A 55,512-nucleotide genomic window follows, 5' to 3' on the forward strand; every position below is an offset into this window, starting at 1 on the left:
GGCAATGTCAAAGGTGCCCACGCCTCAGCTGTCATCTATTCCCTCATTGAGACCTGCAAAGCCAATGGCGTCAATGCTTTTGACTATTTCCGCTACGTCCTCGCCAACATCAATTCCACACCTGAAAATAATTATTCCCACCTCCTCCCCTGGAATCTTAAGTATTCCCTTTCTAATTTACACCAATAAGACGCTTACGTTATTTTCCTGTGAGCTTTTACCGTGCTTGGCATATCCAAGATGGTGTCCAAGCTCGCCTTCGAGCGCCTTTTCGATGAGGGCTTTTTTGATGAGGGCTTTTTTGATGAGGGCTTTTTTGAGGTCGAGGAAAACATTTTTCTCATTGAGGATATCGGCAGGATCGCCAATTAATTCGAGAAGTTCGTCAAGAGTTTCAGGTCTGATTTTGTGTGTTTTTGACATGTGTGTTGTCCTTGTGTGTTAGGGTTGTGGGGCATGGATATGATGCATAACTCTTACGAGTTCTGCACATACCCACACCCCCTTCATCAACTCCCATTTACACAAACTTTCTGACAGAACCTGATGCGATTAATTAAATTTTATTATGTAGATCAAGGCTTATTCTAATTGATTCCTCTATAAACTCACTCATGCTTTTTTTGTTTTTAATGCAAAAAATTTGCAAATCCAATTTTAGTGAGGAGTCTATGTTGAGGGAAATTCTCTCCTTCTTAATTTCAATTGTCTTACCTTTAATTTTCTTAGTGTCTTCATCGCAAACTATACTATGTGTTTGCGACTCTGGCTCAACCTTCACAAGATCCTCGGTTAACATAAATTTTGACTTTGCCATTTTTTTCCTAAGCCACAAATTTTGATTTTTTATTTTGTTTAGATTCAAAAAGTCTATCTTTTATGAATTTCCAAACTTGCCTGCTTTCTTCTTCTGCTGCTTTATCTATTTCACAAGCTGAGTTTCCCATTCCCATTGCTGATGCATATGATGTTCTATTTGAAATTACAGCGGGTGCTACGGGACCAAAACTAGATAATACAGATGATGCCTGAAATGTCGCTTTTGACCTAACAATGCCTTGAGTAAGAACAAAAACGTATTTTTTATCTTGCTCTTCAACCATACTAATTGTTCTACCTATGGCACTTAAATCAGGTGCGGTTGGTTTGGAAGGAATTAATACTAAATCAGCTAGACTAATGCCTAGCCTTGAGTTTTGACTGGCATCTCCAGGTGTATCCACTATACAAAGCTCAAAACCTTTGCTGGAAATGTTTTTTAGAACCTCCTCTGTTTTTTTCTCTGGAAGGTCTATTAGAGGCAAATCATCTGAGTCTCTTCTATTCCACCATCCTTCAAGTGTCTTCTGGGGATCGAGATCGACAATTATAGTTTTAATCCCATCCCTAATTGATTCTAAAGCTAAATGGGCCGCACAAGTAGACTTACCTGCTCCGCCCTTTCTATTAGCAACTGTCAGTACCTTCATAGCTCCTAATCCATATTCAGTTTCATTGTGATACATTACTACATCCAATCAGAATGCACAATGTGTGTATTTTTTTTGAACGATCTGAAACGTTATAGATTAAGCAAGTCGTAAAAGAACTATGGCTCTTTAGATCCTGTCGTCATGAGAGTTGAGGCCAAAGGACAAGGCAGAGAATTTGAGCAGTAGCCAAGAAGGAAGCGGTGTTTTTCGCATATCGCGTGGCAATGCCTCTCCATCTCTTCAGATGCAAGAAAGCATTTTCAACCAAGCGCCTGATTTTATACAAATCTTTGTCGTAATCCCGCTGGATTTTTCTATTCTTTCTGGTCGGAATGTTTGTCCGAATGCAGATAGAAGTGAGACAAAATTGGGAGGGATGGAGATGAGCTGAGCGCGCCCCCAAATTGCGCTGTAGCGAGGCTCATCTCCATTGCCACACCCAACCAGGCCTCAAGAATAGGAAATCTAAAAAACCTATTGATGGAGGCCTGGATGAGGATCCACGGATTACATAAAAATAAGCATAGGCTTTATGCATATGCGCGTACACAAGACTGTTTGGACGTCTATCGCAAACGGTATGAAGACGGCGTGAGGCGTTGGAAAAAACTCAAATTTGAAAACGTTTGTGATTCCAGGTGCCAAGACATTTGCGGGATGTCCCGCGCAACTTATTATCGCCACAAGAAGATCCTGAAGGACCTTAACAAAGGGAGTGTTCCCCCTTCAAAAAAGCCACGAAATCTCAACAAACCGCACTGGGGAGAGGCAGAACTTCAGCTTGTGAAAGTGCGCCGCGAAAATCCCACCTATGGCAAAGAGAAAATCGCCATCATTCTCAAGCGAGACCATGGGCAAATCCTGAGCGAAAGCACCGTCGGCCGTATCCTGACCTCCCTCAAAAACAAGGGGCTTGTGCAAAAATCACCCTCCGCCCTGAGAACAAAAAGAAAAAGACAATTTAAAAGCCATGCAAAACCTTGGACTTTCAAGGATTATAAAACGATGACGCTTGGTGAGCGGGTTCAGATTGACCATATGACAGTCACCAAAAATGGTATCTGTTTCAAGCACTTCCAGGCTTGGGAAAGAGGCTCGAAATTTATCTATGCGAGTGTGTATGCCCATGCCAAGAGCTCAAGCGCCAAACGCTTCTTGCTTAAGTTTGTAAAGCAGGCCCCCTTTAAAATTCAATCCATTCAAGTTGAGGGAAGATCTGAATTTATGGCGGAATTTGAGGAAGCCTGTGAAGATCTGGGCATTCCCTTAATTGTTTTGCCCCCCAAAAAGCCCACTTACAACGGCGGCGTTGAGCGGGGAAATCGAATATTCCGGGAGGAATTTTACAACCAAAACAAAGTCCTGGCTGATTCCATAGCTTCTATGCGCTTTGAGCTCTCTCAAGCTGTCTCAAAGTATAATTCTTATCGGCCTCATCGCGCCTTGAAAGGCCTCACTCCTTTGCACTATATTCACTCTCATATTCTCGAGGCCTCTTGTGTCTCATTCTATATGAACTCGTACAATAAAAAAACTTTCATTGACATTTCAAAAAAAAAATTATATTCATTTTTGTTTTTATTATCTTTTTTGTTTTTAATTAAGGCTTAATAAATGAAAAATTTTTTTTATCTAATTTCAAGCGTTTCTTTGTTTCCATTTTATTTTTCTCCTATTTTGGCAGGAAAGGGGGGAAAGGAGGAAGAGCCTCTAAACAACCCGCCTGCATTGTTGGGGAAACGTTCTCATGAGGCAGACAATAGAGAAGCTCCTGCAAAAAGACCTGCACGCGATCCACAACAACCCCTTCAAGCGCCGTTCCTAGAAAGAAATGCCCCGCCTCCCCTCGCCTTGCGACAAAACAACAACGATCAAGAATTGGCGTTTGAGGCTTCAAAAATTTTGAGTGATAATTCCTACGAACTTTTTTTCCTATCAACAATTCAATCTGTTATTCAAAAAATCAATGTTAATGGTGAGATAAAATCAATAAAATACATTAATGAAATTGATGAAATTGGAATAAACCAAGAAAAATTTGAAGAAATTATTCGAAAAATATCCCTTAATGAAAAAATGGGAAAAAATCTTCAAGATCTCCTGAAGAAACACGCCCCTCAGCTAACTCCATTATTTAGTAATTTTTATGATATTTGGATTACACATATCGATATAAAGTGTTACCCGGGCAACTGGTTTAAAAGTCTCTTATGGAGCAAAGGCTCTGATTTTCGTAATACGCTTTTGTATTTATTAATCTTTAAAAAATATAGAGATGAAGATATTCCTACTATTAATCAAGCTTTTGAAGAAGCTTTTAAATATTGAGACACTTAACTAAAGATAGATAACGTGATAAGATGGCTTATTTAAAGGGGGATAGGCCATGGAATGCAAGAAATGTAATTCAGTTCAGTATGTTAAGAATGGAATGGTCAGAGGGATCCAACGCTACCGCTGTAAAAGCTGCGGCTGCAACTTCACAAATACACCTAAGCGCGGAAAGCCAGAGGCCATGAAAGCCTTGGCAATCCTTTTATATACATTGGGAAATGCAAGCTTTGGAATGATCGGAAAGGTTCTTAAAGTCAGTAATGTCGCTGTTTTGAAGTGGATTCGAAAAGAGGCAAAATCATTGGAAAGGCCTGCCGTTCCATCTGACCTTAAGCTCGTTCAAATCGACGAGATGTGGCATTACGTGAATGGAAAAAAAACAAAATTTGGATCTGGAAAGCCTTTGACCCTGTGTCAGGGCGAGTTATCTCCTGGACTTTGGGTCGCCGTGATGATCGAACAGCCAAAAGCTTAATCGACGAAATCGGCACGAGGGATCTCACTTTCATCACGGACGATTGGGAGGGATTTCATCGTCTAATTCCTGAACATCAACTTTTTACTGGCAAGGATTTAACCTACCCAATCGAGCAGGATAACAGCAACACACGTCATTATCTCGCGCGCTTTCGAAGGCGCTCCAAGGTCACGTCTCGAAGCCATGAAATGGTAGATCTTTCCTTACTTCTTCTTTACCATCTCTCCAATCCTGAAGTCTTCAAAAAATATCTGGACTCTTTCTTATCTATCTTTAGTTAAGAGTCTCTAAATATTTAAAGCAAAACGGTCCCCTGAAAGAAAAAAAAAGCAACGCAAAAGCTAGAACAATTTCAAAAATGTCAACGTATGTAAATAAAATCATCGTAGAATCTTTTAAAAATTGTGGTATTTTTCAACCCTATATTTTAAATGAAATGAAATGGGACCTTAAAATTCCTCAAGAAATAGCAGAGCGTTTAAAAATAAATAACACAAATAAAAAATATAAACTTAATCCTCAAGATCAGAATGTGGGAGTGTACCTTCTGCCTCAGCCTCATCTACCCATAAATCAAGAGGAAGAAAAAGAGGATTTTGACTATGGTGAAGATTTAGATCTAAAGAATTTAGATCATTTTGAGAAAAATTTTGAGAAAAATTTAAATGTCTATAATCCATTAATTATCCAGCAAAAGTTCCTATTCCAACAGCATCATCAAGGCGCTTTTCCTCCTCCTCAGCAGTACCAACAGCCGCAGTACCAACAACCGCAGTATCAACCACAGCCGCAGTACCAACCACAGCCGCAGCAACCGCATGATGTAAAAAATCAAGATGACCCCAATCCAACATGGTTGTATGACGCTCAGGCGTGCAAAAATGCAACGGACGATGAGAAAAAAGTTTATGATGAAATTCTAGGCAAGCTAAATGAGCAAAACCTCTTACCTGAAGAAAATAAACGTGCAAAAAATACAATTCTTCGATTTAAAATTCTCCATGAGAACAATAAATCCATTTGTGAAGAAATAAAATATTCTATAGATAAAAAAAACTACTCAGAAAAATTTAGGGTTGATCCAAGAAAATACGACATCGTCCTTCATCCAGAGACGTACGAATCCTCTTTAGAACAACGTGCTCGGAACTTTTTCGCTACACTGTCAACGACATATGAAAAAGTGAAAGATAATCCAGAGGCATTAACATCCTTTTTTAAAGATGCTTTTTCAGACACACAAGTATGTCTTGAGGCTCAATCAAGAGCTATATGGGATTGGTCCGAAAAATTCTTCAAAAATAATGAAACCCTCACAGTTAATGAGCGTATTATCCTCAAGTCTCAAAGCCTTTTAGAGGAAGCAAAGAAAAATACAAAGCCTGGCAAGGAATTAGAAAGAGCTCTTAACGCATTGAAACCTTTAGAAGCGTTAATCAAAGACTCTCTAGATCGTCTTGAAAAAGACAAATCATATATTCAACGGGTTTTAATCCATTTGAATGCAAACAAGAATACAATTTTATCTCATATTGATAAAAACAAAAAAGAGATTGAACATTTATTAAATTCCGACAATAGCAATAGTATTTATTCAGAGATTTACAGGAAAATAAAGGAGGATCTTTTAGGCAAAAAGGCCTCTAATGGAGATATTACAGAAGATGCAATTCAGGACGTCTGGAAAGATCAATTATGCTGGCCTTTGAGTGAGGACAAACAAGATAAAATCTAATCTTCTGACTTTTTTTTACAGGGGATGATTTTCTTGGGAAAAAAACAATTTATCATTTTCATGAGGGGGGGGCGCCTGTCGCCCCCGACTATGAAATTAGCCTCTCCTCATACATTAAATCGGAAATGGAAGACGTCACCGTCTTTGGTAGTATAGTTCTTCCCCTCTTGACGGAGTTTCCCTTGAGCACGGGCACCGGCCTCGCCTTGGCAAGCGGCATAATCTTCAAAGGCAATGGTTTCCGCACAAATAAAGCCCCGCTCAAAATCGGAGTGTATGACGCCTGCCGCCTCAGGCGCTCTAGCGCCTTGGTGGACGGTCCAGGCTCGCGCCTCTTTGGGACCTACGGTAAAAAATGTAATGAGATGCAGAAGATTGTGGCCTGAACGAATCACGCGGTTGAGCCCCGTTTCCTCAAGCCCTAAGCTTTTGAGAAAATCAATCTTGTCCTCCTCGGATTCAAGGGTTGAGACTTCGGCCTCAATGGCTGCTGAAATAATCACCGTATGGGCCCCTTCGGTTTCGGCATAGGCCTCGACTTTTTTGGTAAAATCATTGCCGGAGACAGCTTCGCCTTCGCTCACATTACAGACATAAAGAACGGGTTTGGAAGTGAGGAGTTGAAGGCGCTTAAAGGCCTCTTTTTCATCTTCCTTCACCTCAAGAAGACGCGCCGGTTTTCCCGCATTCAAAAGGTCCAGTGCCCCCTTCATGAGCGAAAGCTCAAGGGTTGCCTCTTCATCCTTGCCGCGGACTTTTTTCTCAAGGGCGGGAATGCGTTTTTCAAGGCTCTCAAGGTCTGAGAGCATCAGTTCGGTTTCAATAATCGCAATATCACGCAAAGGATCAATGGTACCTTCCACATGGGTGATGTCAGAATCTTGAAAACACCGCACCACATGGATAATTGCGTCCACTTCGCGGATATGCCCCAAAAATTGATTTCCCAAACCTTCGCCTTGACTGGCGCCTTTGACAAGCCCTGCAATATCCACAAAGGCCATTTGAGTGGGGATAATTTTCTCGGACTTTGCAATTTTGGCAAGGGTCTCAAGACGTGGATCAGGCACGGCCACACGCCCCACATTGGGCTCAATGGTGCAGAAAGGATAGTTTGCCGCCTCTGCAGATTGCGTCGCCGTAAGCGCATTAAAAAGCGTTGATTTTCCCACGTTGGGAAGGCCTACGATGCCGCATTGAAAACCCATTTTATTCTCCTTGACCTAACGTGTGATAAACCCGTGATATAAACTGTTCTGGATGTGTATAAAGAAGATGTGCCTCATCCGCAATGGTAGAGAGAAGTGGTCCCAAATCCATCATTTCTTTTTTAGAAAAGGGATGAAGAACGTAATCGCTCACCATATCCTTATGCCCTGGATGGCCAATCCCTAAACGAATACGCCAATAGTTTTTGCCAATATGACTGTCCAAACTCTTGAGCCCATTGTGACCACCATGCCCACCACCTTGCTTCATTTTAATTTTTCCAGGTGCCAAATCGAGATCATCATGAAAGACAAAAATTTTCTCGGTTGGAATTTTATAAAATTGAGAAATCCGGCCAACAGGGCTACCAGAAAGATTCATATAGCTGAGGGGCTTAAAAATAAGAACTTTTTGCCCATCAATGAACCCTTCGGAAAGAAGCCCCCCCTCTTTAGACTTAGGGGCAGAAAATCCATAACTGGACATCATTTCGTCAACACACAAAAACCCGACATTGTGCCGGGTTTTCGCATATTGAGAACCGGGATTGCCAAGGCCAACGAAAAGAGGTGTGGACATGGGATCCCAGCTTTCAGTTTAGGCTTCGGCTGATCCTTCAGCCGCAGTCTCGTCATCTTGTTTCATAATGGTTGGCGCCACGATGTTGGCCAACGTATCATCACGATCAGGGTGAGCTGCAACAGCGCCTGCGGGAAGTTTGATATCTTTTAATTGAATGGATCCATGAATCTCAAGGCCTGCAAGATCAATGTCGATGTGATCTGGAATGTGATCCATATCGCAAAGCACTTCGAGATTATGAATGACGATGTTCAAAACACCCCCGCGCTTGATTCCAGGAGATTTGTCATCATTAATGAAGTGGAGTGGAACCGCAACTGTGAGTTTGGAGTCTTTTGAAACGCGCAAGAAATCAACGTGCAAAGGACGGTCTGAAACCGGATGGAATTGAACGGCACGCGCAAGAGCCCGTTCTTTCTTCTTGCCAGCGTTGATTTCGAAAATAGTTGTGTAGAATGAAGCTTGATGAAGCTCTTTGTTGAATTGGATTTCATCAATCACAAAGTGCATTGGCTTTTCTTCACCACCGTAAAGAACAGCTGGGATCTGGCCTGCATTGCGAGCAGCCCGGGACGCCCCTTTACCAATATTTTCGCGGACATCCGCCTTTAAAGCAATATGACTTGACATTTTCGTCTCCTATTAAATGGTTTCCGCACTTCTATACACTAGTCAAACAAAAAAGACACGGATTTTTCGCAGTGAATACGATTTATGGCCTCACCTAAGAAGGAGGCCAAAGGGATTTCCCTGATTTTAGAGCAGTTTTTTACAGTTTCTGTGGCCAAAATACTATCGGTGATAATGATCTCTTTGATGGATCCGCATTGGATTCGATCCACCGCTTCCCCTGAAAAAACGCCATGGGTCACATAAGCACTCACAGAGTGAGCTCCCTCCTCAATCAAGGCTTCCGCTGCATTGCAAAGTGTTCCTGCAGAATCTGCGATGTCATCGATTAAAATGCAATTGCGACCTTTGACTTCACCAATAATATTCATGACTTCGGAAATGCCGGGTTTTTCGCGGCGTTTGTCCACAATCGCAAGACCACATTCCAGACGCTTGGCCAAGGCGCGGGCACGCACAACACCACCTACGTCTGGGGAGACAATGAGGGGATCTTCAATGGTGTGATGATCTTTGATGTCTTTTGCAAAAAGAGGAATTGAGAAAAGATTATCCACCGGGATATTAAAAAATCCTTGGATTTGGCCTGCATGAAGATCAAGCGTCAAAACACGATTGGCCCCGGCAACAGTAATCAGATCAGCCACAAGTTTGGCCGAAATGGGTGTGCGGGGACCGGATTTTCGATCCTGGCGGGCATATCCAAAATAAGGAAGGCATGCGGTAATGCGCCGTGCAGATCCTCGCTTTAAGGCATCGATTGTGACCAAAAGCTCCATCAAATTGTCATTGGCGGGCTTGGAGGTGGATTGGATAATAAAAACATCCTCACCGCGAACATTTTCTAAAATTTCGACAAAGACCTCATTGTCGGAAAATTTGCGAATGGTCGCCTCTGCCAGCGGCACCTTTAAAAACTGAGAGATGCCTTGCGCGAGAGGAAGATTGCTATTGCCGGCGATGAGTTTCATGGAGCTGACTTCTTAATCCTAATATGGCCGCACGATAACAAAGGGAGGCGTAAGTTGTAAATGAAAAATAACGACTCATTTTTATGGTGACTTTTTCTTGACGTCACATCCACTTTGGATTAGACAGAGGACATTGTGGCGGATGTAGCTCAGTTGGTTAGAGCGCCAGTTTGTGGTACTGGATGTCGTGGGTTCGATTCCCATCATTCGCCCCATTTTTTCTTAAAATACTTCACCATGATGTCTTCTCTTTTGGGTTTCAAGATTTTTTGTTAAACTGCCCTTTAGGAAGGACACAGCTCATGAGTTATGACTATAATAATATTTTTGCGCGCATTTTAAGGCACGAGGTTCCAGCAAAAATCATCTATGAAGATGATTATGCGTTGGCATTTCACGATATCAATCCCCAAGCCCCTCTCCATGTTTTGGTTATTCCCAAAGGAAATTATATTTCATTTTATGACTTTTCACAGAATGCCTCCTTTGAGGAAACGAAGGGCTTTTATGGGGCCGTTAAAAACGTCATAGATCAGCTGGAAATTCATGATGATGGATTCCGCGTCCTGACAAATAACGGTGTCAACGGGGGACAAGAAGTGCCTCACTTTCATCTGCATATTTTTGCGGGGAGACCTTTGGGAAGGATGATCCAATCTCCATGACGCAAAACTTAAAAACAGCAGGATGGCGCGAATGGGCGAGTTTGCCAGATTTGGGAGTAGGACGCATTAAAGCCAAGCTTGATACAGGTGCACGCACCTCAGCCCTTCATGTTTTTAACACGGAAGTTTATGAAAAAAACAATCGGGAATGGGTGAGGTTTGAAATTCATCCCATCCAAGAAAATGATGCTTTGATTTGCGAGAGCTGCTCTGTACCCATCCTTGATAAACGCACGGTCACAAGCTCTACGGGTCATAGTGAGCATCGCATTATTATCGAAACCACCATTCAAATGGGGAAAGATCTTTGGCCCATTGAAGTCAGTTTGGCCAATCGCGATCAAATGGGCTTTCGATTTTTAATTGGAAGAACGGCCCTTGCCAATCGCATCCTTGTGGATCCCTCAAATTCTTATCTGATTAGCGATACGCGCCGCCATCGCCGTAAGAACCGCAAGAAGGATGAACCCTTGGAGCTTTCTAGTCAGATGTAAATGCAGAATCTTACTTTTTATTTTTTGTGATCCCTATGCTTTTTCTCACTCGTACAGGGAGATTGATGACCACAAGTACATGTTAAAATAGCATTCGCTTTAATATTTTGATACGTACCACTACAAACAGTTTGCCCATTTGTATAGCCATACGGATAACCAGTACTCTGATTAAAAGACTCATCAAGGCTTACACTTAACTGAGCACCATCAAATGACGTATCGTAAAACGTGACCCCCTCCCCTATAACAATACCTAATTTGCAATCCGTTGTAGTTCCGCATGTTACAGGATCCAGATAGACATTAAAATTCTCAGCATAGACATGAGGAGCTGCCAATACACTCAGAAAAAATGATATCACTTGAGCAAGTTTCATAAGCCAAACCTTTTTTGTAAAATTTTATTACTTGACAAAATAGTACGCTGAAAATGTGATATTATCAAATTGAAAAAAGCAATGCGCTTGGTCTTCAAGAATCGATTGCATTTGAAGGGTGGGGTCAGTATGATCGAACTCATGAAAATAAAAGAACTTTCAATTTTGATTATGCCTTTGGCACTAACAGGATGTATTGCAGGAACCGTTATTTCAGGCGAACATAGGCTTTTGCGCGAGGATTTTCCAGATGTACGCACTGTTCCCACACGTGCTGAAGCCACCAAAGCCCGCTCTTATCATGGTTCGGATGAAAAAGGAGAGCGCACAGCTGATTTTAAAGAGCTCGAGCAAGAACGCACTAAGCAACAGGCGCGAGATCAAGAACTCAGATCCCTTGAAGTTGAACTTCCTCCCATCCCCGAAATCCCACCTCTCGATCTTGAGGAGCTGGATGAGACGCTGCCATGACGCTCCCCATTGAAGAGCGGAATTTGGCCTTAGAAGCAGTGCGTGTCACTGAGGCTGCTGCTATGGCCGCGTCTAAACTCATGGGACGCGGAGACGAAAAAGAAGCCGATCAAGTCGCTGTGGATGCCATGCGAAAGGCACTCAATGCCCTTTATATCAAGGGAACTGTTGTGATCGGTGAGGGAGAGCGTGATGAAGCCCCCATGCTTTACATTGGGGAAAAAGTTGGACGTGGAGAAGGTCCAGAGGTCGATATTGCTCTCGATCCCCTCGAAGGCACAACCATTACAGCCAACGGCGGCCCCAATGCGTTGAGCGTGATTGCTTTTGCGGGGCGAGGTGGTTTCTTGCATGCACCGGATGTTTATATGAACAAGATCGCAGTGGGTCCTGATCTTCCTTTAGACGTTGTTCATATTGATGCCACAATTGAGGAAAATCTCCAAAATTTAGGCAAAGCGAAATCCAAAAGTATTACAGATCTTGTCGTCTGTATTCTCGATCGTCCGCGTCATGCCGAATTAATTGCCCGTGTCCGTGCGATGGGCGCCCGTATTCTTCTTATTCCCGATGGGGATGTTTCCGGCGTAATTGCAACAGCACTCCCTGATTCGGGCGTTGATATTTATGTAGGAAGTGGCGGCGCACCGGAAGGTGTTTTGGCCGCAGCGGCACTGAGATCTACCGGGGGGTTTATGCAAGGTCGCCTCGTTTTCCGAAATGATGACGAAATTTCCCGTGCGCGTAAAATTGGAATTCAGGATTTAAATCGGGTTTATGGACTTCTCGATCTTGCCTCAGGAGACGTGATGTTTGCCGCCACGGGCGTAACCGATGGCGCCTTTTTAAAAGGTGTCAAAAATTACGCGAATGGTCATCTTACAACACAATCGATTGTTATGCGGTCAAAAACGGGAACCATCCGCACCATACACGCTCAGCATAATTTGAATGTAAAAGCCTCTCGCTGAAAAAAAACTAAAATTAACACTTTTAACATCTTCTCTTAACGGGACCTTTAACAATTTTTGGTAGGCTAAAATTAAGGCGAGTAAAACCCTTGGAGGCCCCGATGAAAAATCCCAAAAAGCGCATTAAAGTTGCCCCCATTGAAACGAGTCTTTTATATCTCGTCATGGTCCTTTTGCCCCTTATTCTTTTGGTGATTGCTATGCTCAGCTCTTCCTTAAGAGCTGAGTGGAATCTGAGAGAAAATTTCAACCGACATCAAATCCCTTCTCATCAAGGCTGGAAAGAACTCACGTCAGACAAACAGTAAAGGCACCAGAACAAAATTTATACAAAAAATTCCTTGCAATCCCAATTGAATAGCCCATAATTTTTTTTATTAATTGAGTATGGGTTTTTGAGTTATGTCAGCAGGTTTTGATCTGAGGTATTTATTAACGGTCCCTGCCGCCATTGTTGGCGTGAGTTCGGGGGGAAATTATTACTCAGAAAAAAATCAATTTCCAAGCCCACCCACAAACATTGAGCATGACAGCACGCTCTTGTTTAGAATAAAAACTATCCCTACAAAAACAGAAGAAAACCCTCTAGTTCGACTTCAAAAACAAGCCGAGTCTCACTCTAGTTTGACCTCACTTGAGGTTCTATTGTATCAAGTCCCTTTAGGCCCCGACACAAAATATGTGTCCAATTTAAAGGGCGGTTTTAATAATGGCTTTGGAGACGTCCATCCTCTAAAAAATGTTTCTGAGAAGAAGAAAAGAGAGACCGAAAGAAACATTCATTCATTGAATTTAAACAGGGATGAACGCCTTGATGAGAAACGAGAGCCCTCTCAAACAGAAGGTGCAGGTAAACCCGAAGAAGAAATGCATTCTGAAGCAAGTACAGAGCGGGATGCAAAAAAAGACCGATCTGATGAACATTCAGCTGGACTCGGAACTTATCCAAAAATCATAAAAACTCTTCCTGAAATTCATTTTTTGGACACCTTTTCTCCCGTATTGAGTTCTTCTTCAGATGCTCCGATAGCAAACCATCGTGAAGTGCGAATTGAACCACCAATTGAACTACCGCCTCCCCCTTCTTTATCTGGAAACAAACAGAAAAATATACATGGACCTTTTGCCAGAAAACGAAGCCTAACTTCTCCTCCTAAGTTCATTTCAGGGGAACACACTTTTACCGAGACCTTTTCAGCGGAACTAACCCCAACTCAGGGTATTAAAAACTATGCACACACAACAAGGGCGCGAAGTGAAAGTGTTCCCAACCTTTATAAGAACTTTTTAGAAAAAGAAAGTTTTGTAAAATTTATCTCTCTCCAACTCCCAGAAGAGGTCTCCTTGCAAACTTCTTTTGCGGAAGAAAATCCTTTCGAAAATTTAGATACGAGTCTTTTTGAAGGAGCAGTTTCGGGAACAAATGGTCCTAATAATGCTACAGTGACAACATCCTCTAACATGGTTACGCCCCATGCAGCCTTGCCTTCTGCTGGCCTAATAACAATTTCTAATACTGGCGTTACACCAAATGCTCTTAACAGTAGTACAACGACTTTGGTATCGAATTCTGGAAATGCAACTACGTTACCGTCTTCTAACGCGCCTTCGAACGGAACTACTTCTCTAACACTCCAAGATGACAATCCTTTGGAAGCCTTCGACGATAACTTATTTGCCGCACCAAAACCTCCACGTAATTTGAGGCCAAGACCAGTTCCTCTCAATGTAACCTCTTCTAATTCTAATACTGTTACCACAATAACTACTCTTAACGGTGCGACAACGACTTTGGTATCAAACCACAGCAATGCAACTACGTTACCATCTTCTAACCCACCTTCGAACGTGGTTTCCGCACAAGAAGAAAATCCTTTCGAAAATTTAGATACGAGTCTTTTTGATGAAATAGACGCATTTACGCCAACCCTAATTTCAGCTCCTGTGATCACCACCCCATTTTCTACGCCACCCCTTCTTACAAAAAAGAATTCTTTTAAAATTAAAAAAAGAGTAAACGTTACATTTCTCAAGAACCCTAAAAAACAAATAGCCCCCTTTAAATTTAAAAAAACTACCTTCACCTACTCTCTGGAGCATAGCAACGGCTTCAGATGTACCACAGGCTCTCAGCACGTCCTATTTTATATCTTCACCGCTCATCCATTCAAATCAAATTTCACTGGACACTCTCAATCTGCCACCCTTGCAACTATCTGATCTTATTAGCTTTCAAGAGGGCGAAGAGCCTTCCTCCCCTCTTCTAAAAACAGATACTTTTCCTTCTTTTGAAGAGAAGGAGGCTGAAAAAAGACCAAAAACACCCCAAATAGAATCGTTTGATTTTAGTAGCCTTGAAAAAATAAAAGATGTGCTTGAGCAAACTTTAAAAAATGGACGTTTACGTCTTAAAACATATGCAAATGATGTGCTCTTAAAAGAGTTAAAAGATCATGTAACTCGGCACCAAAACGATATAATTCAGACCATTGAAAAAACGAAGAAAATTGCCGAAAATAAATTAAAGACTTTAAAATCAAAAAAATTAGATGAGATTTTACAAGGAATTGAAAACCAAATCGAAAACACAAAAAATGGAATTATTTTTTGTCTAAACTCACTTGCAACAACCATTCGAAAGGAAATTGATAATTATCCTGAAGCTATTAAGAGCTTAATGAGTACATATGAACTTTTTAAACCTGAATTCACTTCTGAGACAAAATTTCTATCTGAAAAACGTGAATTGAATAAGCAAATTAATCTAATAAAATTAGATATTGAAAATTTGTCGTTGAAATATGAACACGCAAAATGTTTATTCATTGAAAAAAAAGAGGAAATAACGACAAATATTACCTATAAAATCAGGGAAATTTCAGAAAAAATACACTCGTTATTGACCCCGTTCATTGCTTCAAAAGATGAGATTTCTGATTTTATCGGATTGAGCCTTAAAGAAAAAAAAGAACACTGGGCCGAGATAACGCCATCTATTTTTAAGAATCTTTCTCAATACTCAGGATTAAAACCTGAGGAAATTGAAATTCGCTTTAAACCGATTAGCGACCTAGTATTTTCTTTAAGTAAGGAACGATCAGATTTGCTTACGGAAGAGAATTCTGCTTTTATAGAACTCGAAAACAATGAGGAAACATTTTTCAATTTAATTGACAATCAAATTGAAACAAAAGCAGCGGAAGGAAAAAACCTTTTAAACCAGCTTACTTGTCTCGAAGAAAAAATAAAACGCAACCAAGAAAATATAATAGAAGCAGATCGTCTTGATGAAGAAATGAATCATAAATTGAATGACTTAGAAAAACTTAACAATAAGAGAATAGCGAATTTAAAGCGCATTAAGTCTCTTTTTAATGCTCATGAATTGCTTCCTTCATTTTTTCAAAATGATCAATTCATTCTTTCTCTTCTTTCTGGTTCGGATCACGAAAGATTCAAAACTGATATAAAAACACTCTTTGAAAAATCTAGGGAATGGGAACTTAAATCTGAGGAGTGTAAAGAATGGAGAAAATCAATTGAATCAGTAAATGAAAGAATACTGACAGTCGATATTGAGCTTGCCGATGCACAAAATAAACTCTCACTTTCAAATGAACATTATCAAAAAATAAAAAACAATCTCAAAACGAAAAAAGAAAATGAAAGAGGATTCATCAAAAAACTAGAAACTATATTAAGCAATATATCAGATACCGTTTCCTTAAAGCATGATGAAAATTTCACCCTTGCCATCAATGAAGCTGTCCAGTCTCTTGAAGATGTGCTCCCATCTCTTAAAGCAGATTTAGTGACCCTTGAAAATGTGTATAACCAAGACCGTGAAGATAACAAAAAGTTACAACAGAAACTGCCTTTATCTTCCCAACGACGCGTCGATCCAATTGAAATCCTCTCTTATTAATGTCAAAAAAAAAGGCCCCTCAAAAGGAGCCTTTTTAATGCGATGATCAAAGAATCTTATACAGATCCTTCACGTTCAGCACGTTTACGTGCGAGCTTACGTGTTCTACGGACGGCTTCAGCCGCTTGACGTGCACGTTTGACCGAAGGCTTCTCGTAATGGCGGCGAAGCTTCATCTCGCGGAAAACACCCTCACGTTGAAGTTTCTTCTTGAGAACGCGCAACGCTTGATCGACGTTATTATCACGAACGACAACTTGCATATCTTTACACCTCCTTCCCACATGGCTAGAATTAAGATTAGGAGCGCACTATACGTGCCCTTTCTTCAAAAGGAAAGAAAAAATCATGGGTGACACACCTTTTTACGATCGCAACGTTCTTAAAGTCGAAATTTTAGAAAAAGCCTTGTCTCACGTATCTTTTTTAGGATGGAAAGATCCTCTTATTCTTGAGTCACTTCAAGATATGAACCAAGATCCGTCCTGGAGCTGGCGCCTTTTCCCTGAAGGCGTCCGCGATCTTCTTGAATTTTGGAGCAACTCCCTTGATCAAGAGATGCTGAAAATTTTAAATAAGGAAGGCACATCGCACCTTAAAATTCGTGAGAAAATTACATTGGCTGTGAAAACGCGCCTGATACTTTTGGAGTCTCACAAGGATGCAGCGCGCCAGGCCTTTTATTATTTTTCCAAGCCGCAACAAATCCCCTTGGCGTTGCGACTTTCTGCCAAGACCGTAGATGAAATTTGGTATTGGGCCGGGGACAAATCAACAGATTATAATTATTACACCAAGCGCCTGCTTCTAGGGGGCGTTTATTCCTCAACTCTCTTCTATTGGTTGAAAGACGAAAGTCCTGATCATCAAAAGACGTGGGACTTTCTTGAAAGGCGTATTAACACTGTGCTTGAATTACCCAAGCTTCCTCAAAAAGCTCAGGCATGCACAAAAGACCTTGCACATCGGCTGAGGGAAGTGGTTGGAGCCTTACGGCCGTGATTACTTTTTTAAGTACACACTGCCGAAAAAAGTCTACATTGATTTTTGGTAAAAATGAGAGTATGAAGGAGATTGTCTTTCAAATCATAGTGTTGGTTCATAAATGACTCAAATGAAAAATTATATTCCTGCAGCTTTGGCCATTTTAGGAATTTCTCTTTCTCCTATTTTTGTCAAATTGAGCGAAGTAGGTGTGATATCAACAGGATTCTTCAGATTTTTCCTGGCGCTCCCTTTTTTGTGGGGATGGATGATTCATGAGCAATCCGGCGCCAAAGTTGAACATCTGCCAAGAAGCATTAAAGATTACATCTCTCTTTTCTTGTCGGGCACGTTTTTGGGACTTGATATTATTTTTTGGCATTGGTCCTTGAACAATACGCATATTGCCAATTCCATGCTTTTGAACAATCTCACAGCCATTTTGGTGGCACTCTATGCGTGGCTTATTTGGAAGGAAAAAATCACAGCTTTTACTGTTTTGGGAATATTCGTGGCAAGCCTTGGCGCCATCATTTTGGTAACCGATGGAGGGTTAATAACTGCTCTTTAAAACCTATCTAAACTTGTATATAGTTATCCAATTATGGATAAGTTATTGAGTATCAGAGAAGCCAGTCGTATTCTTGGAGTGTCAAATGGCACATTAAGGCGATGGGAAAAAGAGAGTCGCCTTGTTCCCGAAAGAACAGCGGGAGGACAAAGACGTTATCCTTTATCTGCCTTGCGCCCTCATCTTGTTCGCACTGAAAAGATAGATAGAAAAACGCTTTGCTATGCTCGTGTTTCCAGTCACGATCAACGGCAGGATTTGGAAAGACAAAAACAAGTCCTTGAGATGTATTGTGCAGCTCAAGGTTGGAAGTTTGAGACCATTGCGGATCTTGGCAGTGGTATGAATTACAACAAAAAGGGTCTGAAGATCCTGATTAGTGCCATTTTAGACAGAGAAGCAGGTCGATTGGTTTTAACCCATAAAGACAGGCTGTTAAGATTTGGAGCAGAATTAATCTTTTCCATTTGTGAGATGAATCAGGTAGAAGTTGTGATTATCAATCAAGGGAAAGAACCCTCTTTTGAAGAGGAACTCGCCAAAGATGTGTTGGAAATTATCACTGTTTTTTCGGCCAGATTGTATGGTGCGAGAAGTAAAAAGAACAAGAAATTATTGGAAGGTCTGAAAGAAGCCTACGATGCTGTTAGTTCATAAAGTAGAATTGAAGCCAAATAATAAGCAGGCGACTTATTTTAGAAAAGCCTGCGGTGTTGCACGCTTTGCTTATAATTGGGCTTTAGATCAATGGAAGAAACAATACCAGAATGGTGAGAAGCCTACAGAAATAAGCCTGCGTAAACTTCTCAATGCTTGTAAGGCGGAAGAATATCCTTGGATGCAAGAGGTCACTAAAAATGCCCCTCAACAAGCCATCAAAAATTTAGGATCAGCTTTTAACCGCTTTTTCCGCAAACAGGGAGGATATCCCAAGTTTAAAAAGAAAGGAATCAGGGATAGCTTTAGAGCGGACAATGGTCCGCCCCAAAAAGGAGAGTCTGCCATTCGTGTGACAGGTAAAAAGATTCAAATTCCTTGTTTGGGATGGGTCAAAATAACAGAGAATTTGAGATTTCAAGGACAAATAAAATCCTTGACGATCTCAAGAGTTGCAGACCGATGGTTTGCATCCATCAGTGTTGAAATAGACAAACTGCCTCATGTACGCAAGAACCAAGGTATTGTGGGTGTGGATTTGGGTATTACAAAACTGGCAACTTTATCCAATGGCATGGTTGTTGAGGGAGCAAAGGCACATACCGCTTTGCTGAAGAAGTTAAAACGATCTTCTCGACAGCTATCTCGTAAAGATAAAAAGAGTATGAATTTTAAAAAGCATACTCAAAAACTGGCACGTCTTCACGCCCGAATCGCTAATATCAGACGTGATTATCTCCATAAGGCAACAACCGATATTGTCCTGAATCATCATGAAATTGGCATTGAAAACCTAAATGTCAAAGGTATGTCAGCGAACAGAAAATTAGCTCGACATATTTTAGATCAGTCTTTTTATGAATTCAGGCGTCAATTGGAATATAAGGCAGGTCTCTATAATGCTCAAATTTTTGTTGCTGATCGGTTCTTTCCGTCAAGCAAGCTCTGCCATAGCTGCGGATGTGTTTATGCGGATTTAAAGTTGTCGGAGAGACATTGGACGTGTCCACATTGCAACCAATCTCATGACAGAGATGTGAATGCAGCCCTTAATTTACAACGTTTATGTACGGGCAGCTCGCCCGAAACTTATGCCTGTGGAGTGGGAAGCTCTGGCTCATTTGCTCGTCAAATAAGTGAAACTACCTGCGTTGAATCAGGAATACAACACCATGCGTAACTTTAGTAAAATATGGTTAGGTTTGGATAAGTTTGTAAGAGCGGCATATCAATTTTGAAAATACAAAAGGAGACCTTCAGGCACTTATGTCTGCGGTGTTTTATTCTGCTTATTTATTGAGCGTGAAAAAGCTGCGCGATCGTTTTTCCGCCGTCACCATTTTGGCTTGGGGCGGAATGGCCAGCGTTTATGTCTTGGCGATTTTTGCCTTCACAACGGAAACACAAATTGTACCGCAGAGTTTTTACGGCTGGGCCATTTTAATCTCTCTCGCTTTGGTCGGTCAAATTTTGGGCCAGGGAATGCTGAGCTATGCCATGCGTTATTTTTCCGCTCCCTTTTCTGCAATCATGATCACATTTGTGCCCGTAATTTCGACATTGCTCGCCTGGGCCATTTTTGGGGAAAGTCTCACATTCTGGAAAATGCTCGGTGGCATCGTGATTCTTTCAGGAATTATCATCACAAAACTAAGTGAAATTAAAACCAACACCAAGCTGGAAGACACGATCGAGAACTAAGAGAGTGAGACCGTTGGAAAAGGTATTAAAAAGTTAAATAATTAGCGTGTGCTCCAAAAGCGCCTCTCTCACGAGGGGAATGGTAATGCCACGTTTTTTCCGAAGGGCTTCAGCATTGATATATTCAAGACTTGCCCAAAGCCCCTGATAACTACGGGGAAGATGATGAAAAAGATAATTCAAAACATCTACAGACAAGGGGATTTGTTGGTCTAAGGCGTACTTTTTAATCAACCCACGCATCAAATGATCATCGGGTTCTTGAATGCCCACAGCTATGAGTGCGTTCAATCGAGATTGTAAATCCGGCAATGTGAGTCCCCACTCCCTCGGCGGAGTTTGACTCAATAATAATAAGGACCCATCACCCTGGCGTGTCGCATTTAAAAAATGAAAAAGGGCTTCTTCATCTTTAACGTATTCTGCATTATCAAGGATGAAGTGGTTTTGTGATTTTGTCAGAATCACCTCAAGAGTCTCAACCGTAATTTCCTCAGGCCTCAAAAGACGGGCATTGGATTTCCAAATGGAGGCCAGATGTGATTTCCCAGAACCTTGACTGCCATAAATCAAGAGTGTACGGGAGGGCCATTCAGGCCATTTCCCAAGCCAAGAGAGGGCTTCTTCATTGGATGATGACACAATGAAATCCCCCATTTCAAAAGAGGGATGAAGAGTGAGGGGAAGGAGAAATTGGTGAGGATTCATAAGGTTTTTTCTGATGCCTTCTTCGACTTTACGGTCGTAAGTCCCTTATAAAGGAGGCTGGTTTTGTATTCTTGAATAGAAAAACGCACAACAACCCCTAAGGCTGCAGCCATGGGCAGGGCAATCAAAACACCGATGAATCCATAAAGAACGCCGCCTGCCAAAATGGCAAAAATAACCCAAACAGGATGAAGGCCGACCCGATCACCCACGAAGCGTGGAATAAGAAGATATCCTTCCAAAATTTGACCCACTAAAAAGATTCCAGCAACCAGCCCAATGGAGGACCAATCGTTGAACTGAGAAAAGGCAATCCCCAAACTCAAAACAAAACCGATGAAGGCTCCGACATAAGGAATAAAGGCCACACAACCAATGATGGTTCCCACCATGACACTGAAATCCAGCCCTGCAATGGAGAGCATCGTTGCGTAATAAACACCGAGCGTGAGGCAAACAAGGCCTTGTCCACGGGCATATCCCCCGATAGTTTCATCGATCTCATTCAAGAGATTTCGAATCTTGGGGGCATTTTGAAGTGGCAAAAGAGAATCAATTGCTCCCGACATTTTGTTCCAATCCCGCAAAAAATAAAACGAAACGATGGGTGTGATTACGATCAAAGAAATGAGATTGGCAAGGGCTAAACCACTGGTGAGTACGCTTACAATGGCGCGAAGCAACCATCTGACGATATCCATTAAATACTCACTGGCAGTTGATTGGAGTCGTTCAAGATCTGTGGGCTTAATGTAAATGGCCAGATCATCAATAATGGGCTTAAGGAATGTCATCAAACGGTTTCCATATGTGGGTAATTTTGAAACCAAGAAAGTGAGTTCTGTCTGCAAAAACGGAATTGCCATAAAAAGAAGAGTCGCCAGAAAGACAAAAAAGGCCCCCACCAAAAGAAGAGCCCCCAAACCACGGTTGATTTTATAGAATTCTAATTTTGAAATGAGAGGACTTAAGGCATAGGCCACGATAAAACTTGTGATAAATGGCAGAAGAATTGGACGAATCTCATAAATAAATAGAGAAAATGCACCTATAATCCCGATCCAAAGCCATTTATTCCGAGCACGATCTGAAAGCATCATTTAGACATCCTCACGGGTTAAAATCTCAAGTCCCACTTTAACGTAACTGGCACCAGAAATCAGCGTCGTAATTCCAACCGTCCACGCGATCATTTCCCCCAGAATTGGTATACCGATTATAGCAGGAAGTGGAGAAAGAACATAAACAATATAAAGAAGCTGGATCGTCGTATTGATTTTTGAGATTAAAAAAGGCTCCATTTTAAAAGTCTTTGAAAGCAGCCCCAGCAAAATTATACCCCCAATAATAATGGTGTCTCTGAAAATTACTAAAATCACAACCCAAAGAGGAATAAGGTGTTCATTCCCCAATGCCGCATAAACGCCTACGAGTAAGGCTTTGTCAGCAATAGGATCAAGATAAGCCCCAAGGGTTGTTCGTTCCTTTAAAATACGCGCCAAAAACCCATCCAAGGCATCCGAAATGCTGGCGATGAGGAAAATGATAAACGCTAAAGATTGCTCATGAAGTAAAATAAGCCAGACAATAACGGGAACGGATAACAGTCGGGCCAAGGTGATGAAATTGGGCAGGTTCACGAAATATCCTTAAATTTACTGAAACACAATCGGAAGATTATGATCTTGGGCCCCGGCCTGAATTTTCTCAAGAGGGAGCGTTGTATAAATTGTCAAAAGTGCCCCTTGATGGGTCATTTGCTGGAGGGTAATATTTCGAGTATGACAAATTTTTTGAAGTAATCCTGTTTTATTCTTTAAATCCTGAAGTCCAGTAATGGGTATAAAAACAGTAACTTTTCCCTCTGTTGCCCCCAAAGGATCAAGAGTTTGAGACAATAGATTTGCAGGCGCCGAAGTTGCTGAGATCCAAGCATTTGTAGGCGCGGGGTCAAATTGAAAACTTAAAGAGGCCGTATAACTAACAGACGTATTTTTTTCCTGATCAATAGAAAAATCAGCCACCATACTCATGAGCGACTCAAGAGGAGGAACATCTGCACGGGTAGCCTGGCCAAGATCACCCATATTACTGATGAGTTTTTGATATGCCAAAGCATACCCCTGATTAATGGCATCTTCCCGGGCTTTGGCAGCCGAATCCGCCGTAGCTGAGACTTTAATGCCCGTCACAAAATATGAATCCCCTTGTGCGCTCAAATCATACGCAATGAAGAGGGCCAAAACTATCAATAACAACACTTTTTTCATGGATGATCCTCAGAATTTTCTACTTTATAAGATTTACTCTATCCTGGCTTTTAAAAAATTTCCAGAGAATCCCAAAATTTGTCCCCACTTCTGTAACTCTATTCTCCAATCAACGCCGGATTGACTTTTGAACGGCGGTATCAATACACTCCAAATCTAAAATGGGATTTCCATCTTTATCTTTAGGGCCTGGATCCCTAATAGTGACCTGAGCCTTTACACAATTTTTACCTAAATTCACTTCTTTATTCTGTTGCGCATCGTTATAGTCATCAACATATAAAACCCATTTAGACGGCCTTAAAAATTCCGCAGAACACATTCCAAAACTCGTTTTATAAAAAGGAGAAGTTAACTTTGTTTGAGGTTTAAAATCCATCCAGCCTGAGCTCAATGGGCACGATCCAATCAAAGTTTGCACGCTTATATTTATTGTCTTTTTTGTCTGATTATCAGCATAAAATGCTAAATCAGCACACGCTGAAAACGACGAAAACGTTATGGCTAAAAATAAAAAATGCTTCAACATGCTGGATCTCCCTAAATTATAGGCATACACTTTTTATACCACGCTTCTGGTTAACAATTTATAAAGACTGCCACACATTTCATCGCCACCATTCGGGGTGGTTTGCGGCGTTCCCCAACATTAATTCCGTCATAGCCCAAACAAGGGCATCCATGCGATCGGGGGATTTTTTTGTTGATTGAGGGAGATATCCTATCAGCTGTGCCTCAAGGGTCGGAAATACTTTGGCGTGAAGGATTTTACCTCGCTCGTAAAGGGCTGCTATGGGTTCAGCCCGGATGGCTTTTCCGCGGGTTGCCCTTACCGCTTTAAAGCTCACCCGGGAGTCTTGGGCGCGAAGCATATCTTCAACCATATCACCTCCTTGATTGACTTCTGCCACAATGCGGTCGGCTTGAAAGCGATCATAGGCAGCAATGGCCACTTGAATCCATTGGCTGGGACTTCCCTTCATTGAAAGATCTTCCAAAACCACCCCCCTGCCCTCTTGATCGAGTCCTGCCACAATGATTCCCGTCTCATCACTTCTCGACTTTGAGGTCACGGCCGGATCCAGAGCGACCACAATACGGGTAAAAGGCAGACTTGGGGATGCGTCATGCGCACCTTGAATCATCTCTTGTCGCCACAAGGCACCCCGTTCATTTTCCAAAAGCTCCGCATAAAGCTCTTGAAGACCCAGACGCGTCTCCGAGTAACACGCCTGCATTTCCTCAAGAAACCCTGTCGCTAAATGGGCTTCATTCTCAAACGTAGATCCGCGTGTCACATGCACCGCGGGGCTTGCTATAAGTGTTTTTAAAAGTTTTAAAGGCCTTGGTGTTGTTGTGATAATGGCACGAGGGTTGTCGCCCAAGCGGAGCCCCATCATGAGCTGATTCCAAGTTTTTTCTGGATTTTTAAACTTTGCCAATTCATCGACCCACGCAGCATCAAACTGAGGTCCCCGTAGTTGACAAGGAGTGTCCCCACTAAAGGTTTGGGCAACGCTCCCATTGGGCCACGTCAAAAGGCGCTTTGACGATTCATAATGAGGCCTTTCCCAACTGGGATAAACGGAAAAAAGTCCTGAGGATCCTTCGATCATGACATGTCTCACGTCATGAGCGGTTTCACCCACCAGCGCAATGCGCTTGGCTTTCCCCTCTTGAACCCAGCGCTTTAAAGTCTCCGCCCCCGTTCTGGTTTTTCCAAATCCACGACCAGCTAAAATCAACCACGTTCGCCAAAGACCTTTGGGAATACGCTGCGAGGGTCGCGCATGCCGTACCCAGTTAAATTTTTCTTGTACATTTTTCTTGAGAGTATGGTATTTGATAAACAAGTTTAGCAAAGACGATAATAGCGCAGTTTTTCTTAGGGTCATGTTCCACCTTCCTAAGACGCGCTGAGAGGATGAGCATCTCATAAAAATGATCAAAATGCAAGGAAAGAGCCTCAAATGGGCAATTAAGACTTGACGAAATCCAATAAAAACAGCATCTGAAAGGTAATTTTTTCTTAAAGGAGTTTTTTTAATGACACAATCTCATTCACAATCTCATTCTTTAATGGCGGGTAAACGCGGTTTAATTATGGGGGTCGCCAACGACCACTCTTTGGCCTGGGCCATCGCCAGGTACGCAGCCGCTCACGGTGCAGATTTGGCTTTTACCTATCAAGGCGATGTCTTGAAAAAGCGCGTCGCCCCTTTGGCGGAATCTGTGGGTTCTTCAATTCTTATTCCTTGTGACGTTGCGGACGAAAATGGAATTGCAGAAACTTTTCAAGAACTTCGTAAAACGTGGGATGAAATCGACTTCGTCGTTCATGCCATTGGATATTCGGATAAAGAAGAGCTCAAAGGCAAATACATTGACGTAAGCCGCAAGAATTTTAATATGGCTATGGATATTTCTTGCTATTCCTTCACGGAAATCGCCCGGGAAGCCACTAAAATGATGCGCGACGGCGGAAGTCTTTTAACTCTGACCTATTATGGCGCTGAAAAAGTCATGCCCCATTATAATGTTATGGGCCTTGCCAAAGCCGCCCTTGAAGCTAGCGTAAAATATCTCGCCGTTGATTTGGGTGATCGCAATATCCGCGTGAATGCCATTTCTGCAGGGCCGATGAAAACGTTGGCAGCCTCAGGCATTGGAGATTTCCGTTATATCCTCAAGTGGAATCAATACAACTCACCTTTAAAGCGCAACATCACCTCTGAAGATGTGGGTGGCGCAGGGCTTTATCTTTTGAGCGATCTTTCCAGTGGTGTTACCGGTGAAATCCACTATGTGGATTGTGGCTACAATGTGGTGGGAATGAAGGCTATTGATGCTCCGGACATTGCATTGGTATAGTTCGCCATCCTCGAAAAATGAAGCAATCTAAGGCGTTAAAGCACACGCCATAATTCCATTTACAAAAAACAGTTAACACAGCAAAAACATGACACCCCTGCAGACGCGGGGGTGATTCCAAATTCAAAGAAAAAACAAGAATTCAATTCAAGTGATTTAAATTCTTTCCGAACTGCATCCACAATACAAAATAATATAAATACAAATCACATTTATTTCTCAATTTTTCAAAAACTTAAAATAAAAAATCATTTTTTATGAAATTATTTATTGATCTTTTTAATTGCAATCATTACATATTTTTCAGAAAATACTACAATAAGTATTTTATAATATTTTATTTAAAGGATGTTAATCATGTTGTTTTCAAAACCCGCCCTACTTTTAACCACTGCGCTTATTGCAGTTTCCATGGCTTATTCTCTCTCCGCGACAAATGATAGTGATAAGAATATTGTAAATTCTAGTCCCTCCAAAAAACGAAAAATCCAAGAGATTCAAGATGACTCCTCAGGGGGAAGTTCGTCAGAGGAAAATACATTTAAGAAAAAGAAAAGTAATGAAAATTTGGAGGCGCAGATACACACAGTATGGAATGCATCGTCTCAAACATTTAAAAATATCATAAAATATTCAGATACTTATGATGCTAATCATACCCTTCAAGGTGCGTTACAGAAATTACCTGATCTTGGAAAAATGAAGAATTCTAAGTCTTGGTACGATTGTTTTAATCTTGCTGTTAAAAATCCAACCAAGATCAATCTCAAAAACAAAGATGATCTTTGGAAGTCATTCTTTTTCAAAAACATGAAGAGCATTAAAGTCTCTCTCGAGGAAGGATTTTCTCATTATGTCGCTTTAAAAGATTACAAAGAATGTCTGGGAGTTTATGAAAATATAATTACACACTATAATCGTATTCGTTTTTTCTCTTCCGAACAGAATGCAATTCAAGTTCTTTCTAAAGTTTTAGAAGGCTCAAAAATGATGGACCAAAAATGGGGTGAAGTTAAGTTTTATGAGTTGATTACGCATGAAATGGAAACGCTTCCAAAGTTTGAGGATCATAGGAAAGCAGCTCCGTCTTTGGAGGCTATGAGCTCCATTAAAGATGAACTTGAAAATAAATCTAAGAAAGTTAAAGAAGATTTTAAAAAGAAGACCCCTTTCTTTTTGGATACTGATGAAATTCCACATATCGACAACGCCCTTGATAGTTGGAGAACAAAATAACATACATTTCTGATGCGAAGGCTGGGAACAGCCTTCGCACAGTCTTAAACCCGCTCATGAGCTGCGCCCAGGGGCGTGAAGTGCCGCGCGGAATGCGCAAGAAGCATCATACAGGGAACTGAAGCCAAGGCTGTGAAGAGGTAAAACTGGGACCAGCTCATTTGATCTGCAAGCCATCCCGCCGCAATCGAAAGTACGATCCGCGCTAAAGATCCAAACGAGGATAAAAGCGCAAAATGGGTAGCCGTATTGGGTGCGCTGCACATACTTGAAAGATAGGCAATATAGGCTGCAGCCCCAAGACCACAAGTAAAATTCTCAACCCCAATTGTAATCGTCAAAACACCTAAATTATAGCCCACAAGGGCTTGCACCAGAAACATAAGACTTGAGAGAATTTGAAGAGCTGCACAAAGAATAAGGCTTGCAAAAATTCCAAAACGCGTCAGAAAAAATCCCCCTAAAAATCCACCAAAAATCATCGCGCTGATTCCAAAAAGCTTGGCAACATTGGCAATCTCAAGGGTACTATATCCAATTTCAATGAGAAACGGGGTGCTCATCACATTAAGAACGGTGTCTCCCACTTTGTAGAAGAAGATAAAAGCCAGAACCACACGCCAATCGTACGTTTGGATGAGTTCCCGCAAGGGTGGCCAAAATGTGGACTTGAGCCAATTGAAAAAACGGGCAGAAATATCAGAAGATGAAATTTCTTTTTTAAGCTTAGGATGAGGAGAGGCGCTTGCCACCATAATGCGCGTGCGTGGCGCAAAAAAAACAGTAATCATACCTAAGACAACAAAGAATGCCATTATATTGTAAACATCCGACCACGAGAGAAATGTCGACAAGTAAAGAGCTCCATAGCCTGAAATTAACATACCAATACGATATCCCAAGTATGTGGATGAGGCCGCAACGCCGTACTGATCCTCGTCTATAATTTCGATACGATAAGCTTCGACCACAATGTCTTGGCATGCTGATGAAAGGGCAACCAAAAAAGCCATAAGCGCCGTTAATAAAAGATTTTCATGGGGAGATGTGCTCCCCAGACCAATAAGTGCCAAAACCAAAAATATCTGCGCCATAAGCGCCCAACTGCGTCGTTTTCCCAATAAATTTGCCAAAATGGGCAGGTTCCATCGATCGACAAGAGGCCCCCAGAGAAACTTAAAGGTGTAAGGAATAGTCACGACCACAAACATGCCGATGGCCGTTTTCGAGACGCCCGATTGCGTCAACCAAAAGCTAAGGGTTGAAAGCGTCAATAAAAACGGCAAGCCACTTGAAATTCCTAAGAAAAAAATCGCAAGAATGCGGCGGTCGAGTAAATTCCAGAGGTCGCGGGTTTTAAGGATCATATCATCCATAAAATCAATCAATAAACTTCAGTAAGTCTATACACCCTCTTTGCTGATTTCAAGAAAATGCTTACTTTCTCGTTGTCCCACGAGAGACATCGTGTAATTATTCAGAAAAAATAACATCAAGAGAGACCACAATGTCAAAATTTGCACAATTTTTGATCGGAATATTGTGTTTGGGACTCTTCTCACACACCGTTATTGCGGGACATGAAAAAGATGAAAAGACGGTATGGACAAGTGCAACAATCCCACATCGTGAAGGCAAAGAGGCTCAAGGGCTCGTTGTAATTTTTCATGGGTATAGCGCAAGTGGAAAGGATATCATTCCCTTGGCAAGCTCATGGCAAAAAGAGTTTCCATACCTTGATTTTATAGCTCCCAATGGTGTTGATCCTTATGAAGGACAAGGATCTGATCACTATCAGTGGTTTTCTCTCAAAAATATTAACCTCCAAAAAATTCAGGAAAAAGAAATTCCCATTCTTGCAGAAAGACTGGAGAAATTGCGTCCGAGCGTGATGTCCTTTTTGGACAACGAACTTCAAAAACGAAATCTGACACGAGTTACGCAGTTTGCAGGAGAAGAGAGAAGAGATAAGGTGAGAGGGAATATTTATTAAATGAGAAGAAATGATGTCTCGACACAAATGCACAAAATCACTTTATCGTTCATTTTTACAAGCCAGCAGTGTGCGCTATTCAGGGTTGGCACTTTCGGAGGTGTCACCGATTCCATTGTCGCATGACAGCGTCAATCGATGGTTGAGTTCTAGTGCATTGCGTCCGAGCGGAGTGTGGAATCTTACTCAATCTCTTATTAACAAGAAAGAACCTTGTTTTTTAGTATGTGACGATACAATTTTGGATAAAAATCGGAGCGAGAAGATAGAGCTTGTGCATTATCAGTATTCTGGGAATGCCCATGATGTTATTGCGGGGATAGGTCTTGTCAATTTGGTATGGCATGGCCTGAGGAGTCATGACTCTATTCCTGTTGATTATCGTATTTATGATAAAGCCAGCGATGGCAAAAGCAAGAATGACCATTTCAGGGAAATGTTAAAGCTGGCTCAAGACAGAGGGATAAATCCGGATGACGTGGTTGCAGACGCTTGGTACTCGAGCTTGAATAATCTGAAGGCCATTGAATCCATAGGCTGGACATGGGTGATGGGGTTGAAGAAAAACAGGAAAGTGAATCGTGGAGAAACTCTTGAAAAGCTGGACATTCCAGATGAAGGACTGAAAGTTCACTTACGCGGATATGGATGGATTACTGTTTTCCGGTTTGTTGCCAAAAACGGTCGCACGGATTATATCGGAACCAATAGGGATAATCCCTCTCGTGATCATATTGAACTGGTCATGAAATCGCGTTGGAAAATCGAAGTTTATCATCGGGAATTAAAGCAAACATGCGGTCTTGAACGCTGTCAGTCTCGCACGGGACGAGCCCAAAGAAATCATATATTTCTTGCCATTTCGGCTTGGATTCAAAGATTTAAAAGACGACTTGCTGGAGGCTTCTCTTTTTATCAGCAGCAGTGGGATGTTATTAAGCATGATATCTCTAGAGAAATAACAAAACTCATGTCTTTCGCTTAGATTCCCACCCTTTTGCTGCAAACTGCGTAACTCGTGTCTGACTTATAAAAATCTAGTTCTCGTAGGCTTTTCACAAGGGGCAATGGTGGCGCTCGATCTTGGGCTTCATGGGAAGAACTCACCTTCAGGAATTATTGCTTATTCGGGGGCCTATATACCCCAAGAAAAAAGTATCCCAAAAAAAACTCCAATTCTTTTAGTCCATGGCAAAGAGGACACCATTGTGCCATTTCAAGCTTCTGAAATGTCTTACGACATCTTAAAAGGAAGTGATGTCCAACTCCACCTTTTGGAGAAATTAAATCATTCTATTGATGATCGAGGGCTTGATTTGGGCCTGAATTTTATTCAGAAAAATCTATAAAACCAGCTCTTCAATCACGAGAGACGCTTCATCCGTTGTAATGCCTAAGGTGGAGCTAAACGCATCGCGATAGAAGAGATGATTTTTCCACATTTTAATATGCTCTTTTGTGACAGGATTCTTATGAGTTCCAAACCACCAATAAGACCCCATGGATAATTTTTGAGCGACCTCTTTTTCAAGGATGAGAGTGTATTCCCCAGCTTTTCGGATGGTTTCGCTTTCTTTGGGAATTTTAATGTGACCCATCATTGTAGATGTGGGTTTTTGAAAAAATTTTTGAGATGAATAATTCGGGCATGAGATTGTTATGAAAGAAAGTAAAAAGGCTTCGATGAAAATTGATGGTTTGCGATAGAGAAAAGAGTGAGGTTGCGTCTCCGGAACTTTAGGTTTGTAGGGACTGCGGTTTGATTTTAATTGTCGAATCTTGATTTTGATTAAAGAAATTTGATCAATTTGACTTCTCCCCCAGGCTTTTGAAAGTTCAAGATAAAGAGATGAGAGTTCCGTATCAGCACGTGTAGCTTCAAAAAGCGCTTGATACTGAGCGGCTTTTGCAGAAGAGTAACCCTCCGTCAAGGCCTCTGTTCTAAGAAGGTAGGGTCGATATAATTTGTGAAAGGTTAGATTTTTTTTAATTTCGAGAATATCATCAATGGTTCCATTTAAAATGTCTATTTTTGAAACGGGATGTTCCTCTGAAGATTGGGAAATTTGAGGAAAATCGATCTCTTCTTCAAGCTTCTTTTTGAACTCTAATTTTTTGTTTTTGAGAGCTATATTGTAATCATGAACCCACTCTGATTCTTCAAGATCGTAAAGACTGGGAAGAGATTGCCACAGCCCATGAAGTCTTGCATATTGACGATTGCCCCAACTGCCTTCATTAAAAGCTTGGGCACGCACCTCATAGGAACGGGCTTTGGCGATGCAATACTTTTTCAAAGAATCGATATCTTTTAAGTCATCAAACCATTTGGCATGGATATGAGCAGAGGGTAAGAGGGAGGCGATGAGAACCGTCCAAAACAGATAAAGAGGGAGATTAATTTTCTGCCATAACGTCAAATTGACCTCTCATTCGCAAATCGAATTCCAAGAGAAATATACGAAAAAAAAGTTAATTTTCCCTTTATTTCCCCATATTTTTTTTATAAATTGAAAAGAGCATGAATTCCGGATTGACATGGCTGCGGAAATCCCCTATCCCATGTTCAGAAATCGGAGGGATGGCCGAGCGGTTAAAGGCAGCAGACTGTAAATCTGCCGACGTATGTCTACACAGGTTCAAATCCTGTTCCCTCCACCATTTATGCGGGTGTAGCTTAGTGGTAAAGCCCCAGCCTTCCAAGCTGGCTATGAGGGTTCGATTCCCTTCACCCGCTCCATTTTTATGACAGGCACTGCAGTCAACTTGAGGGACAAAAGATGAGCAAAGAGAAATTTGAGCGGACGAAGCCGCACTGTAACATTGGAACGATTGGTCACGTTGACCACGGGAAAACGACGCTGACCGCTGCGATTACGAAAGTTTTGGCAGAGACAGGTGGAGCTGTTTTCCGAGGCTATGATCAAATTGACGCGGCGCCTGAAGAGCGTGCACGTGGAATCACGATCAACACTGCCCACGTTGAGTACGAAACAGCCGACCGCCACTATGCTCACGTAGACTGTCCAGGTCACGCCGACTATGTGAAAAACATGATCACGGGAGCCGCGCAAATGGACGGTGCGATTCTCGTTGTAAACGCAGCCGATGGCCCCATGCCACAAACGCGCGAGCACATTCTTTTGGCGCGTCAGGTTGGCGTTCCTGCTCTTGTTGTGTATTTGAACAAAGTCGACATGGTGGATGACGAGGAACTTTTGGATCTCGTTGAGCTTGAAGTGCGTGAGCTTCTCTCAAGCTATGACTTCCCAGGCGATGATATTCCGATCATTAAAGGCTCGGCTTTGGCCGCACTTGAAGGTCGCGATGACCCAATTGGAAAAGATTCCATTTTGCGTTTGATGACGGCTGTGGATACGTACATTCCTCAACCTGACCGTCCTGTCGACAAGCCTTTCTTGATGCCAATTGAGGACGTGCTTTCGATTTCCGGTCGTGGAACGGTTGTCACAGGCCGTATCGAAACGGGTATCGTCAAAGTGGGTGAAGAAGTTGAAATCGTTGGAATTAAACCAACTATGAAGACAACTGTAACTGGCGTTGAAATGTTCCGTAAGCTCCTTGATCAAGGACAAGCAGGCGACAACGTGGGTGCTCTTTTGCGCGGAACCAAGCGTGAAGATGTTGAGCGTGGCCAAGTTTTGGCGAAGCCCGGCTCGATCACACCACACACAGAATTCGAGTGTGAAGCCTACATTCTCAAAAAGGAAGAAGGCGGCCGTCACACCCCATTTTTTGGCAACTATCGTCCGCAATTTTATTTCCGGACAACGGACGTGACGGGAACTGTAAAGCTTCCGGAAGGCGTTGAGATGGTCATGCCAGGAGACAACGTTCGTATGATCGTGGAGCTGATTGCACCGATTGCTATGGACGACGGACTTCGTTTTGCAATTCGTGAAGGTGGCCGTACTGTTGGCGCCGGAGTCGTTGCCAAAATTTTGAAGTAAATAAGTAAATACTTATTATTGTTCCGAAAAAAATTGGGATAATGATTTTTAAGACATTCTGAAGGAGGATATTTCTCCTCCCGAAGAATTTGCAGGAGTGTAGCTCAATTGGCTAGAGTACCGGTCTCCAAAACCGGGGGTTGTGGGTTCGAGCCCCACCTCTCCTGCCATTTTTTCTTTTGACAATAAAATTTATCAAACCTCTATACTCCTTTAACTTAAAGATACCTTATTGAGGATTTGAAAGTTATCATTAATGCGGTCAACCATAGAGCTGGCGATTTGAGGCCATTTGGCAAAGAATTCATCAAGGGCTTCTCTAAATTCAACGACACTTTGAATGTACGGGTTCATAACAAATGAGACTCAAGAGGCCTCGAGAATATGAGAGTGAATATAGTGCAAAGGAGTGAGGCCTTTCGCGGCGCGATGAGGCCGATAAGAATTATACTTTGAGACAGCTTGAGAGAGCTCAAAGCGCATAGAAGCTATGGAATCAGCCAGGAGGTTGTTTTGGTTGTAAAATTCCTCCCGGAATATTCGATTTCCCCGCTCAACGCCGCCGTTGTAAGTGGGCTTTTTGGGGGGCAAAACAATTAAGGGAATGCCCAGATCTTCACAGGCTTCCTCAAATTCCGCCATAAATTCAGATCTTCCCTCAACTTGAATGGATTGAATTTTAAAGGGGGCCTGCTTTACAAACTTAAGCAAGAAGCGTTTGGCGCTTGAGCTCTTGGCATGGGCATACACACTCGCATAGATAAATTTCGAGCCTCTTTCCCAAGCCTGGAAGTGCTTGAAACAGATACCATTTTTGGTGACTGTCATATGGTCAATCTGAACCCGCTCACCAAGCGTCATCGTTTTATAATCCTTGAAAGTCCAAGGTTTTGCATGGCTTTTAAATTGTCTTTTTCTTTTTGTTCTCAGGGCGGAGGGTGATTTTTGCACAAGCCCCTTGTTTTTGAGGGAGGTCAGGATACGGCCGACGGTGCTTTCGCTCAGGATTTGCCCATGGTCTCGCTTGAGAATGATGGCGATTTTCTCTTTGCCATAGGTGGGATTTTCGCGGCGCACTTTCACAAGCTGAAGTTCTGCCTCTCCCCAGTGCGGTTTGTTGAGATTTCGTGGCTTTTTTGAAGGGGGAACACTCCCTTTGTTAAGGTCCTTCAGGATCTTCTTGTGGCGATAATAAGTTGCGCGAGACATGGCGCAAATGTCTTGGCACCTGGAATCGCAAACGTTTTCAGATTTCAGCTTTTCCCAGAGCCTCACGCCGTCTTCATACCGTTTGCGATAGGCGTCAAAACAGTCTTGTGTGCGCGCATATGCATAAAGCCTATGCTTATTTTTATGTAATCCGTGGATCCTCATCCAGGCCTCCATCAATAGGTTTTTTAGATTTCCTATTCTTGAGGCCTGGTTGGGTGTGGCAATGGAGATGAGCCTCGCTACAGCGCAATTTGGGGGCGCGCTCAGCTCATCTCCATCCCTCCCAATTTTGTCTCACTTCTATCTGAACTCGGACACAACTGGTTTCTAGAGATGCCTAGTCCGTCTAGAGGGGACCGTTTTCTCGTTTCTCTGCGTACTCACCCAATAAACGCCACAGAATCTTGTTACTAGGCTTCCTTAAATCTCAAGGCGCTGGCCATTCGGCCACAGGAGGCATAGACATGAGAATTGCATCCGTGTTACCGCCTGTTTTAAATCCGAATTGGGTTCCGCGATCATACAGCAAATTAAACTCGACATATCGACCCCGACGTTTGAGTTGATGAGATCTTTCCTCGGGAGTCCATGTGCGCTCAACATGCCGTCTTACGATTTCAGGGTGAACACTCCACGGGGCAAGCCCCGTGGTATCCCGGTCGGCCTATAGGCCGAGTACAAGCTGCGCTTGCCCCAAGTCTTCTTGCCCTTGATGCTCTATATAGCGCTTGATCGCGTACTCATTTACCCCAACTGTGGATACAAAATAACCATCTGACCAAATACCATCCACGCCCCAATAAGCTTTTCTCATATACTCGAATTTTTTCTTCAACAATTTGCCGCTCATGGACTTTATGGTTCGAACTGCATCGCTAACTCTTATCTTAGGGGGAATAGATAGGTGTAAGTGTAAGTGAATATGATCCTTATCATGATTCATCGTTAGGATGATGACTTCAGGCATCTTCTCCCTTATCTGATTCATCACTTCTGTGAAATACGCAAAACTACCTTCATTCAATATCTTCCGTCGATATTTGCTCACAATCACCAGGTGATACTCACATTGGTAGGCGCAGTGTCCTTACTTCCTTATCTGCATACTTCGCATCATAGCAAGAAGGCTTGGGGGAGCGCTACATCCACGGGGCTAGCCCCGTGGTTTTTTCGCGCGTATAAATGTGGTGAAAGGCTTTGCCGACATCTTGGGTAAAGGCAAAATCATTCTCCCAATTTTCACTATTATGATAATCATCAACATTTTGCGGCTTTGCGTAAGAAATATCCGGAGGCCTCAAAAATTCATCTGATTGTGGATAATGGTCCTTATAATATCAGCAAAGACACAAAGGAGACCGTCGAAGACTATGAAATTGTCCTACATTATTCTCCTCTTACAGCCCCAATTTGAATCCGATTGAACGCTTATGGAAAACCTTAAAGGAAAACAATTCGCGGAAGCGGTAAAATACTTTTTTGACAAAACTGTTCATGAAATTAAAGACGTGATTGAAAGCCGCGTCACAGACAGCTTCGAACGACTTAACACCCAATTTTCATTTTGATTAGGTATATAAGAGATAATGCGACAATTTACCAAAAACAGCGCTAGGAAGAGAGTTCCGTTCATGCTAATAAAACTGAAGTTTATGTGCTTTATAGGAATTTTTTTGACCAAGGTGATAAAATGAAGTTTTTAACAACACTACTAACTTTTTTTGTTCTTTTCTGTGAATTTGCTTATGCTCATGAAGTTGCCATTACTTTTGATGATCTTCCTGGAGCCCAAGAAGAATCGGCTGAAAAGGAGAAACTCCTTAACAAGAGAATATTAACCGCCCTCGATAAATTCAAGGCACCAGCTATCGGTTTTGTCTGTGAGGGTAAGCTTTATTCTCAAAAGGAAACAAAGGAAAAAACGGCAATACTTCAATCCTGGATTGATCACGGTCATCCTCTCGGAAATCACACGTATTCTCATCCCTCTTTAAGCAGCTCAAAGCTTGAGGAATTTGAGAAAGATGTTCTTAAAGGAGCACCCGTTTCTAAAAAACTAATGAATGATGCAGGCCTTGAGTACATCTATTTTAGACATCCCTATCTTGATACGGGGACAACAAAGGAGATGCGCTCTTCTTTCGAAGCCTTTTTAAAAAAAGAAGGGTATGTTATCGCGCCGGTTACCATTGATACGAATGATTGGAAATTTGACCAACAGCTCCGTGAAAATCCAAAAGATAAAGAAAAAATTATTCAAAATTACCTTGAGCATACAAAGAAAAAATTTGCCTTTTATGAAAAGGCCTCGAAGGAGATTTTTGGTCGTAATATTAGCCACACATGGATTCTACACGTGAATTTAATCAATTCATATGTGATGGAAGACTTATTAAAAATAGTTTATGAGATGGGATATGATTTCGTAACTCTCGATAAGGCCTTAGAGGATGAAGCTTATTCTGAGCACGATAATTATTATCCACCTTTTGGTGTTTCCTGGCTCTGCAGATGGGACTTTACACGAGGAAAAATCGTTGATTGGTCTCAAGATCCTGAACTAGATTAATCCCATTAAACATGAAAGAAAAGGTGACTAAATGCAAGAATTAGAAATAGCGCATAAAACTCGCTGCTTTGGAGGAGATCTCGGCAAGGAATTCTACGCAGAATATCATGACCGTGAATGGGGAGTTCCTTCACATGATGAGCAGCATTTGTTTGAGTTACTTATTCTTGAAGGGGCACAAGCGGGACTCAGTTGGGAAACCGTTCTTAAAAAACGTGAAGGATATCGCAAAGCCTTTCATAAATTTGATCCTGCTAAAGTAGCCACGATGAGTGATGGTGAGTTAGAAGATTTGAGACAAAATCCAGAGATTATTCGCAACCGTCTGAAAATTTATGCCACACGTCAGAATGCGCGAGTATTCCTTCAAATTCAAAAAGAATTTGGGTCTTTTGATAAATATGTTTGGGGTTTTGTAAACGGCACACCCATTAAAAAACACTGGCACCGATTTGAAGATGTTCCCATTCAAACGTTGGAAAGCAATGCCTTATCCAAGGACCTGAAAAAACGAGGAATGACTTTTGTCGGCTCAACCATAATCTATGCCTATATGCAAGCTGTTGGAATGGTGAACGATCATCTCACAACGTGTTGGTGTTATAAGGACTAATGCACCTCTAAACTTCTCATTATTTTTCAATTAATTACATTCGAAATACACCGAACTGTGTTTCTTTTAAAGGGGCGTGGGATGCAGCGGATAGCCCCAATCCCAGGACCTTGCGCGTATCTTTCGGATCGATAATTCCATCATCCCAAAGTCGTGCCGAGGCATAATAAGGATGCCCCTTTTCTTCATAACCTGCCCGGATTTCCTTTTTAAACTTCGCTTCTTCATCTTGTGACCAAGATGCTCCTTTTTTAACCAAGGAACCGCGCTTGATTTCAGCCAAAACATTGGCTGCTTGTTCTCCCCCCATCACAGAAATTTTAGCATTGGGCCACATCCACAAAAAACGAGGACTATAGGCGCGCCCGCACATTCCATAATTCCCGGCACCATAACTGCCCCCGATGATGACCGTGAATTTAGGAACCTCCGCGCAAGACACTGCCATCACCAATTTGGCCCCATCTTTGGCAATCCCATTATTTTCATATTTTTTCCCAACCATAAATCCGCTAATATTTTGAAGGAAAATGAGGGGGATGTTGCGTTTGCAACAAAGCTCAATAAAATGGGCCCCTTTAAGGGCGGATTCAGAAAACAAAATTCCATTATTGGCAATAATTCCAACTTTATATCCCCAAATATGAGCAAATCCAGTCACCAAAGTGACCCCATAATTCTTCTTAAATTCATCGAACACGGACGCATCCACAATCCTCCCAATCACCTCACGGACATCGTAAGGGATGCGGGGGTTTGCAGGAATAACACCATAAAGATCTTCAGGATTCAGAAGTGGTTCTTGAACATCTTTTTTGGGCACAAATGACAATTTGGGCTTTGGAAGCGTTCTTATAATTGATCTTACAATTCGAAGGGCATCTTGATCATTTTCCGCCAGATGATCTGCAACCCCTGAAATTTTGGTATGAACTTCAGCGCCGCCCAGGTCTTCGGCCGTGACATCCTCACCCGTCGCTGCTTTGACGAGAGGTGGTCCGCCTAAAAAAATAGTCCCTTGATTTTTGACAATGATGGATTCATCCGCCATAGCAGGAACATAAGCTCCACCAGCCGTGCACGACCCCATTACAGCGGCAATTTGTGGAATACCTTTGGCAGACATTCGGGCTTGATTATAAAAAATACGACCAAAGTGATCTCGATCGGGAAAAACCTCATCCTGATTGGGGAGATTGGCGCCCCCAGAGTCCACAAGATAAATGCACGGCAAATGATTGGCCTCTGCAATTTCTTGGGCACGAAGATGTTTTTTCACGGTCACCGGATAATAGGTCCCTCCCTTCACGGTCGCATCGTTAGCAACCACCATGCATACTCGTCCCTCAACGGACCCAACACCTGCAATGATTCCACCTGCAGGAATATCCTCATCATACATGCCCAAAGCTGCAATTGCCCCCATTTCCAAAAAAGGCGTTCCAGGATCTAAAAGAGAGAAAATTCGATCACGCGGCAAAAGTTTCCCGCGCGCAAGATGCTTTTGGCGCGCCGCCTCCCCTCCCCCAAATGCGATTTTTTGGAGGAGTGATTGCAAATCGCAAACGCCACTTTCGAGGGCTTTCGCATTTTCTTGGAATTCGTTCTGACGAAGGTCGACTTGCGTTTTCAAAGGGGTCATTGGACTCTCCTATATCATCTCAACTGCAATGGCTGTGGCTTCGCCTCCACCAATACAAAGAGCTGCGATCCCGCGTTTGAGCCCTCGTGATTTCAGAGCATGCAAAAGCGTCACTATCAGACGAGATCCCGAAGATCCAATGGGATGACCAAGCGCACAAGCTCCTCCCAACACATTGACTTTATTATGAGATAAATTCAACTCTTTCATCGCTGCCAAAACAACAACTGCAAAAGCTTCATTAATCTCAAAAAGATCCACATCCTGGAGATTCCAACCCACTTGCGTCAAAAGTTTTTGAATCGCACCAATGGGTGCGGTCGTAAACCACTCTGGTGCTTGGGCAAAGGAAACATATCCACAAATTTTGGCCATAGGCACATGCCCAGAATTACGCGCCCAATCCTGAGACGACAAAACGAGCGCTGAGGCCCCATCGCTAATGGAACTGGAATTGGCAGCCGTCACGGTTCCGTCTTTGGAAAAAGCAGGTTTTAAAGTAGGAATTTTTTCAAATTTCATACGTCCTGGTGGCTCATCTTTACTCACATCAAGTGTTTCTTTACCATTAGGGACTGTAACCGGGACAATCTCATCATCAAATTGCCCCTCATCTACGGCTTTAAGGGCACGTTTTCCTGATTCAATGGAAAAACTATCTTGGTTTTCTCGTGTGAATTGAAATTTTTCTGCCGTATTATCTGCAAAAGCTCCCATAGAAACATGATCATACGCATTCTCAAGGCCGTCATAAAGCATATGATCAAAAATGGAGCCATGACCCATACGATATCCTGAACGCACTTTTGGCAAAATATAGGGCGCATTGGACATGCTCTCCATCCCACCAGCGATGGCAGTTTCAAAACTTCCAGCTTTAATGCCGTCAGAGGCAATCATTACCGCTTTCATACCCGACCCGCAGACTTTATTAATAGTGGCGCACGGAACACCTTGTGGCAATCCCGCCCCTAAAGCCGCCTGACGGGCGGGAGCTTGACCGAGGCCTCCCGGCAAAACGCACCCCATGAAAACTTCATCAATTTCGGAAGGATTTAGATTTCCCGCTTGAAGAGCTCCTTGAATTGCTGCACTTCCCAATTGAGTGGCCGTAACACCTGCAAGATTTCCTTGAAAGGATCCCACAGGTGTTCTTTTGGCCGATAAAATCACAACGTTTTCCATAAATTTTCCTTTCAAGCGGCTTCGCGAAAAATCTCGCGACCAATTAGCATTCTTCGAATTTCAGAGGTTCCGGCCCCAATTTCATAAAGTTTCGCATCGCGCAAAAAGCGCCCCGTTGGATATTCATTAATATAACCGTTACCCCCCAGAATTTGAATGGCTTGAAGCGCCATTTGGGTTCCATTTTCGGCCGCAAATAAAACACATCCAGCTGCATCTTTTCGCGTCACACGTTTTTCATCACAAGCTTTGGCCACCGCATAAACATAAGCGCGAGAGGCCGAAAGAAGTGTGTACATATCTGCAACCTTCCCTTGAATAAATTGGAAATCGCCAATTTTTTGACCAAACTGTTCGCGTTCAGCAGCATAAGGCACGGCCACATCCAAACAGGCCTGCATAATCCCCAAGGGTCCCGCTGCAATAACAACCCGCTCATAATCCAATCCGGACATAAGGACACGTACACCGTGGTTCACCTCACCCAAAACATTTTCTAAAGGCACTTCACAGTCTTCAAAAACGAGCTCACACGTAGGAGAACCCCGCATCCCAAGTTTGTCCAACTTTTGAGCCACTTTAAATCCTTTGAAGTCTTTCTCGATAATAAAAGCTGTGATTCCCTTGGATCCGGCCTCAGAATCTGTTTTGGCATAAACAACCAACGTGTCTGCATAAGCACCATTGGTGATCCACATTTTCGATCCATTGAGAATGTAAGCACCTTCTGATTTTCGAGCCGTAGTTTTCATAGAAACCACATCAGATCCCGCCCCAACTTCGCTCATGGCCAAAGCCCCCAAATGCTCGCCTGAACAAAATTTCGGGAGATATTTTTTCTTTTGACCCTCGTTTCCATTCAAGCGAATTTGATTGGCACAAAGATTTGAGTGCGCCAAATAGCTGAGCCCCACAGAGGCAGAGGCCCGCGAGATTTCTTCAATTGCAACCACATGCTGAAGATATCCCATGTTGGATCCACCAAATTCTTCCTCAATTGTAATACCTAAAAGCCCAAGCGCACCCAATTTTGGCCACAAATCCCGCGGGAAAGCATCCGTGCGGTCGATTTCCTCCGCCCGTGGCGCAATCTCCGTTTCTGAAAAGCCACGAACCGATTCCCGAACCGCATCCGTAAGTTCGCCCAAACCAAAATTCAACATTGAAAACATGCTCGTATTCCACCCTACCCCGATTGATTTTTATTGAACCTGCCTTATGGGCAAATCAGTGATGATCTTAACGCCTTCAATTGTAATAGGCAATCCAGTCGTGAAGAGAAATTCAGGACAAGCTCATGAAAAACCCGCATCGTCATACCGTTTTCTACTTTTTTATGAGATGAGTCTCCCTCACAAAAATATCCCCTAGAATGCTCCTACCAAATATGCTATAGACTAATTACGGTTTAATAAAAAACCGCGATACATAAACGAAAAATACGGGAGAAGAAAATGAAATTTAAAATATTAAGTTTATTTTTAACAGTAAGCCTACTTTGCTTTGGTTCAGGGGTAAAAGCTCAAACAGACGCTAATGCAAATGCTTCAAATCAAGAAGCTCCAGCAGCTTGCCCAGGTGGTGCAGTTCTTAAAACAGCATTTAGCACAATACTTTGTAAAGCAGCAACTTTGCCCATATTAGGTAACGCAGATTGTTCTACATTTTGTAGTAATATCGGCGCTGGCAAGACTACACCTGGAAAGACAGTAGAAGCTTGTATGGCTTATATAAAAGGAATTCCAAACGTAGGTAGCGTCTTAACAAGTTTTATCAGTCAAGGTTGTGATAAGGCTTGCTCAGCTAATTTTGTTTGTAAATCTTGTTCTGAAGATGCTACACGAAAGGTATGTGGCTATCTCTGTTGCCCAATTGATCAAAGTACTGTAAAAAACTGTATGAGCAAGAATAATGATGATTGTAAAAATTATATTGAGTCTGGATCAAAAGGAGAAATATAATTTTTTTTAGAATTTTTAGAAAGCCCCCCACTTTGGGGGCTTTTTTATACGCGCGAAAAAACCACGGGGCTAGCCCCGTGGATGTAGCGCTCCCCCAAGCCTTCTTGCTATGATGCGAAGTATGCAGATAAGGAAGCAAGGACACTGCGCCTACCAATGTGAGTATCACCTGGTGATTGTGAGCAAATATCGACGAAAGATATTGAATGAAGGTAGTTTTGCGTATTTCACAGAAGTGATGAATCAGATAAGGGAGAAGATGCCTGAAGTCATCATCCTAACGATGAATTATGATAAGGATCATATTCACTTACACCTATCTATTCCCCCTAAGATAAGAGTTAGCGATGCAGTTCGAACCATAAAGTCCATGAGCGGCAGATTGTTGAAGAAAAAATTCGAGTATATGAGAAAAGCTTATTGGGGCGTGGATGGTATTTGGTCAGATGGTTATTTTGTATCCACAGTTGGGGTAAATGAGTACGCGATCAAGCGCTATATAGAGCATCAAGGGCAAGAAGACTTGGGGCAAGCGCAGCTTGTACTCGGCCTATAGGCCGACCGGGATACCACGGGGCTTGCCCCGTGGAGTGTTCACCAGGTCCAATTTTTGACGCCCCCGTTTGTTTGTAAGCAGGCACTGAAATAAGGTACTGTCGCAAAGTTTTTAAAAGAGATGGTTCATAAAAAGAGAATCTGTTAAGCAAGCTTTTCCCATAAAGGTGGAGGAAAGGCTTATGAATATCTTCAAAGGTTGTCATTATCCCAAAGATGTCATCATGATGGCTGTTCGCTGGTATTTAGCCTATTCCTTAAGCTACCGGAAGGTTGAAGAGTTTCTGGAGGAGCGTTGAGTCTATTGAGATCATGCCACGGTCAATCGTGGGGTAATTAAGTTTTCAGTGATTTTTTAGGAAACGCAAAAAGCCAGTAGGCAACAGCTGGCGCATGGATGAAACCTATATCAAGATTAAGGGGAAATGGTTTTATTATTACCGTGCGGTCGATAAAGCAGGGAAGACAATTGACTTTTATCTGAGTGAGAAACGAGATAAGAAAGCAGCCCGGGGATTCTTTGAAAAGGCCATTGCCAGCAGTGGAAAGCCTGAAAAAGTAAACATTGACAAAAGCGGCGCCAACTTAGCGGCGCTGACATCCCTCAATGATTATCTGCCTGCAGAAGAAAGGATCTGCGTTCGTCAGCTTAAGATTCTGAACCAAATCATCGAACAGGACCATAGGTTTATCAAAAGGATTACCAAGCCCATGATGGGATTCAAAAGCTTTTGGGGGGCTCAAGCTACACTGATTGGAATCGAATTATGTCATATGCTTAAAAAAGGACAAAATGCCATGATCCCAACTTTATCCCCTTGGCAGCAATTTTATGCCCTCATAGGATAAATCTGTCCAGAACGGACGCTCATCATCGCCTTTAAAAAAATTTTCGACAGAGCCAAGTTTTACATGTCGCAATAATTGGGCCCGCTGCCGCCTTGAGGGGGAACCCAGTTGATATTTTGAGTGGGGTCTTTGATGTCGCACGTTTTGCAATGAATGCAGTTTTGAGAATTAATCTGGAGCTTGGGTCGACCCTCTTCCTTCACAATTTCATAAACGCCAGCGGGACAATAGCGCGTTTCGGGACTTCCGTATTCGCGATAATTCACCAGCATCATACGTTCGGGATCACGCAAAGTCAGATGGCACGGCTGGTTTTCATCGTGGCTGATATTGGAGAGATAGACGGAGGACAATCGATCAAAAGTAATCTGATTGTCTGGCTTGGGATAGTCAATTTTTTGAAAATACTCTGCAAATTTTGTGGTTTTAAAATCGGCACGATGTTTAAGCGTCCAGGGACTTTTTCCGCGGGTAATGAAGGTTTCAAAAGCCGCATTCAAAAGGCCTACCCAGAGCCCCTTTTGAAATCCAGGGCGGATGTTACGTACTTGATAAAGTTCCTTCCAGACCCAGCTTTTTTGAAGTCGGTCTTTGTAATTGAATTCGGAACCTTTCGTGAGATGCTCAAATGCAGCTTCTGCAGCCACCATTCCAGATTTCATGGCGGTGTGGGACCCTTTTATTTTGGGCACATTTAAAAAACCGGCGGCACATCCAATTACTGCACCGCCTGGGAATGTGAGTGCAGGGATGGATTGAAAGCCCCCTTCATTGAGTGCGCGGGCGCCATAGGAAAGCCTTTTGGCCCCTTCAAAAACACCTCTGATTTTGGGATGGAGTTTAAAACGCTGGAATTCCTCAAATGGGCTTAGGTAAGGATTGGGATAATCGAGTCCCACCACAAATCCCACGGCAATCATAGAGTTTGACATATGATAAAGAAAGGAGCCCCCATAGGTGTTCGTTTGAAGTGGCCAGCCGATGGTATGAAGAACTTCGCCTTCGCGGTGGTGTGCAGGATCGATTTCCCAAATTTCCTTAATTCCAAGGCCATAGGTCTGAGGCATTGCCTCATTCCTTAAATTGAATTGTTTTTCCAATTGTTTGCTGAGTGATCCACGGCACCCCTCAGCTAAAAGCGTCAATTTTCCATAAATTTTCACGCCCGCTTGATAAAGGTCCGTGGGCTCTCCCATTTTATCAAGCCCCATGGCTCCCGTTTCAATACCAATCAAGGAGCCTGATTTATCGATCAAGGGACTTACGGCTGCAAATCCGGGATAAATCTCAACGCCCAGACTTTCGGCCTCAGTCCCGAGCCATTTTGTGAAATTCTCAAGGCTGATGATGTAGTTCCCTGTGTTGTTCATCTGTGGGGGGGTGAGCAGAGGGATGGCGTTCTTTTTCGTTAAAAATAAAAAGCGATCATGTGTGACGGGAGTTAAAAGTGGTGCACCTTTTTCCCTCCAATTGGGGATGAGTTCGTCTAAGGCCCTCGGCTCAAAAACGCAACCGGAGAGAATCTGAGACCCAACAACAGAGGCTTTTTCTAAAATGCAAACGGAAAGATCAGGCGAGAGTTGTTTTAGGCGAATGGCGGCAGAAAGTCCTGCGGGTCCAGCCCCCACAATCACCACATCATAGTGCATGGATTCATCAGACATTATAGACAATGCTCCCCTTCTCTTTTTTTATTTTTTTAGCATGAGTCAAAAAATATATCCACAGCACAGTTCCTCTTTTGTTTTCTATTCAAAGCCCCAACCATAAAAATCCAAAACCGATTATTCCGATAAGAATGAGGCCATATTTTCCACCAGGGGCTTGATAGGAAGTCTCAGTTTGCTGTGCACGTAATTTCCAGACACAAGCCGCGGGGGCTAAAAGCGCAAAGACACTTAAGAACGCTGCTGCATATTTAAGGGCTATCACGAATCCATCGGGATAAAATTGCACCACAAGCCAGGGGGGGAGAAAGCTCAAAATAATAGCTATGTTTTTTTTGGATTTCTTCTGAGAGTCTAGTTTTTCTGAAATCAAAAGATAAAGCGCAAATCCTACCCCCAAAAACGAGGTCGTCATGGCGAGCAACGAATATCCCATATTGAAAATTTTCACATTAGGGACGCCTGATTGCGTAGAGAGCATTTCGATGAAAAGACCAATCCCTCCGCCTTGTGCACGCAGGGCCTCAAAGCTGAGGACACCTTCGACGGGCAGAATACCTTTGCTGACACCAAGCCACAGCGCATAAACCAAGAAAGGCAGAAGTGTGCCAATCAAAATGGCGCGCTTTAAAATTTTCACGTCCTGATTACAATAATTCACAATATAAGGAATGCACACTTGAAATCCAAAAGACGTGAAAAAGACAGGCAACATCAAAGACCATTGCGGCCAGGAATAGGGGACTGAGGACATCCAATTCTCAATCTGAATATGAGGGGTGAGGAGAAACACCATGCCCAATAAAAAAATTCCTTTGAGCGTCAAAAATCCGCGATTGATGTAATCCAATTTATGAATTCCTGCAGCGATGATAAGCGCAAAAAGAAATGTAAAAACCCCGCTCATCAACAATTGCGAAGAGAAAAAAGACTCAGGGAGTGCAGCGCGAATCAACGACGTTTGTCCTGCAATGTAAGCCGCAACCAGGGCATAAAGAAGGGCCCCTAAAGAGAACAGCACAATTGATGCAGATTTTTTTCCAAACACAATTTTTGTGATCTCAGAAATACTAATTCCCTTTTGGATGCGCAAATTTGCCTCAAGATTAATGAGCGTGGCATAATACATCGCGCTCCAAAATCCAAATAGCACAATGAGCGTTGTGGGATAGTCGATAAAACCAGCGGTTAAGGGCATAGCGAGCATACCCGCCCCAATGGCGGTACCTGCAATGATGAAAACAGATCCAATGAATTTCGAGGTCATGATTTAGACTCCCAATACAATGATGATAAGGCCAAAGATCAACATTCCAAAGGAAAGAAGGGGAGATCCTTCTTTTAATTTCAGAAGAATGAGTGCGGGTGTGATCACAGCTAAAATGCTTAAGAAAATGGCGGCATATTTTAAGATTTCGATAAACCCTTCAGGGAAAAGTGCCCCTATAAAATAAGCCGGAGAAAAAGTAAGAACAGCCACAATTAAACGCGGCAAAGGCAGACGCTCAAGAATGAGATCAAAAAGCCCCATGCCTACGCCTAAAAATGAAGTTGCAATCGCTAAGAATGCAAATAAGCTACTAAGGAGCGCAATCATAGGGCTTTTGGTGATTCCTCCTAAAAATGCCATAAATATTCCCACATCTTCATTGGGAAGGCTTGAAAAACTCTGAGGTCCTGAAAGGGGCAAGACTCCCTCTGTGACCAAAAGCCAGAGAAAATAAATCACACAAGGAAGTAAACTTCCCCACAGCATAATGGATTTCAGTTTGGATTCATCGTTTCCGCAATAGTGAATGAGACTGGGGATTGAGGCATGAAATCCAAAGGAAGTGAAAAAGACAGGCAAAACCAAACTCCACGTGGAAAACGTTTGAGCGGGCTTAATGTCTAAATGAGAGAGACTTACATTTGGTATCAAAAGCCAAACCATTATAGCAAAAATGATCATCATCCCCATAAAAAGGATTCTATTTTTGCGATCCAACCAATGAGTCCCCAAAACCAGAGGAAGACCGAAGACCGCCAAAAATCCAATCCGAAGAAAATCTTGACTTACGTGTGGCAATTGAATCGCTAAAAGAGAGGATCCTCCCTCCATGTAGGCTGCTAAAAGTGCGTTTAAAAAAAGGATTAAAATGCCTGTTAAAAGATGCTTATAAGGCGCGCCAAAAATATCTCCTGCAATCCAGGCAATGCTTTGCCCGGGTGAGGTTTTAAGGCTGCATTTCACCATCATGAGGGCAGAGGTGTACATCAATCCCCACAAAAGAAAAAGAGCAAAGATGGACCCCAAAAACCCCAAGGGGGCTGCTGTTAGCGGCATGGCTAGCATCCCCGCACCAATAGTTGTTCCCGCCACAATAAAAGTAGCGCCAATTTGACGATTCATGTCAAAAATCCTTTAATTTCTGATTTAAAAAAAATAGCGATGAGGATGAGTCGAAAAAATGTTACGCCCGTGGGGCGTAAAAGAAAAAGAAATAAGAAAGGGTGTGCATTTTTTCCATGGACCCATTATGGACACAGCTGTTTTCTGTCGTCAAGAGCATTTTGAAGAATGTCCGAGTTCATATCAAATGAGACTCAAGAGGCCTCGAGAATATGAGAGTGAATATAGTGCAAAGGAGTGAGGCCTTTCAAGGCGCGATGAGGCCGATAAGAATTATACTTTGAGACAGCTTGAGAGAGCTCAAAGCGCATAGAAGCTATGGAATCAGCCAGGACTTTGTTTTGGTTGTAAAATTCCTCCCGGAATATACGATTTCCCCACTCAACGCCGCCGTTGTAAGTGGGCTTTTTGGGGGGCAAAACAATTAAGGGAATGCCCAGATCTTCACAGGCTTCCTCAAATTCCGCCATAAATTCAGATCCTTCATCAACTTGAATGGATTGAATTTTAAAGGGGGCCTGCTTTACAAACTCAAGCAAGAAGCGTTTGGCACTTGAGCTCTTGGCATGGGCATACACACTCGCATAGATAAATTTCGAGCCTCTTTCCCAAGCCTGGAAGTGCTTGAAACAGATACCATTTTTCGTCACCGTCATAGGGTCAATCTGAACCCGTTCACCAAGCCTCATCGTTTTATAATCCTTAAATGTCCAGGGCTTTGCATGGCTTTTAAATTGTCTTTTTCTTTTTGTTCTCAGGGCGGAGGGTGATTTTTGCACAAGCCCCTTGTTTTTGAGGGAGGTCAGGAGACGGCCGACGGTGCTTTCGCTCAGGATTTGCCCATGGTCTCGCTTGAGAATGATGGCGATTTTCTCTTTGCCATAGGTGGGATTTTCGCGGCGCACTCTCAAAACAAGCTGAAGTTCTGCCTCCCTCCAGCGCGGTTTGTTGAGATTTCGTGGCTTTTTTGAAGGTGGAGCCATCCCATTTTCAATATCACGCAGAATATTTTTGTGGCGATAATAAGTTGCGCGGGACATCCCGCAAATTTCTTGGCACGTGGAATCGCAAACGTTTTCAGATTTCAGCTTTTCCCAGAGCCTCACGCCGTCTTCATACCGTTTGCGATAGGCGTCAAAACAGTCTTGTGTGCGCGCATATGCATAAAGCCTATGCTTATTTTTATGTAATCCGTGGATCCTCATCCAGTCCTCCATCAATAGGTTTTTTACATTTCCTATTTTTGAGGCCTGGTTTGGGTATGGCAATGGAGATGAGAACTGGGTTGCAAAAATTGGAGAGTTAATCCGGCAGTAAAAAAGAGAGGCCCAAACTGGGCCTCTCTTTTTTGATATCACGTCAAGTGAGAAGTTGATTATTCTTTCCCAATAATCCGATTCACAAAAAGCATTGAGCACCCTAAAGTTAAAAGATTCAGTCCAACCAAAACACCTAAGGCAAAAACCGCACTGATCGGGAAATAAACAAACAGAATTGTTCCAAAAACAATGTTCGTAAAACCTGCAATCACAGACCAATACCATTTTGGAGAGGCCGTACGTTGGCGAAGACCCGCAACAAATTGAAGTCCGCCTTGTGCGAGAAAAAGAATAATAAGGAGATAAGTGATAGCAAAAAGACCCATCGTTGGGTTTCCGAGCATCACAATTCCCATCAAAAGATAGAGGATTCCAATACACAAACTGTAAAGATAATCAGCACGTTCTCGCGCTTCATAAGCGCCGAAAGCATGGAAAATACCACCTACGAGAAAAATAGATCCAAAAAAGGCTTCAAGGGTCACCGAACTATAGGCCGGATAAATCACTGAGAGCAATCCTAAAGCAATTAAAATAAAACCCGTCACGTTGGAAAGTGGTGAAGTTTGCATTGAAAAGTTCCTCCTGTTTTAATTTTTTATTAATATATCATAAAAATAGCCAACCTCACAATGGCATAAAAAAACCTTAAAATAAATCTAAAATTATGCTTTAATAAAACATAGAAAATTCCACATAAAATGGCTAATTATGTCGTTAACACTCAAAAGTCTCGCCATTATCGCAGGAGGGCTCATCCCTCAAAAATTCACATGCGATGGCGAGGACTTCTCCCCTCATCTTTCGTGGGAAGGGGCGCCTGCTGGAACGTCATCTTATGTACTCATTATGGATGATCCGGATGCGCCTGTGGGGACTTGGGATCATTGGATCCTTTTTAATATACCTCCCCACATTCAGTCACTTGAGGAAGGCGTTCAACATTTTCATCCCGATGTGAGGTTTGGACGCAACAGCTGGGGACGTCTTAAATATGGAGGCCCCTGCCCACCAGATAGAGAACATACCTATGTTTTTAAACTTTATGCTTTGGATACCGCCCTGCCCTTAGAATCGGGCGCCTCAAAAAAAGATATCGAATCGGATATGGACGGGCATATTCTTGAAATGGCAGCTTTAAAGGCGCGATATGATCGGCCGCGACGGTAGATCTCAGAAAATCTTTCGTTTTTCTAAGTCTTGATTTTCAAGACGGATTCTCCACCCTAACAAAGCCCCATTAATGGCAGAATAAACAAAGGCTATTTTCCAAACACAAAGAACAACCGGCAAAGATCCTGAGAAACAATCTCCTTGTTGTCGCAAGTCGCTCTCTCAGGGTTATATATCTCTTTGGCTTTGAAAAATAAATTACAAAACCTTCTTGGGTTAATTTTTTCATAAGACAACCCTAGGCGTTATTAATAAATAGACTGGGAGGAACACCAAAAATAAAGTACGATGATCATGATGCTAATAAAAAAGGGAGGCACTATCATGAAGAAAATTTTTATGATTTCAATGCTATTAAGCACGTCATATTATAATATCGCAAAGGCCCAGACTAACTTTTGTAATGTTGAAGGAACCTGTTGGAATGATCTTGCATTTGTTATGGACAATGATAATTATTGGTATGATCCATGTTGCTATATTATTCCACAGAATCTCGATTCAACCAATTGCAGCGGTTATGTGTCATGTTGCAATAACAACAGCAGTAAATTGAGTGAAAATAATAACTGCCCTCCTGGCTGGTCAAATAATGCCTTGTTAAATAAAAACAATAAAAATCTACCCATTCATAAAAATCCGAACAACAATAACGAGACAACACATTGAACTGCAATATTTTTTAAGAAAAATCCCTTGAATGACAATCGCTCAAGGGATTCCGCTTTTCAATAATTCTCAGCCTTAAGACTTTTTTACTTTAAGGGCTTGCAGTTTTGATTCATATCGTCTATGACTCTCTCCAACCAGGCGCCCGTAGCTCAATTGGATAGAGCACCTGACTACGGATCAGGAGGTTAGGAGTTCGAATCTTCTCGGGCGCGCCACTTAATTTCTTCGAAGGGTTCCCCATCACCGAGTCTTATCCCGAAGGAGTTGTTAAACTCCACAACTTCTTTGAGCAACTCGTTCAAGAGGACGGTTCTTATTATGTTATTACAGACGAAGAAGATTATATTGTTCTTGTGGACTCTCAAGAACACGATAATGATGATGATAATGAACCCTTAACTGTGATGCTTTTGTGGTTCAAAGATTACCTGGCGGACGCAAATGCTTTTGCTGCCGGCAAATCTATAAAACCTATTCCCCTCGATCATTTCTTGGAAGAGATGCTTCCCGAGCTTTTGGAGAACCAAACCCTTTTAGGAATTAATTGGTCTGAAGGCGGCGAGTGTCTTGAGCTTTTCCCAGAAGAATTTCTCGACATTCTCGAGGGAGCTGGTGAAGAAATCGATATCGAGCAAGATAATTAAACGTTGTTCTAAGGACGATTAGGGGCGCAAAATCATGCCCCCATTCTCGCCCACAAAGTAATTGTCGTTATTTAAATTTTCCAAATCATTATTGGTAATGTTATCCTATGCGAAGGTACATTAGGCTTAACCTCCTGTTAACTGTTTTTTTTTGTAAACTAAGAGACAGATTGTAAATCAACAATTTCATCCAGGAGGCACTTTATGAAAATCCATCACCTTGCTTTGATCATTATTACAACTGGGATGAGTTTTTCTCTAAAATCAAATGATCAAGTCAATTTTAAATTCACAAACAAATCAAATTACCCTTTAACTTTGGACAATTATCATAATAATTGCATAGTGGGCGGGGCTAAAGGATCTAAGATTGTGCCCGCTAATGGGGGGAGTTATCAGGAGTCTTTTACAAAAAGTGAACGCATCTATGATTGTCTAGATTACCCAGGGACAATGCATTTTCAATTCTCATACCCAACTTATGCTGCAAAAAAAGATGCGAAATATGAATTTATTGTGGATAGTGATGAAAAAAATGCTCCCGGCGTGACTTATTACATTGAAAATAAAGGCACTGGTATTGATGTCACAACCTCTGCTCAACCCTACTATAAAAGAACCTCATCAAAAAACAAAGACTCTGTTCTAGGCTCTTCTAAGACTTATGATGTAACAGTTACGTTAAGTGATGCAAAGCTTAAAACTAATCCCATAAATTTTCAATTTAAAAATAGTTCCCACTACCCCGTGACCATAAAATGGAATCAAGAAAATTCAAACTGTTGGTCTCCAGGACCTAAGGAGATGATATTTATACCACAAACAGTCCTCCCTGGAAAAAGTTTGAGTCTTAATACGCAAGTTGATAATTTGGGGGCCTGTGCACTTACCTCCTCAAACTTAAAATTTGCATTTTCCTCACCCTATCATTCTGTATCTGTTGTATTTTTTGCAAAAATTAATAATGAGCTGACTCACATCTACGGCCCAGAGACAGGAGATAACTCTTTGGGGCTTTATACAAACACCAATTCACCCAATACGACGTCTATTGAATTTGTAGATAAAATTACTTCCACAAGTCCTGTAAATTTTGTATTTGTGAACTCATCAGGTGTTAATATAAATCTCGATAAAGTAAGTTCCACCTGTTGGGATCTCGAGAAAAACCTTCAATCCCCAATAAGGCCTGGTCAAAAACTTTATATTTCAACCCATACGCATATTCTCAATGATTCACAATGTGTAAATAACACATCATCCACAATGACCCTTAAGTTTACAGGAGGTAGTAGCCAGAAAACCTTCACAATCACAAAACCATTCAATGGGCCTATTACGTCTCAGGTAGATACCACCCAAAAGGACTTTTGGGCACTCATTATACCTAACGGAAAGTATAATAACGATGTTGCTATTGAGTTTATAAAACCAGGAAAGCCCGGTTTACTGAAAGGAGCGCCCCTTAAAAAGTCGCGACCCCTTTAAATGTTTTACACGCATACGGAATCATAACCCCCAGGAGAATGACACTTTTACTTCATCGTGGAGTCGATCACTTCTGACCAGAGGAATTGCCCCATACGTTGTGCAATAAATTGATCATCGTTGGTCACAACCACAATAGCCAAATCGTGCTTTTTTATGAGCCCTATGAAGGCGGAAACGCCGTTTATATAGCCCCCATGAAATACAAGACGTGAAGCGTGCGTTTTGTCATTTTTGAGCTCAAAAACCCTCCAGCCCAAAGCATAGCTGGACTTGATTTGGGACTCGGGACGAGGAAATTTCATTCCCCATGAAAATACGTCGGGGGCCAGTGTCCGGGGCTCATGAAGATGATCAAATTCTTGCAATAATTGAAGTTTTGTAAAGGCTATCAAATCATTCAAGGAGGCATAAACGCCTGCAGAAGAACTCACCGCCTCTGGATAATTTTTGGGAATTCTCCCCAAATCCGAAAGGGATTTTGTTTTTTTATCAAAAAGGTGGGGGTGAGCCATAGGCGCATTTTGAGGTGGGGCAACAATTGCAATATGATCGAGACCACGTTTTGAAAGCCCTTCGTGAAATGCTATAGGCCACGGTTTTCCCAAAGCCTTTTCAACGACATTTTCCAAAAGACTATAGGCCGCATTGCTATAAAGGAACGTTTTTCCAGGAGATGATTTCACTTCACTTTTCAAAAGCTTGGTAAGAATTTCTGGACGTTTCATTCCTTTTTCAATATCCGAATTACCCTTATAGGCATAACCCGTTGTATGACTGAGGATATGTTGAAGTTGAATACCTTTGGCGATCTGAGGGATGGCCCTTTCAACGCTTCCCTCAAATGAAAGATTTCCTTTTTTTACAAGGTCAGACACAACAAGGGCTGCAATGGGTTTTGACGAAGATCCTAAAGCAAAATAAGTATCCGCCGTAATAGCAGGACCGCCTTCGTATTCAACGCCGAATGTTTTGGAATAGACGACTTTTCCTTGATAAAGAATGGCTGCAGCGGCGCCATAAGATTGTCCTAAATTCTCATCCAATTTCTGAATTGTTTTTTCAATGGCCTCAGGAATCGTGGGGTGCGCAAAAATCATCCCTGGAAAAACAAAAAGGGTTGTGAAGGCTATGGCCATATTTTTCTTCAAATTCATAAATAATTTCCTTTTTTAAATTTTAGTAATAATAAGGTGTTTCATTAGCCCAAACAGTACCTTTGTATTTTTTGTGCAATCTGTGAAACCATTCGGGGCTTTTATTTTCTAAGTCATCTCTCCACCACGTACACCGTCCCCTATCCCAACCGCCATGAAAACATTTTGAGACTAAATAATGCAAGGCTTCTGCTTCCTGATCGCTTTTTTGGTTTTTATTCCCCTGTATCACCTTAAGAAAATAAGAAATGGGTGGTACCGTTTTCTTCAGAAAATCCAATGGGAGATTAAAACTGTAAGTGATTTGAGTGAACTGACATCTCTGACAACGTTCTTTCAATCCTTCAACTATCAATACGCGGTGCTCTGAGGAAGGATAACCCATTAAATCCGCTTCAAAAAGAGCCTTCCCAAATTCCAATAAACTTTTTTTATCTTGGGGGGATTCTATTAGTTTCTTCATGTATGGTTTGAGGATAGAAAATATCTTAAGAGATTTTTCATCCATCTTTTCATAAAGGAAGAGAGCCTCTTTCAACTTTCCCATCAGCACATAGCGCATCATCAACTCGTCGATCAAAAGAGCACGGATATCCCCCTGGATGTTAGGATTTTCTAAGAGTTGATTCAGCTCCTCATCCGTAAATTCAAGGACAACATCAGCAAGAAGAGAGAGACTTAGGTTTGGCTTCATGAACAGGAGATCAAATTTACGCCCCCTTTCAAATTGAAGGCAAATCATCTCCAATTCAATGTATTTCACTTGATCTTCTTCCACCTGACCTGCAATGATTTTGAGAAGGTCTAAAGCACGATCAGATTGACCGAGGGCCCTTAAAGAACGCACGCGCAGCATTTCAAAACTCAGACCTATGTTGTCATTGGGGATCAAAATGAACGACTTGGATTCCATATCAACAACTTCTTGAAACATCCCCAGTTTATAGAGCACCCATGCGCGTAAAAATTTGTATAATCCAGGGTAAGATACGAATCTTTTTTCTTCTCGCTCCAATACGCTAAGGAGATCTTTTGAGAGATTTGATTTTTCTAATATATAAAATGCAATAATCATGGGGGAATCAACACCAGGATTAATCTCCCCTTTGAAATAACGTTTAAACTCCAAGAGAGT

Annotated in this window: 59 protein-coding genes, 5 tRNA genes and 5 pseudogenes (2 of these 69 only partly in view); 37 read left to right on the top strand and 32 right to left on the bottom strand. The window is 42.2% G+C overall.

The features are described 5' to 3' along the window. Nucleotides 1-189, top strand: the 3' portion of a protein-coding gene (tnpC, locus tag Bealeia2_RS05625) for an IS66 family transposase (protein ID WP_331255562.1). It extends 1,428 nt beyond the left edge of the window; the window shows 189 of its 1,617 coding nt (coding positions 1,429-1,617); its start codon lies beyond the left edge, outside the window; the stop codon is at nt 187-189. On the opposite strand, the gene Bealeia2_RS05630 is transcribed toward tnpC, so the two are convergent. From Bealeia2_RS05630 to Bealeia2_RS05645, 4 genes and pseudogenes are all read right to left on the bottom strand, one after another. After that, on the bottom strand, nt 178-423 hold the full coding sequence (locus Bealeia2_RS05630; RefSeq protein WP_331256134.1) for a hypothetical protein: 246 nt from the start codon (nt 421-423) through the stop codon (nt 178-180). The genes tnpC and Bealeia2_RS05630 overlap by 12 nt on opposite strands. Before the next feature lie 133 nt (nt 424-556). Beyond that, complete coding sequence (locus Bealeia2_RS05635) at nt 557-817, bottom strand: hypothetical protein (RefSeq protein WP_331256135.1); 261 nt, start codon at nt 815-817, stop codon at nt 557-559. Nucleotides 818-824: 7 nt separating this feature from the next. Next, nucleotides 825-1,505, bottom strand: a complete 681-nt coding sequence (locus Bealeia2_RS05640; protein ID WP_331256136.1) for an AAA family ATPase — start codon at nt 1,503-1,505, stop codon at nt 825-827. Between the two features lie 106 nt (nt 1,506-1,611). Beyond that, nucleotides 1,612-1,806: pseudogene (locus Bealeia2_RS05645) on the bottom strand (IS5/IS1182 family transposase); the annotation flags it as partial. Nucleotides 1,807-1,964: 158 nt separating this feature from the next. Between Bealeia2_RS05645 and Bealeia2_RS05650 the strand changes: the two are divergent. From Bealeia2_RS05650 to Bealeia2_RS05665, 5 genes and pseudogenes are all read left to right on the top strand, one after another. Further along, a pseudogene (locus Bealeia2_RS05650) lies at nt 1,965-2,936 on the top strand (integrase core domain-containing protein); the annotation flags it as partial. A gap of 150 nt (nt 2,937-3,086) precedes the next feature. Continuing rightward, on the top strand, nt 3,087-3,800 hold the full coding sequence (locus Bealeia2_RS05655) for a hypothetical protein (protein WP_331256138.1): 714 nt from the start codon (nt 3,087-3,089) through the stop codon (nt 3,798-3,800). 58 nt (nt 3,801-3,858) lie between these two features. Next, the gene (locus Bealeia2_RS05660; protein WP_331255242.1) at nt 3,859-4,281 is read left to right on the top strand and encodes an IS1/IS1595 family N-terminal zinc-binding domain-containing protein; all 423 of its coding nucleotides are present in this window, start codon (nt 3,859-3,861) and stop codon (nt 4,279-4,281) included. Then, a complete protein-coding gene (locus Bealeia2_RS10570; RefSeq protein WP_414437814.1) occupies nt 4,218-4,565 on the top strand; it encodes an IS1 family transposase in 348 nt (115 codons plus the stop codon). The genes Bealeia2_RS05660 and Bealeia2_RS10570 overlap by 64 nt, the downstream gene beginning before the upstream one ends. Nucleotides 4,566-4,642: 77 nt before the next feature. Further along, nucleotides 4,643-6,019, top strand: a complete 1,377-nt coding sequence (locus Bealeia2_RS05665; RefSeq protein ID WP_331256139.1) for a hypothetical protein — start codon at nt 4,643-4,645, stop codon at nt 6,017-6,019. Between the two features lie 107 nt (nt 6,020-6,126). Here Bealeia2_RS05665 and ychF read toward each other — a convergent pair whose 3' ends face one another. The 4 genes from ychF to Bealeia2_RS05685 are packed head-to-tail and all read right to left on the bottom strand — an operon-like array spanning nt 6,127 to nt 9,411. Further along, on the bottom strand, nt 6,127-7,227 hold the full coding sequence (gene ychF, locus Bealeia2_RS05670; RefSeq protein ID WP_331256140.1) for a redox-regulated ATPase YchF: 1,101 nt from the start codon (nt 7,225-7,227) through the stop codon (nt 6,127-6,129). A 1-nt stretch (nt 7,228) separates the two neighbouring features. Further along, a complete protein-coding gene (gene pth / locus Bealeia2_RS05675) occupies nt 7,229-7,807 on the bottom strand; it encodes an aminoacyl-tRNA hydrolase (RefSeq protein ID WP_331256141.1) in 579 nt (192 codons plus the stop codon). 18 nt (nt 7,808-7,825) lie between these two features. Further along, the gene (locus Bealeia2_RS05680; RefSeq protein WP_331256142.1) at nt 7,826-8,440 is read right to left on the bottom strand and encodes a 50S ribosomal protein L25/general stress protein Ctc; all 615 of its coding nucleotides are present in this window, start codon (nt 8,438-8,440) and stop codon (nt 7,826-7,828) included. 38 nt (nt 8,441-8,478) lie between these two features. Beyond that, nucleotides 8,479-9,411 carry a ribose-phosphate pyrophosphokinase gene (locus Bealeia2_RS05685; RefSeq protein WP_331256143.1) on the bottom strand — a complete coding sequence of 311 codons (933 nt, stop codon included), beginning with the start codon at nt 9,409-9,411 and terminating at the stop codon, nt 8,479-8,481. Nucleotides 9,412-9,549: 138 nt separating this feature from the next. Here Bealeia2_RS05685 and Bealeia2_RS05690 point away from each other — a divergent pair. From Bealeia2_RS05690 to Bealeia2_RS05700, 3 genes are all read left to right on the top strand, one after another. Next, nucleotides 9,550-9,626, top strand: a tRNA-His gene (locus Bealeia2_RS05690). Nucleotides 9,627-9,713: 87 nt separating this feature from the next. Further along, the gene (locus tag Bealeia2_RS05695; RefSeq protein WP_331256144.1) at nt 9,714-10,076 is read left to right on the top strand and encodes an HIT domain-containing protein; all 363 of its coding nucleotides are present in this window, start codon (nt 9,714-9,716) and stop codon (nt 10,074-10,076) included. Continuing rightward, nucleotides 10,073-10,570 (top strand): ATP-dependent zinc protease family protein, encoded by a 498-nt coding sequence (locus Bealeia2_RS05700; protein WP_331256145.1) that lies wholly within the window; start codon nt 10,073-10,075, stop codon nt 10,568-10,570. The genes Bealeia2_RS05695 and Bealeia2_RS05700 overlap by 4 nt, the downstream gene beginning before the upstream one ends. Before the next feature lie 17 nt (nt 10,571-10,587). Here the strand turns inward: Bealeia2_RS05700 and Bealeia2_RS05705 are convergent, their stop codons facing one another. Beyond that, complete coding sequence (locus tag Bealeia2_RS05705) at nt 10,588-10,935, bottom strand: hypothetical protein (protein WP_331256146.1); 348 nt, start codon at nt 10,933-10,935, stop codon at nt 10,588-10,590. 84 nt (nt 10,936-11,019) lie between these two features. On the opposite strand from Bealeia2_RS05705, the gene Bealeia2_RS05710 reads away from it, so the two are divergent. From Bealeia2_RS05710 to Bealeia2_RS05730, 5 genes are all read left to right on the top strand, one after another. Next, nucleotides 11,020-11,421 (top strand): hypothetical protein, encoded by a 402-nt coding sequence (locus Bealeia2_RS05710; protein WP_331256147.1) that lies wholly within the window; start codon nt 11,020-11,022, stop codon nt 11,419-11,421. Next, entirely contained in the window at nt 11,418-12,392 is a 975-nt protein-coding gene (glpX, locus tag Bealeia2_RS05715; protein WP_331256148.1) for a class II fructose-bisphosphatase, read from the top strand. The genes Bealeia2_RS05710 and glpX overlap by 4 nt, the downstream gene beginning before the upstream one ends. Nucleotides 12,393-12,493: 101 nt before the next feature. Then, the gene (locus tag Bealeia2_RS05720; RefSeq protein ID WP_331256149.1) at nt 12,494-12,700 is read left to right on the top strand and encodes a hypothetical protein; all 207 of its coding nucleotides are present in this window, start codon (nt 12,494-12,496) and stop codon (nt 12,698-12,700) included. Nucleotides 12,701-12,794: 94 nt separating this feature from the next. Then, entirely contained in the window at nt 12,795-14,612 is a 1,818-nt protein-coding gene (locus Bealeia2_RS05725) for a hypothetical protein (protein ID WP_331256150.1), read from the top strand. Next, a complete protein-coding gene (locus Bealeia2_RS05730) occupies nt 14,599-16,317 on the top strand; it encodes a hypothetical protein (RefSeq protein ID WP_331256151.1) in 1,719 nt (572 codons plus the stop codon). Before Bealeia2_RS05725 ends, Bealeia2_RS05730 begins: the two co-directional genes overlap by 14 nt. Nucleotides 16,318-16,373: 56 nt before the next feature. On the opposite strand, the gene rpsU is transcribed toward Bealeia2_RS05730, so the two are convergent. Next, on the bottom strand, nt 16,374-16,580 hold the full coding sequence (gene rpsU, locus Bealeia2_RS05735; protein ID WP_331256152.1) for a 30S ribosomal protein S21: 207 nt from the start codon (nt 16,578-16,580) through the stop codon (nt 16,374-16,376). 85 nt (nt 16,581-16,665) lie between these two features. Here rpsU and Bealeia2_RS05740 point away from each other — a divergent pair, with 85 nt between their 5' ends. The 5 genes from Bealeia2_RS05740 to Bealeia2_RS05760 all read left to right on the top strand — a co-directional run bounded on the left by Bealeia2_RS05740 (nt 16,666) and on the right by Bealeia2_RS05760 (nt 20,230). Further along, nucleotides 16,666-17,319 (top strand): COQ9 family protein, encoded by a 654-nt coding sequence (locus tag Bealeia2_RS05740; protein ID WP_331256153.1) that lies wholly within the window; start codon nt 16,666-16,668, stop codon nt 17,317-17,319. Between the two features lie 103 nt (nt 17,320-17,422). Continuing rightward, nucleotides 17,423-17,872, top strand: coding sequence for an EamA family transporter (locus Bealeia2_RS05745; protein WP_331256154.1), 450 nt, complete (start codon nt 17,423-17,425; stop codon nt 17,870-17,872). Between the two features lie 33 nt (nt 17,873-17,905). Next, nucleotides 17,906-18,529, top strand: a complete 624-nt coding sequence (locus tag Bealeia2_RS05750) for an IS607 family transposase (RefSeq protein WP_331255279.1) — start codon at nt 17,906-17,908, stop codon at nt 18,527-18,529. After that, nucleotides 18,513-19,709 (top strand): RNA-guided endonuclease InsQ/TnpB family protein, encoded by a 1,197-nt coding sequence (locus tag Bealeia2_RS05755; RefSeq protein WP_331255280.1) that lies wholly within the window; start codon nt 18,513-18,515, stop codon nt 19,707-19,709. The genes Bealeia2_RS05750 and Bealeia2_RS05755 overlap by 17 nt, the downstream gene beginning before the upstream one ends. Nucleotides 19,710-19,756: 47 nt before the next feature. Continuing rightward, nucleotides 19,757-20,230, top strand: coding sequence for a DMT family transporter (locus Bealeia2_RS05760; protein WP_331256560.1), 474 nt, complete (start codon nt 19,757-19,759; stop codon nt 20,228-20,230). A gap of 33 nt (nt 20,231-20,263) precedes the next feature. Here Bealeia2_RS05760 and Bealeia2_RS05765 read toward each other — a convergent pair whose 3' ends face one another. From Bealeia2_RS05765 to Bealeia2_RS05790, 6 genes are all read right to left on the bottom strand, one after another. After that, nucleotides 20,264-20,938 carry an HdaA/DnaA family protein gene (locus tag Bealeia2_RS05765; RefSeq protein WP_331256155.1) on the bottom strand — a complete coding sequence of 225 codons (675 nt, stop codon included), beginning with the start codon at nt 20,936-20,938 and terminating at the stop codon, nt 20,264-20,266. Next, the gene (locus Bealeia2_RS05770; RefSeq protein WP_331256156.1) at nt 20,935-22,038 is read right to left on the bottom strand and encodes an AI-2E family transporter; all 1,104 of its coding nucleotides are present in this window, start codon (nt 22,036-22,038) and stop codon (nt 20,935-20,937) included. The genes Bealeia2_RS05765 and Bealeia2_RS05770 overlap by 4 nt, the downstream gene beginning before the upstream one ends. Continuing rightward, a complete protein-coding gene (locus tag Bealeia2_RS05775) occupies nt 22,039-22,578 on the bottom strand; it encodes a CDP-alcohol phosphatidyltransferase family protein (protein ID WP_331256157.1) in 540 nt (179 codons plus the stop codon). Nucleotides 22,579-22,593: 15 nt separating this feature from the next. Beyond that, nucleotides 22,594-23,208: a hypothetical protein gene (locus Bealeia2_RS05780; RefSeq protein WP_331256158.1), complete on the bottom strand. Its 615-nt coding sequence runs from the start codon at nt 23,206-23,208 to the stop codon at nt 22,594-22,596. A gap of 109 nt (nt 23,209-23,317) precedes the next feature. Further along, the gene (locus Bealeia2_RS05785) at nt 23,318-23,737 is read right to left on the bottom strand and encodes a hypothetical protein (RefSeq protein WP_331256159.1); all 420 of its coding nucleotides are present in this window, start codon (nt 23,735-23,737) and stop codon (nt 23,318-23,320) included. A gap of 79 nt (nt 23,738-23,816) precedes the next feature. Then, a complete protein-coding gene (locus Bealeia2_RS05790) occupies nt 23,817-25,061 on the bottom strand; it encodes a DNA-packaging protein (RefSeq protein WP_331256160.1) in 1,245 nt (414 codons plus the stop codon). 193 nt (nt 25,062-25,254) lie between these two features. On the opposite strand from Bealeia2_RS05790, the gene fabI reads away from it, so the two are divergent. Together fabI and Bealeia2_RS05800 are read left to right on the top strand one after the other, a co-directional pair. Continuing rightward, nucleotides 25,255-26,079, top strand: a complete 825-nt coding sequence (gene fabI / locus Bealeia2_RS05795) for an enoyl-ACP reductase FabI (protein ID WP_331256161.1) — start codon at nt 25,255-25,257, stop codon at nt 26,077-26,079. 357 nt (nt 26,080-26,436) lie between these two features. Beyond that, nucleotides 26,437-27,315, top strand: coding sequence for a hypothetical protein (locus Bealeia2_RS05800; protein WP_331256162.1), 879 nt, complete (start codon nt 26,437-26,439; stop codon nt 27,313-27,315). Nucleotides 27,316-27,359: 44 nt separating this feature from the next. Here the strand turns inward: Bealeia2_RS05800 and Bealeia2_RS05805 are convergent, their stop codons facing one another. Beyond that, nucleotides 27,360-28,691: an AmpG family muropeptide MFS transporter gene (locus tag Bealeia2_RS05805; protein WP_331256163.1), complete on the bottom strand. Its 1,332-nt coding sequence runs from the start codon at nt 28,689-28,691 to the stop codon at nt 27,360-27,362. A gap of 131 nt (nt 28,692-28,822) precedes the next feature. Here Bealeia2_RS05805 and Bealeia2_RS05810 point away from each other — a divergent pair, with 131 nt between their 5' ends. Genes Bealeia2_RS05810 through Bealeia2_RS05820 form a run of 3 tightly spaced genes read left to right on the top strand, consistent with a single transcriptional unit; the run spans nt 28,823 to nt 30,657 of the window. Then, on the top strand, nt 28,823-29,308 hold the full coding sequence (locus Bealeia2_RS05810) for an alpha/beta hydrolase (protein WP_331256164.1): 486 nt from the start codon (nt 28,823-28,825) through the stop codon (nt 29,306-29,308). Between the two features lie 13 nt (nt 29,309-29,321). Beyond that, nucleotides 29,322-30,293 carry an IS701 family transposase gene (locus Bealeia2_RS05815; RefSeq protein WP_422388038.1) on the top strand — a complete coding sequence of 324 codons (972 nt, stop codon included), beginning with the start codon at nt 29,322-29,324 and terminating at the stop codon, nt 30,291-30,293. A 37-nt stretch (nt 30,294-30,330) separates the two neighbouring features. Further along, entirely contained in the window at nt 30,331-30,657 is a 327-nt protein-coding gene (locus Bealeia2_RS05820; RefSeq protein WP_331256561.1) for an alpha/beta hydrolase, read from the top strand. Here Bealeia2_RS05820 and Bealeia2_RS05825 read toward each other — a convergent pair. Next, nucleotides 30,652-31,728: a hypothetical protein gene (locus Bealeia2_RS05825; RefSeq protein ID WP_331256165.1), complete on the bottom strand. Its 1,077-nt coding sequence runs from the start codon at nt 31,726-31,728 to the stop codon at nt 30,652-30,654. The genes Bealeia2_RS05820 and Bealeia2_RS05825 overlap by 6 nt on opposite strands. A gap of 155 nt (nt 31,729-31,883) precedes the next feature. Between Bealeia2_RS05825 and Bealeia2_RS05830 the strand changes: the two genes are divergently transcribed. The 4 genes from Bealeia2_RS05830 (at nt 31,884) to Bealeia2_RS05845 (ending at nt 33,449) form a co-directional block, all read left to right on the top strand. Then, nucleotides 31,884-31,969, top strand: a tRNA-Tyr gene (locus Bealeia2_RS05830). 5 nt (nt 31,970-31,974) lie between these two features. Continuing rightward, a tRNA-Gly gene (locus Bealeia2_RS05835) sits at nt 31,975-32,048 on the top strand. Nucleotides 32,049-32,088: 40 nt separating this feature from the next. Further along, the gene (gene tuf, locus Bealeia2_RS05840) at nt 32,089-33,279 is read left to right on the top strand and encodes an elongation factor Tu (protein WP_331256166.1); all 1,191 of its coding nucleotides are present in this window, start codon (nt 32,089-32,091) and stop codon (nt 33,277-33,279) included. 93 nt (nt 33,280-33,372) lie between these two features. After that, nucleotides 33,373-33,449, top strand: a tRNA-Trp gene (locus Bealeia2_RS05845). Between the two features lie 43 nt (nt 33,450-33,492). Here the strand turns inward: Bealeia2_RS05845 and Bealeia2_RS05850 are convergent. The 4 genes and pseudogenes from Bealeia2_RS05850 to tnpA (Bealeia2_RS05865) all read right to left on the bottom strand — a co-directional run. After that, nucleotides 33,493-33,633 carry a hypothetical protein gene (locus Bealeia2_RS05850; RefSeq protein ID WP_331256167.1) on the bottom strand — a complete coding sequence of 47 codons (141 nt, stop codon included), beginning with the start codon at nt 33,631-33,633 and terminating at the stop codon, nt 33,493-33,495. 12 nt (nt 33,634-33,645) lie between these two features. Further along, nucleotides 33,646-34,653 (bottom strand): integrase core domain-containing protein, encoded by a 1,008-nt coding sequence (locus Bealeia2_RS05855; protein WP_338453519.1) that lies wholly within the window; start codon nt 34,651-34,653, stop codon nt 33,646-33,648. A 265-nt stretch (nt 34,654-34,918) separates the two neighbouring features. After that, nucleotides 34,919-35,137 (bottom strand): annotated as a pseudogene (locus Bealeia2_RS05860) (coproporphyrinogen III oxidase); the annotation flags it as partial. A gap of 18 nt (nt 35,138-35,155) precedes the next feature. Beyond that, nucleotides 35,156-35,563 (bottom strand): annotated as a pseudogene (tnpA, locus tag Bealeia2_RS05865) (IS200/IS605 family transposase); the annotation flags it as partial. A gap of 618 nt (nt 35,564-36,181) precedes the next feature. Here tnpA (Bealeia2_RS05865) and Bealeia2_RS05870 point away from each other — a divergent pair. Then, nucleotides 36,182-37,060, top strand: a complete 879-nt coding sequence (locus Bealeia2_RS05870) for a polysaccharide deacetylase family protein (RefSeq protein WP_331256169.1) — start codon at nt 36,182-36,184, stop codon at nt 37,058-37,060. A 31-nt stretch (nt 37,061-37,091) separates the two neighbouring features. Further along, nucleotides 37,092-37,673, top strand: a complete 582-nt coding sequence (locus Bealeia2_RS05875) for a DNA-3-methyladenine glycosylase I (RefSeq protein WP_331256170.1) — start codon at nt 37,092-37,094, stop codon at nt 37,671-37,673. A gap of 34 nt (nt 37,674-37,707) precedes the next feature. Here the strand turns inward: Bealeia2_RS05875 and Bealeia2_RS05880 are convergent, their stop codons facing one another. From Bealeia2_RS05880 to Bealeia2_RS05890, 3 genes are read right to left on the bottom strand one after another with little or no spacing between them, the layout of a single operon-like run. Further along, on the bottom strand, nt 37,708-39,315 hold the full coding sequence (locus tag Bealeia2_RS05880) for a carboxyl transferase domain-containing protein (protein WP_331256171.1): 1,608 nt from the start codon (nt 39,313-39,315) through the stop codon (nt 37,708-37,710). Between the two features lie 9 nt (nt 39,316-39,324). Next, entirely contained in the window at nt 39,325-40,500 is a 1,176-nt protein-coding gene (locus tag Bealeia2_RS05885) for a thiolase family protein (protein ID WP_331256172.1), read from the bottom strand. Between the two features lie 11 nt (nt 40,501-40,511). Further along, on the bottom strand, nt 40,512-41,672 hold the full coding sequence (locus Bealeia2_RS05890) for an isovaleryl-CoA dehydrogenase (RefSeq protein WP_331256173.1): 1,161 nt from the start codon (nt 41,670-41,672) through the stop codon (nt 40,512-40,514). A 282-nt stretch (nt 41,673-41,954) separates the two neighbouring features. On the opposite strand from Bealeia2_RS05890, the gene Bealeia2_RS05895 reads away from it, so the two are divergent. From Bealeia2_RS05895 to Bealeia2_RS05905, 3 genes and pseudogenes are all read left to right on the top strand, one after another. Next, nucleotides 41,955-42,461: a hypothetical protein gene (locus tag Bealeia2_RS05895; protein ID WP_331256174.1), complete on the top strand. Its 507-nt coding sequence runs from the start codon at nt 41,955-41,957 to the stop codon at nt 42,459-42,461. Nucleotides 42,462-42,582: 121 nt separating this feature from the next. After that, complete coding sequence (gene tnpA, locus Bealeia2_RS05900) at nt 42,583-43,017, top strand: IS200/IS605 family transposase (RefSeq protein WP_331256563.1); 435 nt, start codon at nt 42,583-42,585, stop codon at nt 43,015-43,017. 181 nt (nt 43,018-43,198) lie between these two features. Next, nucleotides 43,199-43,865, top strand: a pseudogene (locus Bealeia2_RS05905) (IS6 family transposase). Between the two features lie 59 nt (nt 43,866-43,924). On the opposite strand, the gene Bealeia2_RS05910 reads toward Bealeia2_RS05905, so the two are convergent. The 5 genes from Bealeia2_RS05910 to Bealeia2_RS05930 form a co-directional block, all read right to left on the bottom strand. Continuing rightward, nucleotides 43,925-45,529, bottom strand: a complete 1,605-nt coding sequence (locus Bealeia2_RS05910) for an electron transfer flavoprotein-ubiquinone oxidoreductase (RefSeq protein ID WP_331256175.1) — start codon at nt 45,527-45,529, stop codon at nt 43,925-43,927. Between the two features lie 88 nt (nt 45,530-45,617). Then, nucleotides 45,618-46,799, bottom strand: a complete 1,182-nt coding sequence (locus Bealeia2_RS05915; RefSeq protein WP_331256176.1) for an amino acid permease — start codon at nt 46,797-46,799, stop codon at nt 45,618-45,620. A gap of 3 nt (nt 46,800-46,802) precedes the next feature. Continuing rightward, nucleotides 46,803-47,924, bottom strand: coding sequence for an amino acid permease (locus Bealeia2_RS05920; RefSeq protein ID WP_331256177.1), 1,122 nt, complete (start codon nt 47,922-47,924; stop codon nt 46,803-46,805). Nucleotides 47,925-48,118: 194 nt separating this feature from the next. Next, a complete protein-coding gene (locus Bealeia2_RS05925) occupies nt 48,119-49,129 on the bottom strand; it encodes an integrase core domain-containing protein (RefSeq protein ID WP_462346302.1) in 1,011 nt (336 codons plus the stop codon). A 170-nt stretch (nt 49,130-49,299) separates the two neighbouring features. Beyond that, complete coding sequence (locus tag Bealeia2_RS05930) at nt 49,300-49,815, bottom strand: HdeD family acid-resistance protein (RefSeq protein ID WP_331256179.1); 516 nt, start codon at nt 49,813-49,815, stop codon at nt 49,300-49,302. Nucleotides 49,816-49,954: 139 nt separating this feature from the next. Between Bealeia2_RS05930 and Bealeia2_RS05935 the strand changes: the two genes are divergently transcribed. The 4 genes from Bealeia2_RS05935 to Bealeia2_RS05950 all read left to right on the top strand — a co-directional run bounded on the left by Bealeia2_RS05935 (nt 49,955) and on the right by Bealeia2_RS05950 (nt 53,220). Continuing rightward, nucleotides 49,955-50,413 carry a YbhB/YbcL family Raf kinase inhibitor-like protein gene (locus tag Bealeia2_RS05935; protein ID WP_331256180.1) on the top strand — a complete coding sequence of 153 codons (459 nt, stop codon included), beginning with the start codon at nt 49,955-49,957 and terminating at the stop codon, nt 50,411-50,413. A gap of 813 nt (nt 50,414-51,226) precedes the next feature. Next, nucleotides 51,227-51,303: transfer RNA gene (locus Bealeia2_RS05940), tRNA-Arg, on the top strand. Nucleotides 51,304-51,327: 24 nt separating this feature from the next. Next, nucleotides 51,328-51,732 (top strand): DUF2750 domain-containing protein, encoded by a 405-nt coding sequence (locus tag Bealeia2_RS05945; protein WP_331256564.1) that lies wholly within the window; start codon nt 51,328-51,330, stop codon nt 51,730-51,732. Between the two features lie 204 nt (nt 51,733-51,936). Beyond that, the gene (locus Bealeia2_RS05950; protein WP_331256181.1) at nt 51,937-53,220 is read left to right on the top strand and encodes a hypothetical protein; all 1,284 of its coding nucleotides are present in this window, start codon (nt 51,937-51,939) and stop codon (nt 53,218-53,220) included. A gap of 47 nt (nt 53,221-53,267) precedes the next feature. Here Bealeia2_RS05950 and Bealeia2_RS05955 read toward each other — a convergent pair whose 3' ends face one another. Both Bealeia2_RS05955 and Bealeia2_RS05960 read right to left on the bottom strand, forming a co-directional pair. Next, a complete protein-coding gene (locus Bealeia2_RS05955; protein ID WP_331256182.1) occupies nt 53,268-54,377 on the bottom strand; it encodes a serine hydrolase domain-containing protein in 1,110 nt (369 codons plus the stop codon). A gap of 22 nt (nt 54,378-54,399) precedes the next feature. Next, nucleotides 54,400-55,512 carry the 3' portion of a hypothetical protein gene (locus tag Bealeia2_RS05960; protein ID WP_331256183.1) on the bottom strand. 978 nt of this gene lie beyond the right edge of the window, so 1,113 of the gene's 2,091 nt are visible here — the last part of the coding sequence; its start codon lies beyond the right edge, outside the window; its stop codon occupies nt 54,400-54,402.

The sequence above is a fragment of the Candidatus Bealeia paramacronuclearis genome (assembly GCF_035607555.1).
Classification (GTDB): domain Bacteria; phylum Pseudomonadota; class Alphaproteobacteria; order UBA9655; family UBA9655; genus Bealeia; species Bealeia paramacronuclearis.

What these genes read in the sequence shown, in the direction of transcription:
- Bealeia2_RS05780 (WP_331256158.1), bottom strand. Translation starts at nt 23,208, where the DNA reads ATGAAAAAAGTGTTGTTATTGATAGTTTTGGCCCTCTTCATTGCGTAT.
- ychF (WP_331256140.1), bottom strand. Translation starts at nt 7,227, where the DNA reads ATGGGTTTTCAATGCGGCATCGTAGGCCTTCCCAACGTGGGAAAATCA.
- Bealeia2_RS05725 (WP_331256150.1), top strand. Translation starts at nt 12,795, where the DNA reads ATGTCAGCAGGTTTTGATCTGAGGTATTTATTAACGGTCCCTGCCGCC.
- Bealeia2_RS05925 (WP_462346302.1), bottom strand. Translation starts at nt 49,129, where the DNA reads ATGAGGATCCACGGATTACATAAAAATAAGCATAGGCTTTATGCATAT.
- Bealeia2_RS05720 (WP_331256149.1), top strand. Translation starts at nt 12,494, where the DNA reads ATGAAAAATCCCAAAAAGCGCATTAAAGTTGCCCCCATTGAAACGAGT.
- Bealeia2_RS05810 (WP_331256164.1), top strand. Translation starts at nt 28,823, where the DNA reads ATGTCAAAATTTGCACAATTTTTGATCGGAATATTGTGTTTGGGACTC.
- Bealeia2_RS05695 (WP_331256144.1), top strand. Translation starts at nt 9,714, where the DNA reads ATGAGTTATGACTATAATAATATTTTTGCGCGCATTTTAAGGCACGAG.
- fabI (WP_331256161.1), top strand. Translation starts at nt 25,255, where the DNA reads ATGACACAATCTCATTCACAATCTCATTCTTTAATGGCGGGTAAACGC.
- Bealeia2_RS05870 (WP_331256169.1), top strand. Translation starts at nt 36,182, where the DNA reads ATGAAGTTTTTAACAACACTACTAACTTTTTTTGTTCTTTTCTGTGAA.
- rpsU (WP_331256152.1), bottom strand. Translation starts at nt 16,580, where the DNA reads ATGCAAGTTGTCGTTCGTGATAATAACGTCGATCAAGCGTTGCGCGTT.
- Bealeia2_RS05745 (WP_331256154.1), top strand. Translation starts at nt 17,423, where the DNA reads ATGACTCAAATGAAAAATTATATTCCTGCAGCTTTGGCCATTTTAGGA.
- Bealeia2_RS05885 (WP_331256172.1), bottom strand. Translation starts at nt 40,500, where the DNA reads ATGGAAAACGTTGTGATTTTATCGGCCAAAAGAACACCTGTGGGATCC.
- Bealeia2_RS05800 (WP_331256162.1), top strand. Translation starts at nt 26,437, where the DNA reads ATGTTGTTTTCAAAACCCGCCCTACTTTTAACCACTGCGCTTATTGCA.
- Bealeia2_RS05955 (WP_331256182.1), bottom strand. Translation starts at nt 54,377, where the DNA reads ATGAATTTGAAGAAAAATATGGCCATAGCCTTCACAACCCTTTTTGTT.
- tuf (WP_331256166.1), top strand. Translation starts at nt 32,089, where the DNA reads ATGAGCAAAGAGAAATTTGAGCGGACGAAGCCGCACTGTAACATTGGA.
- Bealeia2_RS05635 (WP_331256135.1), bottom strand. Translation starts at nt 817, where the DNA reads ATGGCAAAGTCAAAATTTATGTTAACCGAGGATCTTGTGAAGGTTGAG.
- Bealeia2_RS05750 (WP_331255279.1), top strand. Translation starts at nt 17,906, where the DNA reads ATGGATAAGTTATTGAGTATCAGAGAAGCCAGTCGTATTCTTGGAGTG.
- Bealeia2_RS05895 (WP_331256174.1), top strand. Translation starts at nt 41,955, where the DNA reads ATGAAATTTAAAATATTAAGTTTATTTTTAACAGTAAGCCTACTTTGC.
- Bealeia2_RS05630 (WP_331256134.1), bottom strand. Translation starts at nt 423, where the DNA reads ATGTCAAAAACACACAAAATCAGACCTGAAACTCTTGACGAACTTCTC.
- Bealeia2_RS05910 (WP_331256175.1), bottom strand. Translation starts at nt 45,529, where the DNA reads ATGTCTGATGAATCCATGCACTATGATGTGGTGATTGTGGGGGCTGGA.
- Bealeia2_RS05700 (WP_331256145.1), top strand. Translation starts at nt 10,073, where the DNA reads ATGACGCAAAACTTAAAAACAGCAGGATGGCGCGAATGGGCGAGTTTG.
- tnpA (WP_331256563.1), top strand. Translation starts at nt 42,583, where the DNA reads ATGCAGATAAGGAAGCAAGGACACTGCGCCTACCAATGTGAGTATCAC.
- Bealeia2_RS05930 (WP_331256179.1), bottom strand. Translation starts at nt 49,815, where the DNA reads ATGCAAACTTCACCACTTTCCAACGTGACGGGTTTTATTTTAATTGCT.
- Bealeia2_RS05880 (WP_331256171.1), bottom strand. Translation starts at nt 39,315, where the DNA reads ATGACCCCTTTGAAAACGCAAGTCGACCTTCGTCAGAACGAATTCCAA.
- Bealeia2_RS05920 (WP_331256177.1), bottom strand. Translation starts at nt 47,924, where the DNA reads ATGAATCGTCAAATTGGCGCTACTTTTATTGTGGCGGGAACAACTATT.
- Bealeia2_RS05680 (WP_331256142.1), bottom strand. Translation starts at nt 8,440, where the DNA reads ATGTCAAGTCATATTGCTTTAAAGGCGGATGTCCGCGAAAATATTGGT.
- Bealeia2_RS05740 (WP_331256153.1), top strand. Translation starts at nt 16,666, where the DNA reads ATGGGTGACACACCTTTTTACGATCGCAACGTTCTTAAAGTCGAAATT.
- pth (WP_331256141.1), bottom strand. Translation starts at nt 7,807, where the DNA reads ATGTCCACACCTCTTTTCGTTGGCCTTGGCAATCCCGGTTCTCAATAT.
- Bealeia2_RS05785 (WP_331256159.1), bottom strand. Translation starts at nt 23,737, where the DNA reads ATGTTGAAGCATTTTTTATTTTTAGCCATAACGTTTTCGTCGTTTTCA.
- Bealeia2_RS05950 (WP_331256181.1), top strand. Translation starts at nt 51,937, where the DNA reads ATGAAAATCCATCACCTTGCTTTGATCATTATTACAACTGGGATGAGT.
- Bealeia2_RS05640 (WP_331256136.1), bottom strand. Translation starts at nt 1,505, where the DNA reads ATGTATCACAATGAAACTGAATATGGATTAGGAGCTATGAAGGTACTG.
- Bealeia2_RS05655 (WP_331256138.1), top strand. Translation starts at nt 3,087, where the DNA reads ATGAAAAATTTTTTTTATCTAATTTCAAGCGTTTCTTTGTTTCCATTT.
- Bealeia2_RS05665 (WP_331256139.1), top strand. Translation starts at nt 4,643, where the DNA reads ATGTCAACGTATGTAAATAAAATCATCGTAGAATCTTTTAAAAATTGT.
- Bealeia2_RS05935 (WP_331256180.1), top strand. Translation starts at nt 49,955, where the DNA reads ATGTCGTTAACACTCAAAAGTCTCGCCATTATCGCAGGAGGGCTCATC.
- Bealeia2_RS05875 (WP_331256170.1), top strand. Translation starts at nt 37,092, where the DNA reads ATGCAAGAATTAGAAATAGCGCATAAAACTCGCTGCTTTGGAGGAGAT.
- Bealeia2_RS05915 (WP_331256176.1), bottom strand. Translation starts at nt 46,799, where the DNA reads ATGACCTCGAAATTCATTGGATCTGTTTTCATCATTGCAGGTACCGCC.
- Bealeia2_RS05890 (WP_331256173.1), bottom strand. Translation starts at nt 41,672, where the DNA reads ATGTTTTCAATGTTGAATTTTGGTTTGGGCGAACTTACGGATGCGGTT.
- Bealeia2_RS05660 (WP_331255242.1), top strand. Translation starts at nt 3,859, where the DNA reads ATGGAATGCAAGAAATGTAATTCAGTTCAGTATGTTAAGAATGGAATG.
- Bealeia2_RS05855 (WP_338453519.1), bottom strand. Translation starts at nt 34,653, where the DNA reads ATGAGGATCCACGGATTACATAAAAATAAGCATAGGCTTTATGCATAT.
- Bealeia2_RS05805 (WP_331256163.1), bottom strand. Translation starts at nt 28,691, where the DNA reads ATGGATGATATGATCCTTAAAACCCGCGACCTCTGGAATTTACTCGAC.
- Bealeia2_RS05685 (WP_331256143.1), bottom strand. Translation starts at nt 9,411, where the DNA reads ATGAAACTCATCGCCGGCAATAGCAATCTTCCTCTCGCGCAAGGCATC.
- glpX (WP_331256148.1), top strand. Translation starts at nt 11,418, where the DNA reads ATGACGCTCCCCATTGAAGAGCGGAATTTGGCCTTAGAAGCAGTGCGT.
- Bealeia2_RS05770 (WP_331256156.1), bottom strand. Translation starts at nt 22,038, where the DNA reads ATGATGCTTTCAGATCGTGCTCGGAATAAATGGCTTTGGATCGGGATT.
- Bealeia2_RS05815 (WP_422388038.1), top strand. Translation starts at nt 29,322, where the DNA reads ATGTCTCGACACAAATGCACAAAATCACTTTATCGTTCATTTTTACAA.
- Bealeia2_RS05755 (WP_331255280.1), top strand. Translation starts at nt 18,513, where the DNA reads ATGCTGTTAGTTCATAAAGTAGAATTGAAGCCAAATAATAAGCAGGCG.
- Bealeia2_RS05765 (WP_331256155.1), bottom strand. Translation starts at nt 20,938, where the DNA reads ATGAATCCTCACCAATTTCTCCTTCCCCTCACTCTTCATCCCTCTTTT.
- Bealeia2_RS05850 (WP_331256167.1), bottom strand. Translation starts at nt 33,633, where the DNA reads ATGAACCCGTACATTCAAAGTGTCGTTGAATTTAGAGAAGCCCTTGAT.